The organism is Acidobacteriota bacterium, assembly GCA_018001935.1.
In the GTDB taxonomy this organism is placed as follows: Bacteria; Acidobacteriota; JAAYUB01; order JAAYUB01; family JAAYUB01; genus JAGNHB01.
Genome location: JAGNHB010000019.1, coordinates 1 through 57,671, shown reverse-complemented (window position 1 = coordinate 57,671; position 57,671 = coordinate 1). Strand labels below are relative to the sequence as shown.

The window sequence follows — 57,671 nt, the reverse complement described above, 5'->3', positions numbered from 1 at the left end:
GGACGCGACCAGGGACCGGGACAGGAACGACCCGTCCCGGTCCAGCACGTTCAGGGCGGTCTTGGTCGGCCCGCCGCCCCGGAACGCGAGCCCGAAGAAGAAGGCGAAGAGGAGCGGCATGGCGAAGAACCAGAGGTAGGCCCCCCCGGAGCGGAGGATCACGCGGACTTCGGTGAGGACGAGGCCGGGCAGTTTCACCGGGACACCCCCGCCATCAACCGTCGGCCCAGGATGCGGGTCCCGGCCATCAGGGTCAGGAGGCTGATCCCCATCAGCACCCCGGTGTCGAGGAGCGCCCGCCCGGGGTCGATGTTCCCCGAGAGCCCGCCCCGCAGCAGGTCGATACTCCAGTAGTTCACCGTGGCCCGGGCCGGGTGGATGAAGAAATCGGGGAGCGACTCGATGGGGAAGTAAGAGCCTCCCACCATGCACATGACCACGATGATGATGGAGGTGACGGCCTCGGAGCGCCCCACCCCGGAGACGAGGCAGTACACGAGGGCCATGATCCCCGTGCAGGCCGCGGCGGAGACCAGCCCACCCGCCAGGTAGAGCCACGGGAGGCGGGGGCGCATCCCGAAGAGGGCGACGCCCACGGCGGACATGATGCCGAAGGAGAGGAACGTCAGGAGGAAGGCGTAGGCCAGCTTGGCGCCGAGGACCTCCCCCGGTCCCACCGGTGCGGTGAAAATGCGGCGCAGCCGCCCCGTGTCCATCTCCTCCGCCAGGTCGCGCAGGCAGTGGTTGGCGATGAACAGCAGCCCCATGAGCGCCATGCCGGGCAGGAAGAGGGCGAAGTAGTTGAGGTCCCCGGCGCCCTGCTTCGGCTCCGTCGACCCCACGGTCTCGATCTTCACCACCGGGGGCATGACGTAGCGGTGGACCCTCTCCAGGGAGATCCGCATCGCCGCCGAGACCCCGAGCCACTCCGCCTCGGAGGGGAACGCCTCGCCGTCGCCCAGGGTCCGCATGGCGCGGAGGGGGGCGTTGAGGACCCGGGCCCCGTAGTCCGCCAGGACGGCGACGGATTTCACGATGTCCGCCGCCACCTCCGGCAGGATGCTCTCGGAGGGGTTCTTGATCAACCGGAGGCTGACGGGCCGGCCTTCCAGGAGGTCGTCGCCGAAGCCCCTGGGGACGATCAGCATGGCCGAGGCCTTCCCCTCGTTCATCAGGGCCCGGCCGGTCGGCGTGTCCGTCTTCTGGAGGTCCACCATCTTCGCCAGGTCTCCCTGGGTGAAGGAAGACTGGATGAACTGCGAGGCGAAGCTGCCGTCCTCGTCGGACAGGAGCAGCTTGAAACGGATGACGTCCCCGCCCCGGGACGGCGAGAAGACCACCCCGAAGATCATGGCGATTGCCAGGGGGATCGCCATCTGGAGCAGGATGCCGGCCGGCGCCCGGAGGCTGCGCCGGACGTCTTTCCGGATCAGGTTGCCGAACTGTGTCATCCGAAACGACCTTTCACGGGAATTCGTGCTCCGGCGGACGCACGGGCGCCGTTCAGTCGCGGAGTTCCTTGCCCGTCAGCTTGATGAACAGGCTCTCCAGGCTGGGGTCTTTCACCGAGATGTCATCGACGGGGACCCCGGCCTCGAACATCGACTTGATCAGGGCGGCCGACTGGTCGTTGCCCCGGACGAGCAGCAGGCAGCGCCCGTCCTCGAGCGTGACGGGGGCGACGTCGGGGTGCGCGGAGAGGATTTCCCCGACGCGGGTCGCGGTGAAGTGGCCGCGGAAGAACAGCAGCCGCCCCTCCCCCACCAGCCGGATCAGCTCGTCGAGGGTCCCCTCCGCCAGGAGGCGCCCGTGGTCCATGATGCCGATCCGCCGGCAGAGCTTCTCCGCCTCTTCCAGCATGTGGGTGGTGTACAGGACCGCCGCGCCGGAGGCCGCCGCGTCCCGGACGATGTCGAGGATGTGGAGCCTTGCCTGGGGGTCGATCCCGACGGTGGGCTCGTCGAGCAGGAGCAGCCGGGGCTCGTGGAGCAGGGCCGCCGCGAGGTTGATCCTGCGCTTCATCCCGCCGGAGTAGCCCCGGATGGGCTCCTTCGCCCGATCGGCCAACCCCACGCGCTCCAGCACCCGGTCGATGGCGGCGGCGAGCCTGCGGCCGGAGAGCCCGTAGAGGCGACCCCAGAACTGGAGGTTCTCCCTCGCGTTCAGTTCCTCGTAGAGGGCGATGTCCTGGGGGACGAACCCGAGGGAGGCGCGGGCCCGGCGGATGTCCTTGCGGGCATCCTCGCCGTCGATCCGGACAACCCCGGCGTCGGGTCGGGCCAGGCCGCAGACCATGGCGATGGTGGTGGTTTTCCCGGCGCCGTTGGGGCCGAGCAGGCCGTAGATCTCCCCCGGCTCCACCGCGAGGGAGAGGCCGTCCACGGCCGTCAGGTCGCCGTAGCTTTTCCGGAGGTTCTCGATCCGGAGCACGGGGTCAGACCTGCTCCACCGACTTCACTTCGGGGATTTCCTGCTTGAGCCGGGCCTCGATGCCCCGCTTGAGGGTCAGGGTCGCCATGGGGCAGCACCCGCAGGCCCCCTTGAGCTTCACGTAAACCGTGCCGTCGTCCTTCACGTCCACCAGTTCCACGTCACCGCCGTCGGCCTGAAGGAAAACGCGGGTCTTTTCCAGTTCCTGTTCCACCTTCGCTCGCAGATCCATGGGTCACTCCTGTTCGGAAATTCGGGCGGATGATACCGCACATCCGCGCACGTTGCAACGACATTCGATGCGCGGAGGGACGGGGGGATCCCCCGGCGGGGCGCGATTCACCGCCCCGGACGCTTCGATTGGCCTTGCACAACCGGGAGGGTTTGGCTATCATACGCCATCCCTCGACGGGCACGGCAGCGGTCAAGGACGGCCGTCGGCGAGGGGGGTTCGCGCTGAACGGGGGGAGGGCCCAACGCATGCCCAGGTCACCGAAGGATTACTTTCCCGTCGAGAAGTTCGTCGATTTCCGGGAGATGCTCATCAACAGCCGGGAGAAGTGGGGCCCGAAGACCGCCCTGATGGAGAAGGTCGAGGGCGAGTGGGCCCGGGTCTCCTACAACCAGCTCTTCTACGAGGTCATGGCCCTGGGGGCCGGCCTGCTCAAGCTCGGGATGAAGCGTCAGGCCCACGTGGCCTTCGCCTCGGAGAACCGGGCCCGCTGGGGGATGACCTACCTGGCGGTCGCCTGCGGGAACGCCGTCTGCGTCCCCATCGACCGGGAACTCAAGAGCCAGGAGTTCTTCCACATCCTCTACACCACCGAGACCGAGATCTTCGTCGGGTCCCAGAAGTTCGTGGACATGGTGTGCGACATGCACCGGAAACTGCCCCGGCTGAAGGTCATCATCAACATGGACGACCGGGAGGACAACTCCATCGTCCAATCCTTCTCGAAGGTCCTCGCGGACGGGTGCCGCCTCATCGACGACCAGAAATCCGACTACCCCTTCACCGTCATCGACCCCGGCCTCCCGGTGTCCATCCTGTTCACCTCCGGCACCACGGGCGCGGCCAAGGGCGTCATGCTGAGCCAGAAATCCATCATCGCCGACATCCTCGGCATGCTCCAGGTGGTCTACCTCCGGGAGAAGGAAATCCTGCTCAGCGTGCTGCCCCTTCACCACACCTACGAGTGCACGGCAGGCTTCCTGACGCCGCTGAGCCACGGGATGACCGTCGCCTACGCGGAGAACCTCAAGCGCATCCCCGACAACCTGGTGGAGACCCAGGCCACGGCCATCCTGGGGGTCCCCCTTCTCTTCGAGGCCATCTACAACCGGATCATGGACCGTGTCCGGGAGTCGGGGAAAACCCGCTTCCGCATCGGCATGGGCCTCGCGAACCTCTCCGAGCGCCTCTTCAACGTCGATATCCGGCGCAAGGTCTTCCGGTCCCTCCACGACCGGTTCGGCGGGAAACTGCGGCTGCTCATCAGCGGCGGGGCGGCCATCTCCCCGGAGGTGTCCCGGGGCTTCCGCGAACTGGGCCTGCTCCTGATCCAGGGGTACGGGCTGACGGAGACCTCGCCCGTCATCGCCCTCAACCACATGGATTTCTTCAAGGACGACGCGGCGGGGCTCCCCCTGCCCGGCACGGAGTTCCGGATCATCGACGGGGAGATCTGCGTGAAAGGGCCGGTGGTCATGCTGGGGTACTACCAGAACCCCGAGGCCACCGCGGAGGTCCTCCGCGACGGCTGGCTGCACACGGGCGACCTCGGATACCTGGACGAGGACGGGTTCCTCTTCATCCAGGGCCGCAAAAAAGCCGTGATCGTCACGGCCAACGGGAAGAACATCTACCCCGAGGAGGTGGAGGCCCAGCTCAACCAGAGCCCCTTCATCCTGGAGTCGCTGGTCTGGGAAGGGCCCGAGGCGGACAAGTACTGCGAGGAAGTCCACGCCATCATCGTCCCCGACATCGAGCACTTCGACGAGCACCTCAGCCGGCGCGGCCTGAAGATCTCGGAGGAGGAGGTCGAGAAGGTCCTCAAGGCGGAGGTGAACCGCCTGTGCTCGAAGATGGCCAACTACAAGCGCGTCAAACGGTTCACCATCCAGTGGCAGGAGTTCGAGAAGACCACCACCCGCAAGGTCAAACGTTACCTGTACACCAGCAAGATCCGCCAGGTGGCCTCCTCGAAGCGATAGTGCCGGCGCCTGGGCCCCCGTTCGTGTGGTTCGTGTGGTCCGTGATCCTGATTTCGTGCATTTCGTGTATTTCGTGGTTGAATGTCGTTTCATCCAGTTGGAGAGTAATCATCATGAAACTGGTCGTTGTCGCCTCGTTCGCGGTCCTGATCCTGCTTGTGCCCCTTTCCGCCGCCCCCGGCCGGAAAACGCCGGACCCCATCGGCGGGGAACGCCCCGTCAACGTGCTGGACCACTACCTCCTCCTGCCGGGCGCCATCTTCTCGGAGGCGGAGATCCCCGACCGGGAGAAGGCCATCGTCGTCCGCGACGTCGCGAACGGCTACCTCAAGGTCCAGGGGCACTGGGAGGGTTTCGGCGAGATCGCCCTCTTCCGGATGACCGACCCGCGGCGGCGCCTGCTGGGGGTCACCAAGGCCTCGTGCGGGCCCGCCTGCACCCAGGAGATCCACTTCATGGAGTACTTCAACGGGAGCTGGGTGGAACGGACCAGCCGGATTCTCCCCGAGATTCCGAAGGCGCGCATCGCGGAGCAGTACCGCAAGCTCAAGCACCCCGAAGACCCCGACGACTGGGGGGACGACATCCCGGTCCTCTACCTGCTCCCCCGCACCGGAACCACCATCAAGGTGGTCGTCCAGCCCCAGTTCACGAAGAAGGAAATCGTCCTGTTCGAACTCCGGTTCGACCGCACGGTGTTCAACCTCCACGCCCGCTGAAGGCGGGCTTTCGTGGCCCTTGGCCGCATTCTTTGCGAGCTTTGCGCCTTTGCGAGATCAGGTCCGGATCGGCTCTCGCCAAGGCGCAAAGCTCGCAAAGGAAGATGGCATGGGCCGCAAATCATGCTCCCGGCCGACGTTTCATGTGCTGGGAGGTCTTGGTTTGTCCGGTTCTTCAGCGGCCGGAGAAGTTGATGCAGACGATGGACAGCACGGCGCAGGCCAGGGCCGCCCAACCTTTTCGGGTGGGGTGCTCGCGCCAGATCACGATTCCGGCGGCGGTGCTCAGGACGATGATGCTCATGGCGTTCACCGGGAAGGCGACGATGCCGGGGAGCCCCCGCAGGGCGTAGAGGAAGAAGACCGTCGAGAGAATGTTGGGGACGCCCAGCGCCAGGCCCGTGAGGAGATCGGGGCGCCTCACCGCGGCCCCCTTCCAGCGGACGCTGGACCAGGCGATGACCAGGGCGGTCCCGAAGATGACCAGCAGGAAGCCGAACGGCTGGTACGGCGCCCCGGCCGGGCGGTTCTCCTTGAAGACCTTCAGCACCACCTCCACGGTCCCCATGGCGAGGAACAGCCCCACCACCGGCACCCAGGCGCCCAGCGCCGCCCGCCACCGGCCGGGGGCGCCCGTCGCACCCTCCCCCGCCCTCGCGGCGACGGCGACGCCGAAGAGGACCAGGGCGACCAGGGCCAGGAGCAGGCCCGCGACCCCGAAGCGGTCCGGCGTCTCCCCGTAGCCGACCATGGAGACCAGGATCGGCACCACGACCGCCAGCCGGGTGACCGACACCGGGATGGCGATCCCCACCTTCCCGATGGCGGCAGTCATGAGGAGGAAGGTTCCGATGAAGACGACCCCGCCCAGAAGGCCGAGGCCGCCCGTGAACGCCCCGACGGCCGGGAAGCCCTCGAAGCCCCACGCCAGCAGGCTCCCGGCAACGGCGGTGACGTAGTTGGCGGCGATCACCACCAGGCGGTTCCCCCGCCGCGCTTCCACGCGGCGGAGCATGACGGCGATGGTGACGGAGCAGGCGATCGCCCCCCCGAGGGCCAGGGAGGCGAGCAGCACGTTCGGCGGGGGCGCGGCGGGCACAGGGGTCACTTCAGGTTCTTGCCGAAGCGCTCCGGCAGCATAAAAATCAGTATTAATACTGGATAGACAAACCAGCAGCAGCATCCTTGGACAACATTTCCGATGCTGTACCAAAACAGAACAAAGCTCTGAGTGGTTATTTCTATTGAACCATCATCCATGAGAAGCTTTTGATAATGGCTTTTCATAACAATTTCAGAGAAAGCGATATGGTATACACCGAAAAATATATTTATTATCGCATAAGCAATGGAAAAAGTCTGTCCTCTTTTCTTTGACTTTAGTAGATAATTTCCCGCAACGACCAATAAAGCTGTCATGAGGATCGTCACACCGAGCATTATGAAGCCATTTACCCGAGCGATTGGAATACGCTCGATTTCTTTACTTAGCTGCATAATAATGCGGGTATTCTCCCCCATTTGAACATTGTCGAGTTGGTTACGAAAGATGATGCCCACGGCTAGACTACCGAGGAATAGCAATACCGTGATACCAACCATTATTAAATGTAACACACCGAAAACTTTCGGCGCCCGGGAAGGTTCCTCCTCTTCGTAGTAATCTGAAGGAGCCTCGCCTCCGGAAGGCGCAACCTTTTCGTCCGTAACAGATGTTTTCTGGCCTGGGCCGGAACCTGTTGCAGAGGGATTTACCTCCCCGCCAAGTTTCGGGGCTTTATCAGAAGCCGTTACCTCGGCTGTCCCGCCGGCAGTTTCTTCCGGTTTTTCAACACTCATGTATGACCTTCTCCAAGGGAAAATTACTCCCTAGCAATTGGTTTAATAATACGGGCAAGACCCGGTTTTGTTCGTTTATTATTCGGGAACGTATTCACTTTCTACTTGTGTAGCCGATTTATGAAGGAACCGTATTTATTTCACGCAAGAGCCAAGCTTGACGGGTTCGTAAAAAGTCGGAAGACGGACGGAAATGTGTCTGTAAAGCCTTTGTTTGAGCCATCACCCGGAGGGTGATGGTACTTTTTGCGACCGCGTCAAGCTTCGCTGAACTAAACCTAACGAGTTTGCAGAAAATCATGAATCGGACTGAAACGATCAGACATCGTCCGGGTGAGCCCCTGATCGGAATACCCGTCTTTATCCATGGAAGATTAAAGAGATTAGCCGGTTGGGGCCTCGCCGGAGGACTGAATCTTATACACATTCCCGGATTGTAAATGTCGGCAGGGATTGGATTGTCAAAAAAGCCGTTCTGTGCGCCCGAAAGGTGTTCATTCGGCCCCGTTCATCCGTGCTTATCAAACAAGGTTGACGCCCCCGTAAAAAGTACCCTCACCCTCTGGATAATGGCTCAAACAAAGGCCTTACAGACACTTTCCTGCTCGTTTTCCGACTTTTTGCGAACGCATCAAGGTTCACGATCCAAGAAATCCGTGTTAGGAGAAGGCCGAAGTTGGCGCTCCCGACGGCCGTAGAGGGGGTAAAAATTCACACTGCCATAGAAGTGGCACCGGTTATTCATTATGGCACCAATCCCGCCGTTGACCGGCTTGAGAATTCCTTCCCGCAGTACGCATGACGGGAAAGCTCTTCAGTACCTGCGGGTCAGAATATATGGAGTGATGAGAAAAAAACCTGCTCCTGCTTAGGCAGACTTCCTGATTGTAACCCTCTCCGTGCCTCTGTGCCTTCGTGAGAAAATATTATGTATAATCCCTTAAAGGCACGGATAAACGGAAAAGACGCTCACACACCCGTCCAAAAACGATCTTAGAGCCGTTCAACTTACCATCTCAGCCGTCTGGAAGCCGGAGATCCGCTCCCGGATGTAGCTGCGGGCCCGGTGAATCCGGGACTTGACCGCCGCCACCGAAAGGTTGAGCAGCCGCCCCACTTCCTCGTTGGAGTAATTCTGGACATCCCGGAGCATGAAGACGCGTCGGTACTTGTCGGGCAGCTCCCGCGTGAACTGGAGGACCTTTCCCATGAGTTCGCGCTGGATCACCAGGTCGTCCGCGGCGCAGCGCTTGTCGGGGAGGATGGTGGTCAGGACGGCCTCGTCGGCGTCCATCCGCGTGGCCTCCTCGATGGGGATGTGGGGCTCCTTGCGCCGGCTCCGGATCTTCATGAACCCGAAGTTGACGGTGATCCGGTAGATCCAGGTGAAGAGCGAGGAGTTCCCCTTGAAAGTGTCCGCCTTACGATAGAGGGTCACGAAGACGTCCTGCACCACTTCCTGCGCATCCGAGGGGTTCTTGACGATCCCGATCGCGGTGTTGTAAACCTTGCCCTGGTACTTCTCCATCACGGCTTCGAGCGCCCTGGCGTCGCCGGCCCGGAGCCCTTCGACCATATCAGCGTCTTTCCAGTTCTTCTTCATGATGACTTCCTCCTGTGCACCGTCTCAAACCATGATAAAGCGATAATACGTACAGAAACCGGGGAAGTCAAGAAGTATTTGATAATGATTACTATTTTTTTTAGGATAATCGTCCCTTCCGCACGCGGATCAGCATCCAGAGGAAGAAGGGGCCGCCGAGCAGGGCGGTGAGGATGCCGACGGGGATCTCCGCGGGGGCGATGACGGTCCGGGCCGCCCAGTCGCAGAGGGCCAGGAAGGCCCCACCAACCGCAAGGGAAAGGGGGACCAGCCGGACGTGGTGGTGCCCGACGGCCAGTTTCAGGAGTTGCGGGATCATCATGCCGACGAAACCGATCGGCCCGCAGAGGGCCACGACGCCGCCCGTGACCAGGGAGACCGCCCCGAGGAGAAGCATCCGGCTCCGCTTGACGTCGACCCCGCGGGAGTGGGCGAAATCCTCCCCGGCCAGCATGAGGTCGAGGGTCCGCGCGTGGCACGCCACGACCGCCACCGTGGCCGCCAGGAGGACGGACAGCTCGACGGGCCGGGCGTAACCCACGGTGTTCAGGTCGCCCATGAGCCACCGGACGAGCTGGTACGAACCGGTGAAGTCGCTCATGTACTGGACGGCCATGATCACGGCCGAGAAGAAGAAACTGAGGGCGACCCCGGAGAGCAGCATGATGTCCGTCGAGAAATCCCCGCACGCCCGCGAGAGCCCGAACACCAGCGCGATGGTGGCCGCCGCGCCCAGGAATGCGAAGACCGGCACGCTCGAATACCCGGCGATCTCCAGGACCACGCCGGTTTTCACGGCGAGGGCGGCCCCGCAGGCGGCCCCGCTGGAGACCCCCAGCGTGAAGGGGGTCGCCATCGGGTTGCGGAAGACCGCCTGGAACACGAGCCCGGCAAGGGCGAGCGCGGCGCCGGCGGCGTAGCCGACGAGCACGCGGGGAACGCGGACCTGCCAGAACACGAGCCCGCCCGTCCCGGACGCCCCGGCGGTGAGACCCGTGTCCCCTCCCCCGTCACCGCCGCCGGTGCACAGGGACAGGAGGAGGGGGGCGGCGAAGAACAGCCCGAGCAGCAACCAGAGCACCAGTTGAGGCAGGCTACGCACGGGGGCGCCCCCCTTCCCCCCCGGCCGCCGCGCCCCGGTCGGGGCCCGCCGGCGGGTGGCCTCCCCCGGGATGCCGGGGGACGGGGAGGTAAACGGTCGAGGACCCGCCGGGGCTTTCGACGAAGGTCGCGAACTCCACCGCGAAGAGGGCTTCGAGGTCCTGCCGGGTGAGGTCCGGGACCCGCTTCAGGAAATGGAGGCGGCCGTCCTTGAGCCCGAGGACCCGGTCCGACAGGGCCATGGCCAGGTTGGCGTCGTGGGTGACCATCACCACTGTTTTGCCGTCCCGCCGGTTGAGGTCGCCCAGGAGCGCGGCCACACCCGCCTCGTGGCCCGGGTCCAGGTAGACGGTGGGCTCGTCCAGGAGCACGGCGGGGGTCTGCTGGGCCATGGCGGCCGCGATGTAGGCGACCTGGCGCTCCCCCCCGCTGAGGGTGTCCAGCTGCCGGCCGGCCAGGTCGCCCAGGCCCGCCCGGCGCACCACGGCGTCGACGATCTCCCGGTCGCTCCGAAGGGGACCCCGCCAGGGCGAGATGTGCGGGTGCCGGCTCATCAGGAGAAAGGACGTCACGTCGTAGGGCGGGACACCGCCCTTCATCTGGGGCACGTAAGACAGGTACCGCGCCAGCTCCGGCACCCTCCACTGGTCCAGCCACCGCGCCCGGAAACGGATTTTCCGGCGGGAGAGAAGGCCCCGGTTGAGGTGGCGCAGCAGGGTCGTCTTTCCCGCCCCGTTCGGGCCGATGACCGAGAGGAATTCGCCCTCCTCGACCCCGAAGGCCAGGTCCCGGAGGATCTCCTTGCCCTCCACGGCGTAGGAGAGCCCCTCGACTTCCCAGGTCTGCGGGCGGGGGTGGCTCACGGGAGATTGATCCCCAGCTTGTGCATCCGGTGTATGAAGCTCCGGTAGGAGATCTGCAGGACCTTGGCCGCCTTGATCTGGACGCCGCCGGTCCGCTCCAGGGCCTTGAGGATGAGCCTGCGCTCGATGGCCTCCAGGTAGTGGTCGATGTTGAGGCCTTCCTCCGGGAGTTCCGACTGGGGGATGAACTCCTCCATGGACACGCGGCCGGACAGCACCACCTCCTCCGGGAGCCGTTCGAGCTGGATCATGTCGGTGGTCTCGAGGGCGACCGCCCGCTCGACGACGTTCTCGAGCTCCCGGACGTTGCCCTTCCACTCGTGGGCCATCAGCTTCTCCATCGCCGCCCGCTCGAAACCCTTGAGGTCCTTGCTGAGCTTGCGGCTGAACCGCTGGAGGAAGTAGTTGGCGAGCTGGGGGATGTCCTCCCGCCGTTCCCGGATGGGGGGCAGGTGGATGGGGATCACGGCGATGCGGTAGTAGAGGTCCTCCCGGAAGGCCCCCTTGCGGATCTGCCCGGCGAGGTCCTTGTTGGTGGCCGCGATGATCCGCACGTCCACGGGGATCTCCTCCGTGCTGCCGAGCCTCCGGATCCGCTTCTCCTGGATGGCCCGCAGGAGTTTCACCTGCATGGCCAGCGAGGTCTCGGCGATCTCGTCCAGGAGGAGCGTCCCCCGGTGCGCTTCCTCGAAGAGCCCTTTCTTGTTGGCGAAAGCCCCGGTGAAAGCCCCCTTCATGTACCCGAACAGCTCGCTCTCCAGGAGGGTCTCGGGCAGTGACCCGCAGTTGATGGAGACGAACGAGAACCCCTTCCGGGGGCTCGAATCGTGGATGACGCGGGCGATCATCTCCTTCCCCGTACCGCTTTCGCCGGTGAGGAGGATGGTGCTGTCGGTGGGGGCGACGACGCCGATGGTCTTGTAGATCTTCAGCATGGCCGGGGAGATCCCCACGATCCTCGGCGGCGCGTTCTCCCCGGGGGGGAGGTGGGGCGAGCTCTGCACCTGGACCGAACGCTCGACGGCGTTGTGCACGATGCCCTTCAGTTCCTCGACGTCGAAGGGCTTGGTGACGTAGTCGAACGCCCCGTACTTGAGGGCGTCGATGGCGCTGTCCGCCGAGGCGTACGCCGTGATGAGGATGAAGAGGATCTCGGGCTTCTCCTCGCGAAGCGTCTGGAGCAGGTCCATGCCGGTCCCGTCCGAGAGCTTGAGGTCGGACACCACGATGTCCACGTCGTTCTTCCGGACCGCCTCGTAGGCGCTCTCGAGGCTGGAAGCGGTCAGGACCCCGTACCCTTCCTCCCGGAAGACGATCTCCAGGAGTTCCCGCATGCTCTGCTCGTCGTCCACGATCAACAGGTTCACTTCTTCGCCTCCTCGCCGGGGGTCTTTTTCCCGGTCAACGGGATCGACAGGGAGAACGTGGTCCCTTTCCCGGGGGTGCTCTGGACATCCACCTTCCCGCCGTGGTCGGTGATGATGCGGTACACGATGGCCATCCCCAGCCCGAGCCCGCCGGGGAAGCGGCTCTGGAAAGGCTCGAACAGGTGCTGGATCTCTTCCGGCGCCATGCCGCGCCCCTCGTCGCGGAAGTTCAGGCGGACCGCGCGCCCTTCGCGGGAACAGGTGATCCCGATCAGCCCGCCCCGGGGCATGGCCTTGACGGCATTGGAACAGAGGTTCCAGAACACCTGCTTGAGCTGGTCGGGGTCGCCGACCATCTGGATCTCGCCGTCGGGGCATTCCAGCCGGACCCGGTGATCCGGACGGAACTCGGGGCTGTTCTGGAACAGGAAGATCGTCTCCCGGATCAGCGCGGCCATGTCGAATTCCCGGGGGGAGAATTTCCGGAAGGCCGCGAATTGGAGGAAGTTGGCGATGATCCGGTCCAGCCGGTGGGACTCGCGCAGGATGATGTCCATCAGGTGCCGCTGGGACGCCGTCAGCTCCAGTTGCTTCTTGAGCACCTGGATCGACCCGGTCATGGACGCCAGGGGGTTCCGGATCTCGTGGGCGATGGCGGCCGACAGGTTGCCGATGGCCGCCATGCGCTTCTGAATCTCGATTTCGTTCTCGAGCTTCTTGATGTCCGTCAGGTCCTGGAAGATGAAGATGTACCCGTTCACCTCGTTCCGGATCAGGATGGGCGAGATGGACAGCCCCACGAACAGGGAATCCTCGTTGTTCACCTCGAGCCACTTCTCCACGCGGACCGCTTTCTGCTCGTGGGGGGAGAAGTCCACCAGGCCCTGCTCGTCCGGGGTGAGGCGAAACAGCTCCATGGCGTTCCTCCCCAGGATGGCCTCGGGCTCCCGGTTCAGGAGGCGTGTCCCCATCTGGTTGATCTTGACGACGTTGAAATCGCAGTCGGTGGTCAGCAGGCCGCTGCGGATGTTGTCCAGGATGTATGTGTTGTACTCGTTGAGGTCCTGGATTCGGCTGAACTGCTGCTCCACGCGAAGCCGGGCCCGCTTGAGGCGCTCCTGGAGGAAGCCCGTCAGCATCCCGACGATGACGTTCCCCAGGATGGACACCTCGGCGGAGAGGATGAAGGACTTCGCGGGCAGCGGGCTGCGCGTGGAGAAAACCCCGAACAGCAGAAGGCCGAGGGTGAACAGGTGAGCGAGGCAGGTGAGGCCGGTGACGACGAGGATCCCGTAAAAATCCAGGAAGAGGCTGGAGTACATGATGACCAGGATGTAGAGGAGCGGGAAGGGGGTCTCGATCCCCCCGGTGGAGAACACGGTGAAGGCGATCATCAGGATGTCGCACAGGACGTGGGCGAAGAGCAAGGCGTGGTGGGAGTAATCGGGCAGGCGGTTGAGGAAGACCCAGAAGGCGTTCAGGAAGAAGAAGAAAGTCATCGCCGGGTAGAAGACGTCCGCGACGACTCCCTGGGGCACCCCGAACTCGTTGGTGAAGTAAACGGTCACGAAGATCAGCGGGATCATGACCGCCCGGAAGGCGATGACCAGGTTGATCTTCCGTGTAAAGTCTTCCATAATCAAAACGAAGCCCCTGAAATCCACCCGATTTCAGGGGCTGTCGGGAACGGTGTCAGGCCGGGGTCACTTCGCGCCGGAACCCGCCAGTTTGGAGATGAGGGCGAACATGGGTAGGTACATGGACACGACGATGGACCCGATGGTGGCCCCGAGGAAAACCAGCAGGATGGGTTCCAGGAGGCTCATGAGGTTCGCGACGGCACGATCGACCTCGTCCTCGTAAAACGTGGCGACGCGGTCCATCATGTTGTCCAGCTCGCCGGTCTGCTCGCCGACGCTGACCATCTGGATGACCATGGTGGGGAAACGCCCCGACTCCTCCATGGGCCCGGACAGGGACTTCCCGGCCTCGACTTCCTTGCGGATCACCTTGATGGCGTCTTCGTAGATGACGTTGCCCGCGGCACGGGAGGTGATGTCGAGCCCCTCGAGGATCGGGATGCCGCTGGTGATGAGCGTGCTGAGCGTCTTGGTGAAACGGGAGATCGCGATTTTCATCAGCAGGTTGCCGATGACGGGGATCTTCAGGAGGAAGCGGTCGATGGCGTGCTTCCCGCCGTCGGTTTCGTACCATTTCTTCAGGGCGTAGAAGGCGAACCCGAGCAGGATGATGACGAGCCAGGCGAAACGCGCGATGAAGTTGGACAGCGCGATGACGATCTTGGTGGGGAGCGGCAGTTCGGCGCCGAGGCCGGTGAAGAGGGAGGCGAACGTGGGGATGACCAGCCAGAGGAGGAGGAAGACCGCCACGACCGCGACGCTCATGACCACCGCGGGGTAGATGAGGGCCGACTTGATGGCGCTCTTGAGCTTGACCATCTTCTCCATGTAGGCGGACAGCCGCTTGAGGATCAGGTCGAGGATGCCGCCGGACTCGCCCGCAGCCACCATGTTCACGTAGAGGTTGTCGAAGACCCGCGGGTGCTTGCCCAGCGAGTCGGCCAGCGACATGCCGCTCTCGACGTCCCGCTGGATCTGGAAGAGCACCTGCTGGAACGCCGGTTTCTCCTGCTGGGTCCCCAGGATGCGGAGGCACTGCACGAGGGGGAGGCCTGAATCGATCATGACGGCGAACTGGCGGGTGAAGAGGGCGATGTCCCTCTCCGCCACCTTTTTCTTCAGGGTCGGCAGCGCGATCTCCTTGCCCTTTTCCTTGACGCTGATGGGGTTGATCTGCTCCCCCCTCAGCATCGTCATCAGGGCCTGCTTGTTGGGCGCGAACCGCTCCCCCGAGACGATGGCATTCGTCACCATGTGTTTACCGCGAAATACGAAAGTCGGCATAGCTCACTCCATTGGTGGTCTTACGAGCGTCCGCCCGGAGGAATGGGCGGCCGGGGCCGGGTCGGGGCCGAGGCAGCCGTGTGCACCACCCCGACACCCCTCTTGATCAGGTCTTCCAATTCCCCCGGGTTGGGCGATTTGAGCATCGCCATCTCCAGGGAAATCTGTTTTCCGAGATATAAGCTCGCCAGGGACTGGTTGAAGGTCTGCATGCCGTGCTTTTCCTGGCCGGTCTGCATGGCGGAGTAGATCTGGTGGATCTTGTCCTCGCGGATCAGGTTCCGGATACCGGAGGTGGGGACCATGATCTCCATGGCCATGCAGCGCCCCACGCCGCCCTGCCGGGGGAGGAGCGTCTGGCAGAGGACCCCTTCCAGCACCATGGAGAGCTGGGTCCGGATCTGCTGCTGCTGGTGGGCCGGGAACACGTCGATAATGCGGTTGATGGTGCTGATGGCGGTGTTCGTGTGAAGGGTGGCCAGCGTGAGGTGGCCCGTCTCGGCGACGCGGAGGGCGGCCTCGATGGTCTCGAGGTCACGCATCTCGCCCACGAGGACCACGTCGGGATCCTGCCGGAGCACGACGCGGAGCGCGTTGTTGAAGGAGTGGGTGTCGCTGAGGATCTCGCGCTGGTTGACGATGCAGTTCCGGTGCGGGTGGAGGAACTCGATGGGGTCCTCCAGCGTCACGATGTGCTCGTGGCGGTCGCGGTTGATCTTGTCGATCATCGTCGCCAGCGTCGTGGACTTGCCGCTGCCCGTCGGCCCCGTGACCAGGATGAGGCCGCGGGGCTTCTCGCAGAGGGTCGTCACCGGCGCCGGGAGGCCGAGCGCTTCGAAACTCTTGATTTCGAAGGGAATGATTCGGAAAACCGCGGCGATGGCCCCGCGCTGGTAGAAGATGTTCCCCCGGAACCGGGACACGTCCTTGACGCCGAAGGAGAAGTCCAGCTCGAGGTTCTCCTCCAGCCGGTGTTTCTGGGCGTCCGTCAGCACGCTGTAGGCCAGCCGCTTGGTCTCGGCCGCCGTCAGCGGGGGCAGGTCGAGCGGGCGGAGGGAGCCGTCGATGCGGACCTGCGGGGGCGTGCCGGTGGTCAGGTGAAGGTCCGAACCCTGCAATTCCTTCAATTTTCTGAGCAATTCCGGAAGTGATACCATGGGTCCTCTTCAATGGCCGATAATGGAAAAATCAGTGTCATTATAACCATTTTCTCAGGGGAGAGCAACAGTTTTCCCGAGAAAAATGGTCATCGTCAGTCTTTTACGGTTTCCCGAAGCACTTCTTCGACGGTCGTGATCCCCTCCTTGATTTTCAGGAGCCCGCTGCGGCGGAGGGTGATCATCCCCTCCTCCATGGCCTTGCGCTTCAGTTCGCGGGCGGAAGCCCCGATCAGGATCAGCTCGGAAATCTCCTCGGAGATGGACATGGCCTCGAAAAGGCCCAGGCGGCCCTTGTAGCCCGTGTTGTTGCAGATGTCGCACCCCTGCCCTCGGTAGGTCACGACGCTGTTCGCCTCGTCGGGGCTGAACCCGATGTCGATGAGGGTCTTCTTGGGGATCTTGTCCTCGACCTTGCAGTTGTTGCAGATCCGGCGGATGAGGCGCTGGGCCGCGATGAGCAGGAGGCTGTTGGAGACGAGGAACGGCTCGATGCCCATGTTGAGCAGGCGGTTGACGGTGGACGGCGCATCGTTGGTGTGCAGCGTGCTGAGCACCAGGTGGCCCGTGAGGGCGGCCTTGATGGCGATTTCCGCCGTCTCGAAGTCGCGGATCTCGCCCACCAGGACGATGTTGGGGTCCTGCCGGAGGAAGGAGCGGAGCGCCGCGGCGAAGGTGAGGCCGATGGCCTCGTGGGTCTGGCACTGGTTGACGCCCACGATGTTGAACTCCACCGGGTCCTCGGCGGTCATGATGTTCACGTCCACCTGGTTGAGCCGGCTGACGGCCGAGTACAGCGTGTTGGTCTTCCCGCTGCCCGTCGGGCCCGTCACCAGCACCATGCCGTAGGGCTTGCAGATGGCCGTCTCGAAGGAGGCCAGGGTGCTGGGCTCCATGCCGAGCTTGGTCATGTCCAGCATGAGCTTGGTCTTGTCCAGCAGGCGGAGGACGATTTTCTCCCCGAAGATGCAGGGGAGGCAGGACACGCGGAAGTCGATCTCGAGCTTCTTGTTGTCCAGGGTCGTCTTGATCTTGATGCGGCCGTCCTGGGGGAGGCGCTTCTCGGCGATGTCCATCTTGGACATGATCTTGATGCGCGACGTCAGGGCGTCCTTCAGCTTCAGGGGGGGGGACATGATGGCGTAGAGGATGCCGTCGATGCGCATGCGCACCCGGAGTTCCTTCTCGAACGCCTCGATGTGGATGTCGGACGCGCCCTTCTTGATGGCGTCCAGCATGATCAGGTTCACCAGCCGGATGATGGGGGCTTCCTCGCTGGACTTCTGCAGCTCGTCGACGTCCAGCTGCTCCTGTTCCTCCTCCAGCTCCAGGTCGAACTCGTCCTTCTTCTTCTCGATGCTCAGGTCGTCGAAGACCTTCTTGAGCTCGATGGAGTGGGGCGTCCCGTAGTACTTCTCGATGGACCGCATGATGCCGCCCTCGGACGCGATGACCGGCTCGATGTTGAAGCCGGTCATGAACTTGATGTCGTCCATGGCGAACACGTTGGACGGGTCCGTGGTGGCGATGGTCAGGGTGTTCCCGACCCGGCTCAGGGGCAGGACCTGGTACTTCTGCGCCGTTTCGAGTGGTATGAGCTTCACCACGTCGGCATCGACCTCGAAGTAGTCGAGGTTGATGGAGGGAACGCCGTACTGGCGGCTCAGCACACTGGTGATGTCGTCTTCCGTGATGAACTGCATCTCCACCAGGATGCTGCCGATCTTGCCACCGTACTTCTTCTGGTGCTCCAGGGCCTTGTTGAGCTGCTCCGCGGAGATCATCTTCTCGCGGAGGAGCAGGTCTCCGATCTTGGTGGTCATGAAATCATCCCGTGTGTGTTTCTAGTCAAGCTGGAATCCCTGTAACTTTTGGAAAATTCTACTATCGACAGCCGTATCTTACGGTAATGCGGGGGGGATGTCAAGCCTTGATTTTTTGTCGGTTACTTCCCGACGCAGAAATTCGAGAAAATGCGGTCCAGAATGTCGGCGGCCGCCGTCTGACCGGTCAGTTCGTCGAGGGCGGCAAGGGCGCGCCGGAGGTGAGCGAGGGCATACTCCTCGGAGTGGCCCGCCTCCACGGCCCGGAGGCCCGCGGCCAGCGCATCCGAAGCCCCGCGGATGCACGCCTGCTGACGGAGGGAGGTCAGGGTCCCCTGCCCCTCGTCCGGGAGGTCCGCTTCCGGGAGGATGGTCCGGTAGAGGGCGAGGCGGAGTTCGGCGAGGTTTTCCCCGGTGCGGGAGGACACGGCGATGACCCGGCTTCCCGGGAACCGCTTCTCGAGCGTTTCCCGCGGGAGCTGCGGCGGGAGGTCTGACTTGGCCAGGGCCACGACCCGGTGGGCGTCGGGGAGCGCCTCGGCGGCGTGTTCGTCGTCGGGGCCCCAGGGCCTCGAACCGTCCGCGACGAAGAGCACCGCGTCGGCTTCGGCCAGGGCCTGCCGCGTGCGATCGATGCTGAGGGATTCCACGGGGTCGGCGGGGGGACGGATGCCCGCGGTGTCCACCAGCACCGCGGGGATGCCGAAGAGGTTCGCGTCCTCGCGAAGGGCGTCCCGCGTCGTGCCGGGGAACTCGGTGACGATGGCCCGCTCCCGCCCCAGGAGCGCGTTGAACAGGGTGGACTTCCCGGCGTTGGGGCGGCCGGCCAGGACCAGGGTGAAACCGCTCCCGGCCAGGCTCGCGAAGCGGAACCCCCGTTCGATCCGCGCGAAGCGCTCCCCCAGGTCCGCCAGCTCCGCCCGCGGGTCCCCGGGGACCGCCAGGCCGCCCTGGTCCTCGTCGAACTCCACCAGGGTCTCCAGCCGGACGACGAGGTCGAGGAGTCTCTCCTTGAGCGGCCGGACGAGCGCGGCGGTCTCCCCCCCCATCTGTTTCCGGGCCAGCTCGGCCTGAAGGCGGGTCCCGGACTCGGTCAGGGCCCGGACCGCCTCCGCCTGGCACAGGTCCAGGCGGCCGTTGACGAAGGCCCGCCGGGTGAACTCGCCCGGGTCGGCGGGGCGGGCGCCGGCGGCCAGGATCACCTCCATGACGTGCCCCACCAGGACCGGGGAGCCGTGGAAGGACAGCTCCGCCACGTCCTCCCCCGTGTAGGAGCGCGGCGCGGGGAACCACAGGGCCAGCGCCTGGTCCACCGGGCGGCCGTCCGACGGGTCGATCACGGTCCCCAGGGTGGCGTGTCGGGCCCTGGGCACGAAGGCGGGGCCCTCCCGCGGGCCGGCGCCCGGAGGGGCCGGAAGAGTTGCGGGCGCGGGGCGGAAGACCCGCTCCAGGATCTCGCGGGCCCGCCGCCCGCTGACCCGGACCATGGACACCCCCCCCCGCCCCGGCGGCGTCACCGGGGCGGCGATGGTGTCCGCGAAGCGTGCCGGGTCGAAGGGGGGCATGGACGGCTATCGGTTCTTCCGCGGCCGGCCCGCCGGGGCGGAGGCCAGCTCCACCTTGGGCGTCTTCATGAACTTGTCGGCGATCACCTGCATCCCCCAGGCGAAGATGTTGCTGAACAGGAAGTAGATGACCAGGCCGCTGGAGAGGGAGATGAACATGAAGGTCATGATCACGGGCATGACGTACATCATCATTTTCTGGGTCCGGTTGTCCTGCCCGGGCGCCTGGGGGGTCTGCTTCATCTGGATGACCATGCTGGCGCCCATGAGAATCGGGGTGATCCAGGTGGGGTCGGCCATGGAGAGGTCACGGATCCAGAGGACGAAGGGCTGCCGCCAGAACTCGATGGACTGGCTCACCAGGTTGTAGAAGGCGAACAGGAAGGGGAGCTGGGCCAGCAGGGGCAGGCACCCGCCCATGGGGTTGACGCCCGCCTCCTTGTAAAGCGCCATCATCTCCTGGTTCATGTTCTGCCGGTCCTGGGCGCTCTTCTTCCCGCGGTACCTGGCCTGGATGGCCTTCATCTGGGGCTGGATCACCTGCATCTTCTTCATGCTCTTCATCTGGTGGAAGCGCAGGGGGAAGAGCGCCAGGGTGATGACGAGGGTGAGGGTGATCAGGCAGAGCCCCATGTTGGGGATGGAGGCCTGGAGGTACTTCATGACGTAGTAGAGGGGCTTGACGATGAACGAGAACATCCCGTAGTCGATGGTCTGGGCCAGGTCGCTCCGGATGCCCGACAGGACGTCGTACGCCTTGGGCCCCATGAAGAGGAAGGTGTCGCCCCCGGGCACCAGGGTGGTGACCAGGTGGACGGGCTTGGCTTCCTCGGTCTCCTTCTGTTTGAAGGAAAGGACGCGGTTCTCGAGGAGGACTTCCCCGAACGGGGCGGCGGGGATGGCGACGGCGGCGAAGTACTTGTTCTGGACCCCGGCCCAGGAGATCTGCCCGGTCTGCCGCTTGAAGCGGCCGATGGCCTCCCCCATGACGGGGTGGGCCGCGTCGCCGTGGTAGAAGACGGCGTGGGGCGGCAGCTGGGACGGGTCCGAGGGGATCAGGTCGAGGTTGGTGAGGCCCGGCCCCAGTCGGACGTAGTGCGGGATCGGCGTCGCCCCCCGGGTCACCGAGGTCTTCAGCCGCAGGACGTAGCTCTCTTTCCAGACGGAGAGTTCCTTCCGCGCCGTCACGCCCGAGCGGGTCAGGGCCAGGACCACCGTCCGGCACGGCTCCGAGGCGCCGGTGACGGGGTGGGGCCGGGGCTTGTCCTCCTCGGTGACGGTGTAGGGGTCGGCGTTGAGGGCATAGCTCACCCGGTTTTCCACGGCCCCCTCGGGAAAGGACAGCCCGAGGAAGCGTTCGGCCGGCGCCAGCTTCTCCTTCTGGAACGACGGGTCCAGGATCAGGTCCACGTTCTTCCCGCCGTCCTGGTATCGCTTGAGGGTGAAGTGCTCGATGACCCCGCCCCGGTTGTCGAGGGACAGCTCGAAGAGGGGGTCCGCGACCTGGACCTTCCGGGCGGCGGCGACGGAGTCCGGCACGGCCGGGGCCGCCGGGGCGCCTGCCGGGGCCGGGGCGGGCGCGGGGGCGGCCGGGGCCGGGGCGCCCGGCGCGGCCGGCTGGGCCTCCGGGGTCGACGGGGCGGTCACGGCCGCCGCCACCGGCGCGGGCTCGGCGGCTTGCGTCACGGCGGCGGCCGCCTTGGCCGGGGACGCCGTCTCGTCGGCCTTGGGCGGCGGGTAGAGGTACATGAAGAGGATGTAGGCCAAAAAGCACAGGGCGATGGCGCCAATCATTCGTTTTTCCATTTCGGCTCCAGGACGGATTGATCGGGCTCGACGGGGTCGTACCCGCCGGGGTGGAAGGGGTGGCACCGGCACAGCCGCTTGAGGCCCATCCACCCGCCCCTGAGCACGCCCTTCCGGCGGACCGCCTGCGCGAAGTACTCGGAGCAGGTGGGGTAAAACCGGCAGGACGGGGGGAGGATGGGCGAGATGCACTTCTGGTAGACGGCGACGAGGAAAAGGACGATGTGCTTCATGCTTTCCCGGGCGCCGTCAGCCGCGCCAGTGCCCGCCGGTACTCGGCCTCCAGTTCCGCCCGGGTGGCGGTCGCCGCCGACTTGCGCGCATTCAGGACGATATCCCAGCACTCGGTCCCGAGGGGCTTGTTCTTGCGGAAGATGTCCCGGAACAGCCGCTTGACCCGGTTCCGGACACAGGCCTTGCCGATGCGTTTCGAGACGGTCATGCCCAGGCGGTGGGAGGGTCGGGTCCCCTTCCGGTGATAGAGAACAAAAAAGGGAGTGTCGATGCGCGCTCCCTTCTGGTAAACCTCGTCGAATTCGCGGTGTTTCCGGACCCGGGCCCCCGGAGGGAAACCCTGGTCCGGATCGTACGCTTCCATCAGACCGTGGTCAGCAGTTTCCGGCCCTTCGCTCGGCGGCGCGCCAGCACCTTGCGACCGCCCCGGGTCGCCATGCGGGAACGAAACCCGTGGGTCTTGGCCCGTTTATGATTGTTCGGTTGAAAAGTGCGCTTCATGGTTCTCTCTCCTTACCGTTTTCAAAAGCGGAACTTTTACCAGAAGCACCCCGGGAATGTCAAGATAATTCAACACGCCCGAACCGGATAATCGAGTAGAAACCACCAACCACACGAACCACACGAAAAGAAATCCCCTGACAACTGTTCGCGTGGTTGGTGTGGTTCGTGGCTTAAACAGGCTGTTAGCGGTTTAATCCCTTCGAAGTTGGGTCGTTGGAAAAATGAGCAAGATTTGTGAGCTTCTTTTGGCTCCCGCCGCCTTCGGGGCGGGGGAAATCGACTTTCGGGCACGAGGTCCCCGGGGCGTCGCTCCGCTCTCCCCGGGCTGAAACGCTCCCGCGCATTCCGCGCGGGTCGTGGTTCTTTTCCGGGTATTTCGTGTATTCCGTGGTTCTTTTCCGCTTTATCCGGGCTGGGCTGTAAGGGTTCAAGCGTTCCATGCTCAGGTTCCCAACCCCTCGCCGTCCTTTGGGTCCCTTTGGTCGTTTGGGTCCTTTCGTCCCTTCCGCTCCTGCCGGAAGGGGTTGAGGTCGAACAGGCATGCTCCCAGAAGGAACAGAGGAACGATACTGAGCAGCACGAATCCCTCGAAATCCGCATACCCGGCGTCGAGCAGGACCAGCAGGACGGTCTCAGACAACTTGGCCAAAGAAAAAACCACCAGCAGGACTTTCCCCAGGGGCGGTTTCATTCCGAGGATCAGGACGCAGGCCAGAATCAGCAAGCCGGACAGGACCAAGTCGCATCCGAAGACATACCGGTAGTCAATTCCGGACCCGCACCAGGCGGGGAAGAAGAAAGGAACCAGTCCCAGCAGCAGCGCGAGGAGGGCGTAAACGGTCCCCGAGAAGGCGAGTATCCGGGTAAAGTATGGCAGGTCTTGTTGGCCTTTCTGCTTCATCGAAGGGTAACCGGCCTGTTTAAATAGGTTTCGGGTGGTCCCGGCGTTGGCTTGTCCGCGCCGGCTGAAGCCGGCGCCACTACGGGGTGTCCAGGCCGGCCAGGAAGCGGTTCACCGCGGCGAGGGTGTCCCGGGCCACGGCGTTCTGGAAGCCGGCCATCCCGTCGGCCGTCGGGGTTTCCTTTCGCCACGCCGCCAACTGTGCCTCCACCTTCCGGAAGGACTCCGCCTCGACCCGGAACAGCAGCGCGCGCACCCCGCCCCCGGGGTCGGACCAGCGGTCCCGCCGGATGTAGCGACGCAGGTCGCCCCGCTGGTCGGGGCAGAGCCACCGGCCGATGCGGGCAAAGGCCTCGTTGAGCGGGGCGTTCTTCCGGGAGGCCGCCGCCTGGGGCGGCACGGAGCCGGCCCCCACCCAGACCGGCACGGCGGCCCCGGTGGTGGGGAGGCCGAGGACGACCCAGGCCGTGGCCAGGACGGGGTCCTCCCCCGCTTTCACCCCGGCCGCCACGAAGACGCTGGACGTGTCCTGGCGGGCGATGCTGTCCCCCACGTAGGCGTACTCGGGGTCGCCGGATTTCGACTCGGTGTTGGGGTCGGAGCCGATGTGGGGGTTGGCGACGTCACGACAGACGTCGGAAAGGAGGGACCGCGGCGTCAGGTTCTTCGCGTCGGCCAGGTCCGTGATCAGTCGCAGGGCCCGCGCCTCCCGAAGGAAACCGGTCCCCTTGTCGGGTTTGCCGGAGTGGCTGTAATTCGACCGGACCAGGAAGCCCCGAGGGGCCTGGGCGGGGTCCGTGGCATCGTAGCGCTTGTACGTCCCGTTGCAGGTCTCGAAGAAGGCGGCGCCCCCGCGGGCGTCGATGACCCCGAAGTTGGCGGCCACGTCGCGGAGGCCGTCGTTGCCCCGCTCCAGCAGGGCCTGGAAGTCCTCGACGGTGGCGCAGCACTGGAGCGCCCGTTTCATGAACATCCCCTCGGCCTTGGTGTCTTCGTTGTCCCCGAGGTTGTAGGAGGCGGAGTTCATGACGGCGAAGCCCTTCTCGTTGAGCCCGGCCCAGATCTGCAAGCCGTCGGCGTCCCCGTGATTGACCACCCCCACGTAGGCGTAGCGGCCGTCGGCGCCGTAGAACAGCTCGTTGTGGAGGTCGTCGGCGTCCCGGTTCTTCCACAGGATCGGCCGACCGTCGGCGGTGGCGGCCCCCGAGATCACGGCGGTGGTGCAGGCGGGCGCCCAGGGTGCGACCAGGGCACAGAGAAAAACCGCGGCCAGGGTCGCCGAAAAGGCGTGTCGGGGGGAAAAGCGGTGCAACGGTCGGTCGGTTTCCATGCAGGACTCCTCGCGGCAGGGATCGGAACGCATCACTATACAGCGATCGCCCTGCTTTCGGCAAGGCCGTTGCGAGTGCCTTCCAGGGTTGCATCGGAGCCGCGACCGTCAGGGAGCGGTCAGAACGTTCCGGGTTTACGCTGACCGCTTGCTTATCCGAGCGGCTGACCGCTTGCTTACGCGCGCGGCTCCGACTCCGCGCGCGGCTCCGACGATGCGCGCGGCTCCGACGGCGCGCGCGGCCCGGACTCGCTTCCGCCCGGCCGCGTACGCGCCTTCCGCCCGGTTTGTGCGGTTCGTGGGGTTCGTGGTTCTTTTCCGGCTTGCACGGGTCGGGATCAGGGACGGTTCAGCTTGCTGTGGCGGCGGCTGTAGAGGAAGAAAATCGCGAAGCCGACGGCCAGCCAGGCGAAGAGCCGGTACCAGTTCTCCACGGGCAGGGAGAACATGAGCAGCAGGCAGAAGACGATCCCCAGGAGGGGCGTCAGCGGGTAGAGCGGGGCGCGGAACGGCCGCTCCGCGTCGGGCCGCCGCCGGCGCATGATGAGCACCGCCAGGCACACCATGACGAAGGCCAGCAGCGTGCCGATGTTGGTGAGTTCCGCCAGGATCCGCAACGGCAGGAGGGAGGCCATGAGGGCCACGCCGGCCCCCGTGAGGATGGTGGACTTCCACGGGGTCCGGAAGCGCTCGTGAACATCCCCAAAGAAGCGCTCCGAGACCATCCCGTCCCGGGCCATGGCCAGGAGCACCCGCGGCTGGGAGAGCATCATCACCAGGAGCACCGAGGTCAGGCCCGTCAGGGCGCCGATGTCGATGAGGCGCTGGGCCCAGGGCAGCCCCGCCTGGCGGAAGGCGTCCGCCACGGGGGCCTTGATGTCCAGCTGGTCGTAGCGGACCATCCCCGTCAGCACCGCCGCCACGGCGATGTACAGGACCGTGCAGATCAAAAGCGAGGCGATGATGCCGATGGGGACGTCCCGCTGCGGCCGCTTCGCCTCCTCGGCGTGGGTGGAGACGGAGTCGAAGCCGATGTAGGCGAAGAAGATCACCGCGGCCCCGGCCAGGATCCCCAGGGGGGCGCCGTCCCTGCCGGCGCTGCCCAGGACCGTGTGCCCGAAGAAGCTCACCCCCGTGTAGCCGTAAGGCGCGAACGGGGTCCAGTTGGCGGGGTTGACGAAGAAGGCGCCCACCAGGATCACGAAGAGAACCACCGCCAGCTTGACGGCCACCATGACGATGTTGAAGCGGGCGCTCTCCCGGATCCCCTTCACCAGGATCACGGTGATGACGAACACGATCAGGATCGCCGGCAGGTCCACGATCGCCCCGGTCGAAAAAAAGCCCCGGTCGGGGTCGTATTCGACGGGTGCCCTCGCGAACAGGGGGTGAACGTGGAACCCGAGGCTGCGGAGGAAATCCTGGATGTGCGACGACCAGCTGTTGGCCACCGTGGCCGAGGAGACCGAGTACTCCAGCACCAGGTCCCACCCGATGATCCAGGCGAACAGCTCCCCCATGGTGGCGTAGGCGTAGGTGTAGGCCGACCCCGCCACCGGCACCATGGAGGCGAACTCGGCGTAGCACAGCGCCGAGAACACGCACGCCAGGCCGGCGGCCACGAAGGAGAGCACCAGGCCGGGGCCGGCCTTGTCGTGGGCCGCCACCCCCGTCAGGGCGAAGATCCCGGCGCCGATGATGGCCCCCACGCCCAGGCTGGAAAGGCCCACGGGACCCAGGACCCGGCGAAGGCGGTTCTCGCCGTGGAGTTCCTCGAGGAGAGTTTCCAGGGATTTCTTTCGGAAAAGGCTCACGCGGTGCTCTCCTTGAAGGGGCGGATCGGAGCCGCGACCGAGTCGGAGCCGCGACCAAGTCGGAGCCGCGACCGAGTCGGAGCCGCGACCGTCAGGGAGCGGTCAGAACGTTCCGGGTTTACGCTGACCGCTTGCTTACGCGCGCGGCTCCGACTCCGCGCGCGGCTCCGACTCCGCGCGCGGGCCCTTGTGCCGCCGTCTTCCCGGCCCGGGCAGAGGTTTTGCATCCGGGCTAAAATCCCATCCGCCGAAGGCTGTCGAGAGACAGCGCCCGGTCGTCTGCCGTCTCCGACGACGGACCTCCCCCGGCCCGGAGGTCCAGGCAGCGGGCCACGTACTTCCCCAGGATGTCGAACTCCAGGTTCACCACGGTCCCCGGCCGGGTCCCCGACAGCGTGGTTTCCCCCAGCGTGTGGGGGATCAGGGCGAGGCGAACCCCGTCCCCCTCGACGGCGGCCACGGTCAGGCTGACCCCGTCCACGGCGATGGACCCCCGGTCCACGACGTACCGGGCGAAGCCGGGGGGAAAGGTGACGTGCACGACCCAGGACTCGGGCGAGCGCCGGATCTCGGCGAGGCGGCCGGTGCAGTCCACGTGGCCGGTCAGGAGGTGTCCGCCCAGGGGTTTGCCCAGGGTGAGGGCGGTTTCGAGGTTCACGGGGGAACCGGGCCGCAGGGCGCCCAGGTTGGTCCTGGACAGGGTTTCCGCGGACACGTCCGCCTCGAAGTGCCGCTCCTCGAGTCGGGAGGCGGTCAGGCAGACGCCGTTCACCGCCACGCTGTCGCCCCGGTTCAACCGGGGAACCAGGGTGGGGGCCTCGAGGGTCAGCGCGTGCGCCCCCGCCCGGCGGACCGTTCCCACCGCCTCCACGATCCCCGTGAACATCAGGGTTTCCCCGCCCGGCGTTTCCCGACGATCACCCGGGAAACGTGGTCCAGCATCCGGCCGAGGACGTCTTCCACCCCGAGACCCGAGGAGTCGATGGGGACGGCGTCCTCCGCCCGGCGGAGGGGGGAGTCGGAACGGTGCATGTCGCGGTGGTCACGCTCCCGGATCTCCCGGAGGATCTCGTCGTAATCGGCGTCGAGCCCCCGGCCCCGGTCCTCGGCCCACCGTCGCTGGGCGCGCTCCTCGACGGCAGCGTCCAGGTAGAATTTCACCTCGGCGTCGGGGAAGACGACGGTCCCGATGTCCCGCCCGTCCATGACGACGTCGGTGTCGGCACTCATCTCGCGCTGCAGTTTCACCATGGCCCGGCGCACGCCCGGGATCGCCGACACCCTGGAGGCGCCCTGGGAAACCCGGGGCGACCGGATGGCGTCGGTCACGTCCCACTTCTCCACGAAGAGCTTCTGCCGTTCGCCGCAGGGTTTGAACTCCATCCGGAGGTTCCCGGCCAGCGCTTCCAGGGCGGCGGGGTCGTCCAGGGAGACCCCGCTCTCCAGGGCGCACAGGGCCACGGCCCGGTACATGGCGCCGGTGTCGATGTAGACGTAACCCAAGCGCTGGGCCAGGAGCCGTCCGAGGGTGCTTTTGCCGGCCCCGCACGGGCCGTCGAGGGCAATCCGCATGTCACAGCCCTCCCGAGGAGAGGCCGGACATGACGTCGTGGAAGGCGGCCGCGAACCGCTCGTTCTCCTCGCGGACCCCCGCGGTCACCCGGATGGCGTTCGGGATGCCGAAGGACCGCAACGGGCGGACGATCACGCCCTGCTTCTCCATGAGCCCGGCCACCACCTTACCGTCCACGGGGAGGCTCACCATGACGAAATTCCCCACGCTCCGCTGGAAGGCGTACCCGTGCGACGCCAGGAAACCGTGCAGGAAGTCCAGCCCCTCGTGGTTGACCTTCCGGGACCGCTCCACGAACGCGTCGTCGTCCAGGGCCGCCGTGGCGGCGTCCTGGCCGAGGGCGTTGGCGTTGAAAGGCAGCTTGACCCGGTTGAGGATGTCCACCACCGAGGGGTCCCCGATCCCGTAGCCCACCCGGATTCCCGCCAAGCCGTAAATCTTGGAGAAGGAGTGCAGGACCAGGAGGTTGGGGTGGCGCGGGAGGAAGTCGAGGCCCCGGGGGTAGTCCGGCTCGGTGATGTACTCGTTGTAGGCCTCGTCCAGCACCACCAGGGCGTCGTCCGGCACGACGGCCAGAAACTTCGCCAGCGCGTCGCGGGAGAAGTAGGTCCCGGTGGGGTTGTTGGGGTTCGCCAGGAAAATGACCCGGGTCGCGGGCCCGATGCGCGCGGCCAGGGCGTCGAGGTCGTAGGCGAGACCCGCCATGGGGGCGCTGACGGTGGGGATCCCCAGGTACGCGCCGCAAAGGTAGTACAGGACGAAGCTCTTCTCCGAGGTCAGCACCTCGTCCCCGGGCTTGAGGAAGGCCCGCCCCACGTTGACGATGATCTCCGACGAGCCGTTGCCGAGACAGATCATGGCCGGCTCGACCCCGAACTTGTCGCTGATCCGCTTCTTCAGGTAGAACCCGCTGTCCTCGGGGTAGTAGTGCAGTTCCTCCACGTTGTGCTTGATGACCTCCACGGCCTTCGGGGAGGGCCCGAGGGGGTTCTCGTTGGAAGCCAGCTTGATGACGCACTCCAGGCCCTGCTCCCGCTGGACCTCGGCGATGGGCTTTCCGGGCTGGTAGGGCTGAATCCTCAGGATGTGCGACGGGACGTGGTCGATGATCATGGTTCCTCCCCGCGGGGTTGTGTTCGAAGGTGCAGGGTCCGCTCCCGGCCCCCGTCCGTCAGGGGGCGTCCGCGACGGTCCCCCGGCTGCCGGTGAAGGCCGCCAGTTCGCGCTGCAGGCTGCGGGCGGCCTCCTCGATCTGGTCCGTCACGTTCTTGAACTCCGCCGCGGAGTCCCGGGTCTGGAGAATGCCCTCCGCCAGCCGGTCCATGGCCTGGCTGATCTGCCCGGCGCTCTGGGACTGGATCTGCATCCCCTGGTTGACCACTTCGAAGCGGGGGACCAGGGAGCCGGTCTGGTCGATGACGCCGCCCAGGCGGTCGATGATGACGCCGATCTTGGCGGAGGCCTCGGTGGTCTGGCCCGTGAAGCGGCCCACCTCGGCGACGCCCTCGGTGACGGCCTCGTGCATCTCGGTGATCATCGCCTCGATGTCCATGGCGGCGACGGACGTCTGGTCGGCCAGGCGCCGGATCTCCCGGGCGACCACCGAGAACCCCCGCCCCGACTCGCCGGCCTTCTCGGCTTCGATGGCGGCGTTGAGGGAGAGGAGGTTCGTCCGGTTGGCCACCAGGGTGATGGCGGAGACGATGTCGGTGATGCCCGCCGTCCGCCGGCGGATGACGTCGAGCTTGGCGGAGATCTCCAGGGCGGCCGCCAGGAGCCGCTGCACGGTGCTGTCGATGTCGCGGAGGTCCTCGCGGCCGCTCCCCGTCAACCGGGAGGCCTCGGAGGACAGCGCCGTCACCTCGGTCATGGTCCCCGCGAGGTCCTGGGTGGTGGACGAAATCTGCCGGCTGGTGGTCGAGACCTCGGTGGTGGAAGCGGCCTGCTCCGCCACGGCGGCCTCGAGTTCCCGGGCGGATGCCGCAATGCGGGCGGCGGCGGCCGAAACCTGGGCCCCCGACCGGGCCGCCTGCGCCAGGAGGGAGTCGAGCCCCGTGATCATGGAGTGGAACGCCTGGAAGAGCCGGCACGCCTCGTCGCCGCCGGCGACCGCCCCGGGGCCGCCGCTCCGCGCCCCGCCGTGGGCCGCGAGGATTTCCCGGGCCTTGCCGAGGTCACCGGACGCGATGTGGGCCGCGATCCGCGTGACGGCCTCCAGCGGGCGCGTGATCCCCCGGGAGATCCGGAGCACGAACCAGACGGCGAGGGCGAGGGCAAGGAAGGAGAGCAGGAGCGCGGTCGCCCGCCGCCACCCGTGCACCGAGATCCGCGCCTCGAGCATGTTGTGCAGTTCGGCGCCCGCCGCGCGCCAGAAGCTCGTCCCCGACGCGATGGCGGCCCGGGCGGTTTCCCTCGCCCGCTGGGCCATGGCGGCGTCGGCGGACGGGTGGAGCAGGGCGGGGACGGAACTCACGAAGGACCGGGCCTTGATCTCGAAGTCCCCCAGCATGGTGAACAGCTCGCCCTGGAGCGTCACGGAAACGCCGTAGTAGTTCCGGTCTTCCCGGATGGCCCCCTCGAGGTCGGTCCGGATCCTCGGGAGGTCGGCCTCCTGGATCACCACGGCGGGGGCGAGCAGGGTCCGGGCCATCTCGGTGAGCACCCCGGCGCCGGTGCCCTGCCCCGGCAGACGTCCGTAGACGGTGTAGAGCCGGGCGATGAGGTTCGGCATGCCCAGGTGGACGGCGTCCATGAGGTAGCAGGTGTCGAGGTCGGGGTCCGTGAAGAGGTGGCTGACCCCGATGGCCCGTGTCGTCAGCTTTTCGAGGCTGCCGAGCAGTTGGCAGGACAGCCGCTCCACCTCGGCGAAGTTGCCCGCGAGCCGTGCCCGACGGATCGACGCCCACAGCCCTCGCACCGTGTCGGGCGAGAGGTAGCCCATGCCCGCTTTCTCCAGGTCGGGGGCGGTGATCTGGAGTTCCCCGCCATAACGGCCCCAGCCGGCGAAAAAGGCGGCCAAGGCCTTCTCCGTGTCTTGTTCGACCTGGTGCAGGGGCACTTCCGACGCGGCGTCGCCGGGACGGGCCATCCCGGCCAGCCGGAGGTTCTCGGAAACCAGCCCCAGCAGGTCGTAGGCATAGCGGCAGAACCGGTTCCCCACGATCTCGGACCGGGCCAGCTCGATGTTCCGGTTGTACGCGCCCACGACGAAGTAGAGCAGGACGGCGATGGGCAGGGAAAACGCCAGGGAACTCAGCAGCAGCTTCTGGGAGATCCGCAGGCGGTTCAGGAACCTTCCCGTCATGGGCACCTCACTCCCCGGAGGGTCGTTCGACGACCCGGAAGTGGGAGATCTCCGCGAGGAGTTCCTTCACCGCGTCGTCGAGATGCTCGGCGACGCGCTTGAACTCGGAGAGGGCCTGGCGGGTCTGTTCCGCGGTCAGTGACAGCTGGTCCATGGACTCGCTGATCTGTCGGGCGCTCTCGGACTGGGCATCCATCCCCCCGGTCACCGAAAGGAACCGCGGCTCCAGCGTCCGGACCTCGTCGATGATCCGCTCGAGCCGATGCCCGATGGCCCCCACCTCCGAGACCCCGCGGCGGACCTCGTCGGCGAACTTGTCCATCTCCATGACGCCCGACGAAACCGAGGACTGCATCTCCCGGACCATGTTCTCGATGTCCTGGGTGGCCGCCGCGGTCCGGTCCGCCAGCCGGCTGACCTCCCGGGCCACCACCGAGAACCCCCGGCCGTACTCCCCGGCCTTTTCCGCCTCGATGGCCGCGTTCAGGGAAAGGAGGGTCGTCTGGTCGGAGATCTTGTTGATGGCCGTCACCACGTTGGAGATCCGGTTGGCCCGGTCGTTGATGACCGACAGGCGGGTCGAGATGGCCTCGGTGGCCTTGACCAGCCGACCCATCGCCGCCCCCATCCGGGCGATCTCCCCCTGGCCCGTCTGGGCGAGCCCGGCGGTTTCCCTCACGGTCTCCGACACCTCCCCCACTGTCTGGACCAGTTCCTGGGACCGCTGGCTGATCTCCCGGCTGGACGCGGTCACCTGGCGGGTGGAAGCGGCCTGCTCGGCCACCGTGGCCTCCAGCTGCCTTGCCGAGGCGGCGATCTGGGTGGTCGAGGCCGTGGCGGCCATGCTGGCGGCCTGCACCTGCCCGATGAGCCCCGCCAGGTTGTCGGCCATGGCCCGGAAGGCGCCGGTCAGCTGGCTGATCTCGTCCCTGGAGCCCCTGGCCCCCCTCTCCCCCGGTGTCTCCGGCATCGCGGACAGGCCGTTTCGGGCTTCCAGGATGTCGCCCCGGGCCACGTGCTGGGCCAGGCCCGTGACGAGCCCGAGGGGGCGGGCGATCCGGTTGCCCAGCAGGATCGCCGTGCCGGCCGCCAGCACCAGGAGGACGAAGCCCGCCAGGGTCAGGTTCACCAGCAGGTTCGACAGGTGATCGTCGACGGCCAGACGGGCGATGAAGTAGTCGTCCTCGTACGTCCCCACCCCGATGACCCAGTCGAAGGGCTCGAAGTAGATGACGGCGGCGATCTTCGCCCGGGGCGCCTTGTCCTCGGGGTTCTCCCAGAGGTAGCGGAAGTGGCTGATCTCGCCCCGGGCGCTCTTCTCGGCCGTCTCCACCATCTCCCGGATCAGGAAGCGCCCGGAGGGGTCCCGGAAGTCGAGGAGGTTCTCCCCGTCCCGTTTCCGGTCCTTGGAGATGAGGTAGACGCCCCGGCGCTCCTTGCGCATGCCCAGCACGAACACGTAGCCGGTGCTGCCGACCCGGATCTCCCGGATGGTGCGGATGAGGAGGTCCATGGCTTCCGCCTTCATCCCCGTCCCGACCATCCCGATCACGCGCCCCTCCGCGTCCAGGAGGGGATCGTAGGCGGTGACGGAGGACTGGCCCCAGTAGTTGACCATGCCGCGGTAGGGCTGGGCGGCCAGGATGCTCTGGATCACCGGGTTGGGCTGGTTGTCCTTCTCGACGGCGGAGATGAACGTCCCGGTGGATCGCCGGTTGTCCTTGGCCTTGAGGTGGCTGGCGACCCGGAGCATGTCCCCGCGCTCGTTCATGCGCTGGAAGAGGGTGGTGTCCAGCCCCGTGAGGAGGAAAATCTCGTCCACCACCGGCGAGGGCGTCCCGAAATCGGTGTTCTGGCCCAGCCAGACGCCCCCGACCAGCATCCGGGGGAGCTCGACCCGCTCGGTCCTGCCGGTGTCCTGGTCCGCCGCCTCCCAGACCACCGTCTCCTTCGCCAGCGAGACGGCGCCGTGCTTGTCGAGGATGTGGTGGATGGCCCCCATCGACTGGGAGAGGTATCGCTGCGTCGTGTCCCGGGTGATGCCGCACATGGCGTAGACGTCCCGTGCGATCTGTTCGATGTTCTTCCGCGCGAGATCGTAAAGGTCGGCGTCGATCTTCTCCGACACCTTCCCCTTGCCCCAGGTCAGCAGGAGCTGGAGGCAGAGCACGGGGAGGATGGCGGAGGCCACCGCCAGGAGGATGATCTTGCGCCGAAGGGTGATGGTCAAGGGTCGTTCCTTTTGGTGATCCGAACGCGGTTCCGCTCGCCGTCGCGGGACCACTCCAGGGCATCCGTGACCCGGCGGGCGAGATAGACCCCCAGGCCGCCGATCGGCCGGTCCTCGACCGCCTGGTCCAGGTCGGGCTCGGGAATCTCGAGGATGTCGCAGGGCGGCCCCCAGTCGCAGATCTCCACCACGACCCCCTCGCCCCCGGGCGGGCGCCCGAGCCTCAGGAGGATGTCGCCGCCCGCATCCCGGTAAGCGTGGTGGATCACGTTGACCACGATCTCCTCGCACGCCAGCTGCAGGTGCCGGACGGCTTCCTCGCGCAGGCCCGCCGCCGATGCGCGCGCGTGCACCCAGTCCAGGATCACGGGGAGACGGTCCATGGATGCCGGCACTTTCAGTTCATCGTCCACCTTCACCACCACGCTTCGCGAAGTCGTCACTCCTGGACGGGGAAGCTCATCTCCACGATGACGCCCGGTGCGTCGTCGCGGTTGCGGATCCCGCACGAACCCCGGGCCTCCCAGACGACGGAGGCCACCAGGGGAAGCCCGAGGCCCATCCCCTCCACCATGGCATTCCCGTATCTCTCCCCCTGGTAGTTGGGCACGAGCGCGCGGTTGAGCTGGGAGGGGGCGAGGTGGGAACCGTTGTCCCGCACCTGGATCGTGACCCAGTTGGGGACGGTGCTCGAGACGACGACGTCCACGTGCGGTTCGTTGTGGGGGTGGAACTTGTGGGAGTTCTCGAAGAGTTCGCGCAGGACCCACCCCAGGCCGCGGTCGGAGATGGAGAGGATCAGGGGCTTGAGGTCCTCGGGGATCTCCTCGACGCTCACGTCCACGTTCATCTCCTCGGCGACGGCCCGGACGGTCTCCGCGAGACCGCCGAGGGTCACTTTCTCCCCGAACCGGGACAGCGTGGGGACGCGGAGGAACTGAAGGATGTCGGAGACCTCCGAGTTCAGCTTCTCCGCGGCGTTGCGCGTGGACATGGCCAGTTGCTCGATCTCCTCCGGGGCGAGGTTGCGGCCCTCGTCGGCGAGGAGGCCGACGTTCCCCAGGAGGCTGCTGAGCGGCGTCTTGATCTTGAAGGAGATCCGGGAGTAGAAGGTCCACATCTCACGCTGGGAGGACATCTGGCTGCTCACGTTCTGCAGGCGGAACAGGCGCTCGCCGGGGACCGCCGACGAGCTGTCGAAGGGGGTCACCTCCAGCCAGAGGGCGGTGGACGTCTGGGAGGCCGGCCGGATCAGGAACAGGGGCGTTTCGGGGATGGGGACCCTGCCGTCGAGCACGCCCTTCCACGACGTCTCGGGCTGGAGGACGTGGTGGGCGCGGAGCCCCTCCTCGAAGTAGCCGAAACCGCCGATGGACAGGTCCTCCTTCAGGCCCAGGTACAGCCGTGCGGCGGGGTTCGCGTAGTTGATCACCCCCCGGTCCGTGACGGTCAGGTACCCGTCCCCGGACCGCTCGATGACCCACTCGAACTTGGCCCGCTCCAGGTGGAGACGGCGGTACCGGTTCAGGCGCGTGATGGTCCGGACGCGGGCCCGGAGTTCCGCCCCGTCGAAGGGCTTGGAGATGAAGTCGTCGGCGCCGGCCTCGATCCCCTCCAGGCGCGACTCCGAGTCGTCGAGGGCGGTGATCATGATGATGGGCACCTCACCCATCCGGCTGTCCTGGCGCACTTTCCGGCAAACCTCGAAGCCGTTCATGTCCGGCATCATCACGTCGAGAAGGATGAGGTCCGGCGTGACCCGGGCGGTCTCCTCGAGCGCCTCCCGGCCGTTGCAGGCGAAGAAGAGGTCGTACAGGGGGGAGAAGAGGAGTTCCTCGAGGGTCTCCCTCCCCGCGCGGGTATCGTCCACGATCAGGATCTTGCTTTTGAGCATGGGTCTCTCCCTACTGGAATCATGGCAAACTCGCGCGTCCGCCCCCGGCCGGCGCCGCCGGGCCCGGGGGCGGCGGACGCGCTCAGGAACGGCCGCCTTCCCGCTGCTGGGCGTACCCTTCGATGATACGGAGCAGGTCTCTCAATTTGACGGGCTTGCTCAGGTACTGGTTGACCCCGGCCTTCAGGCAGCGCTCCCGGTCCCCCGTCATCGCCAGGGACGTCACGGCGATGATGGGGATGTCCGAGGTCGTGGGGCTCTTCCGGAGGCGCCGCGTGGTCTCGAGCCCGTCGAGAACGGGAAGGTGGACATCCATCAGGATGAGGTCCGGTTTGTCCTCGGTCGCCGCCTTGATGATCTCGAGCCCGTTCCGGGCCAGGACGACCTTGCACCCCTTGTCGGACAGGTAATCCGCCAGGGTCTGGATGTTGGCTTCGTTGTCCTCGCCCAGCACGATGGAGACCGGTCGGGCGAGGGCCTTGAGGTCGATGGTCTTCAGTTCCTCCGGAATGGACGTGAGCGTGTCCTCCGCGTAATCCGGGAGCGACGGCTCCGGCCGGGGTTCGGGGGCGGGCGCTTCGGCGGGCCTCGTCTCCCGCGCCCCGGGGGATTCGTCCACCGCGCTCTGGGTCTTCGCCTTCTGCCAGGGCAGGGCCACCCGGAAGCGGCTCCCCTTCCCCACGTCGCTCTCCACCTCGACCGTCCCGCCGTGGATTTCCACCAGGCTGGCGACCAGCGCCAGCCCGAGCCCCGTCCCCTCGTAGCGGCGGGAGAGGCTGCTGTCCACCTGGACGAAGGGCTTGAAGAGGTCCCCCAGGTGCTCCCGCGGGATGCCGATCCCGGTGTCCCACACCGTCAGGACGACCCGGTCGCGGTTTTCGTTGAGGCTGACGTTCAGCCCGATGGAGCCCCCCTCCGGGGTGAACTTCACGGCGTTGGTGAGGAGGTTGACGAGGATCTGCTTCAGCCGGCGGTCGTCCGCGGTGATGGTCATGACCTGGCCGTCCATCTCGAAGTCCACGGAGATGTGCTTCTTGGCGGCTGCCTGCCGGATGATCCGCAGGCTCGCCTGGCAGACCGCCTCCGTCAGGATGGGCTGCGGGTTGAATTCCATTTTCCCGGCCTCGATCTTGGAGAGGTCCAGGATGTCGTTGATGAGCGAGAGGAGGTGCCGCCCGCTCTCCTCGATGGTGCGCAGCGAGTGGAGCTGCCGCTCGTTGAGGGGGCCCCGCGTCTGCTCCTGGAGGGCCTCCGCCAGGCCGAGGATGGCGTTGAGGGGCGTCCGCAGCTCGTGGCTCATGTTGGCGAGGAACTGGTCCTTCATCCGGGAGGCGCGGGCCAGCTCCACGTTGGCGGTGCTGAGTTCCGCGGTCCGTTCCGCGACGCGGCGGGCAAGGAGGGCCCGCTCCTCCCGCAGGGCTTCCACGGCCTTCTCGCGCTCGAGGGCGTTGATGAAGATGTCCCCGGCCATCCGGAGGAAGGCGATGTCCTCGGCCATCCAGTCCCGCCGCTCGGAGGAGAACTCGAACGTCAGGATCCCGACGCACCGCTCCTGGTAGATCATGGGGACGGCGATCAGGGACTCCGTCTCCTCGTCGGGGAAACCCTGGTCGCCGAGCACGGCCTCCTCGGGAAGGTCGTTCATCGTCCGCAGGAAGATGTGGTTTTCCATTCGCAGACCGTCCAGCCACCAGGCGGCCTCCTCCGCCGAGAACTCGACGGGGTCCCCGGGATCCTGCCGGCCGGCCGACCAGCAGTGGGTCCGCATCAGGCTGTTGCCGTCCGGGGAGGACTGGAAGATCTGGCAGATGTGCGCGCGGGTGAACTGGCCCAGGATCTCGAGGGACCGGTTGATCTCCATGTCCATGTAGTCCAGGGTCAGGTTCATGAAGCGGCTGGAAATCCCGATCACCAGGCGCTCCATCTCCATCCGGTGCTTGAGGGCGGCCTCCACCCGCTTGCGTTCCGTGATGTCCTCGAAGATGTGCAGCCGGCCGAAGTAGTTGAAGCGCTCGTCCCGGATCTGCCCCGAGAAGTGCCGAAGGGTCCTCCCGTCGGTGGTGAGAAACTCCTCGTCCACCACGGTGCGGTTGTTCTCGCTCTGGAGCGGCTCCCAGGATTTCCGGAACCCGTCCGCCTCGACGAGGGCGGGGAAGCAGAGCTCCATGACCTCCCGGTTGGCGACCTCGCTCCGCTTCATCTGGCCGGTCATGTGCTCGATCTTCCAGATGTCCACGAAGCGACGGTTGAAGTAGAGGATGGCGTCGGTCCGGTTGTCGACGACGTAGAACGCCAGAGGGGAGGCGGAGGTCATGGCCCGGAGGAGGGCTTCCTTCCAGCGGATCTCCTCCTCGACGCGCCGGCGCTCCGTGATGTCGCGGGCGACCCCCAGCAGCGCGGTCTCACCCTGGTACTCCACCGTCCGGAGGTGGATCTCCACCGGGAAGACCGACCCGTCCTTCCGCAGGAAGTTCGACTCGAAGATGGCCCGCCCCGACTTCACCGTGGCGTCCATCATCTCCTGGAAGGCCCCTTCGCTCTCGGAGGGGATGAAGTTCGAGACGGTCATGCCCAGCAGGTCGTGACGCTGGTGACGGAGCTGGTCCACGGCGGTCCGGTTGACGTTCCGCAGGCGCCCCTCGGGGTCGAGGATCAGCACCGCGTCGTTGATGCCGTCGAAGAGGTCCCGGTAACTCTCCTCGGACCGTTTCAGGCGGTCGAACAGCAGCGCGACCTCCATGGTGGCGGCGGCGGGGGACGCCAGCGCCACGAGCATCTTCAGGTCCTCGGCCGAGTAGCTGTAGGGAACGCGGCTGAAAGCGATGATGCAGCCGAACACGCGGTCCTTGATCTTCAGCGGCGCCAGCATGAGCGAGCTGACGAGGCCCCGGAACGCCTCGAGCCGGGAGTCGGCGCCGATCTCGTTGACGATCTCCGCCTTCTCCCAGACCAGGTTCGCCAGCGAGGCCAACCGGTCATCCCGGGAGAGGGCGTCTTCCTGGCCGGAGGGGAGGAAACGCTCCACCACCCCGGACGCCTCGTCCCGAATGGTCACGAAGACCACGTCCGCGAAGATGAGGTGGCGGGACTCCTCGATGACCAGCTTGGCGACTTCCCGGGGGTCGAGGCAGGTGCCGACCTTCTCCGAGAAGTCGTAGAGCATGGTGACTTCCTTGTACTTCTCGAGGACGTGCTGGGCGATGGACTTGGCCTGGGCGTCCACTTCCAGGATGTAGTTCAGGAGCGAGGCCAGGTGCACGGCGTCGCCGTCGCCCTGGATGTGCCCGATGGCCTCCCCGTTGTAGGTCAGCGGAAAGCGCTCTCCCGCCCCCGGCTCCTTCCCCAGGATGGAACTCCCGTCCGGGTCGAAAATGGTGACGGGCTCACCCGAGCGCTCGATGAAGGTCCGCAGAACGGGATGGACCTCCTTCCGCGTGACCATTTTTTTCAAGAGACTTTTTTTCATGAGTTGGCCGGTTCCTGAAAGTGTTTGCTACATCATACCCTAACGTCTCCGAGCGGTCAACTGTTTGATTGAAAAATGTCCTCCACGAAAATATCCCACCGGAACGCCTCGTTCGGCGGATCCTGCATCCAACCTTTCGCCCCCCGCCGACGGGGCGCCGCCCCCCGGCCGGCCGGCGCCGTTGAACCGGCCCCGGTTCCGTGATACACTGGAGTCGCCCGGGGGGGCAAGAGGAGGAAACCATGCCGCGACACGTCATCCGCACCGCCGCGCTCCTGCTGCTGGGCGCCCTGTCCGGGGCCGGGTCCCTCCGGGCGTCCGGCGACTTCAAGTGCACCTTCCCCGACGTGGAGAACATCGGGAAACGCGAGATCAACGGGAGGATCTACCTGATCTTTCCCAACTTCATCTCCTTTGACAAGGAGATCCAGCTCGGGGCCGAGATCGCCGCGCAGATGGACCAGAGCATCAAGTTCATCAAGGACCCGGAGATCCAGGAGTACCTCGAATCCCTGGTCAAGACCCTCGTACGGCACAGCGACGCCAAGGTGCCCTTCCGGGTCCGGCTGGTGGACAGCGACGAGGTGAACGCCTTCGCCCTCCCCGGCGGGTTCCTCTACGTCAACAAGGGCCTCATCCAGTCCACCCAGACCGAGGACGAGCTGGTGGGGGTCCTCTGCCACGAGATCGCCCACGTGGCGGCGCGCCACGCCACCGAGATGATGTCCAAGATGCAGATCCTCAACTACGCCTCCATCCCGACGATCTTCATCGGGGGGGCCGCGGGCATGATCATTCAAAACAGCCTCGGGCTGGCGCTCGACCTCAAGCTGCTCGGGGTCTCCCGCGGGTCGGAGAAGGAGGCGGACGTCCTGGGCGCCCAGTACGCCTGGAACGCCGGCTACGACCCCGAGGGGTTCGTCACCTTCTTCGAGAAGATGCTGGCCCAGGAGAAGAAACAACCCGGCAAGCTGGCCTCCTGGTTCCGGACCCACCCCACGACGCCGGACCGCCTGACCCTGATCCGGCAGATCATCGCGAAGTGCCTGCCCGCCAAGGAGCGCTACGTCACCACCTCCTCCGTCTACGACACGGCCAAGAACCGGCTGAACCTCTTTGACAACGTCGCCCTCTCCGACAAGAAGGCGAAGAAGGGGCCCGGGAAGGACGGCAACAAACCGACCCTCAAGCGCCGGACCGACACCGAGACGGAGGACGACACCCAGCAGGAACGGCAGGACAAACAGGAGAAAGAGGAAAAGTCATCGAAGAAGGGCAAGGAGAAGGAAGAGGACAAGCCCGTCCTCAAACGCTCGGACGACTGAAAAAATCAGCCTTCCCCGTTCGTGTGGTTCGTGTGGTTCGTGGTTAATTCCCGGAGGTTGAACCCCGGAATCAGGCCAGCGCCTTCTCGACCGTCTCCACCACCGTGAACACGCGGTCGAGCTTGGAACTCTTCAGCACCTTGCCCAGTTGGGGCGGGACGGCGGCCAGGACGAGACTTTTGCCTTTCTTCTTGGATTCCAGGTAGAGCCGGACAATCTCCCCGAGACCCGAGCTGTCCATGTAATCCACGCCGGAGAGGTCGACGACGACCTTCGGGCGCTCGGTTTTCAGGGCCTCCTGGATGTCCGCCTGGAGCTCGGGGAGCTTCCCCCCCAGGCAAATCCGCCCCGAGGGCTTCAGCAGGAGACAGGATTTTTCGGCGAGGTCTTGGATCATCGCGTTTCCTCCACGGCAAGAGTTATTCTACGCAACGGCAGGGGGGAATGCATCAAAAAAAAATCCCGGGCATCATCTCCCCCCGCCCGCGCCCCCGTCACCCGACCGGGATCCGCAAAATTCCCGGTTCTTCGCTCTTGATGCGCCCCCGTTCTTCTGGTATAAGACCCCTTCTAACCTTCCACCAGGAGACATGATCCCTATGTCCCAAGCATGCAACACGGAAGCCCCGGGCGTCACCTTCGACCTGGAACCGCTGCGGGCCATCCTGGCCAAGTACGGCCGCGAGAAGGGCACCCTGATCCCGATCCTCCAGGAAACCCAGGACACCTACGGCTACCTGCCCGCCTTCGCCATGGAGCAGGTCGCCGAGGCGACCCGCACGCCCCTGGCGCAGATCTACGGCGTGGCCACCTTCTACGCCCAGTTCCGGCTGACACCGGTCGGAAAGAACCTCGTCCGGGTCTGCCACGGGACGGCCTGCCACGTGGCAGGCGCCGAGCGCATCACCGACACGCTGCGGAACCTCCTCGGCATCGAGCCGGGGCAGACCACGGCCGACGGGGTCTTCACCCTGGAGACGGTGGCGTGCCTGGGTTGCTGCTCGCTGGCCCCCGTGATCATGATCGGGGACGAGACCTTCGGGCGCCTGGACGACAAGGCCGTCCGCAAAATCATCGCCACGTACCGGGCCCAGGACGGCAAGACCGCCGAAGCCCGCGAGTCCTGAGGGAGGTGCACCGTGACATCCGAGACCATCGCAACCCGGACTGAACGCCCCAAGCTCGTGGTGGGGCTGGGGACCTGCGGGATCGCCGCCGGCGGCCGGAAGGTCTACGACCGGCTCAGGGACGAGGTCAGCCGGCGCGCCCTGGACGTGGAGATCGACGAAACCGGCTGCGTGGGCATGTGCTTCCGCGAAGTGCTCCTGGAAGTCCGTGAACCGGGCGGGGGGACCTTCCTGTACGGCGACGTGACCCCCGACCGGGTGAACCGCATCCTCGACGAGCACGTCCAGGACGGCCGGGTCGTCTCCGAGTGGCTGGTGCGGAGCGACCGCGGCGCCTGCGCCGACGACGCCTTCTTCGCCAAGCAGAAGCGCATCGTGCTCCGGAACTGCGGCATCATCAACCCGGACTCCATCGAGGAGTACCTGGCCAACGAGGGTTACCAGGGGTTCGAGAAGGCCCTCAAGTCCATGACGCCCGAACAGGTGATCGAGGAGATCATCCAGTCGGGCCTGCGGGGGCGCGGGGGCGCCGGTTTCCCCACGGGGCTCAAGTGGCGGTTCGCCAGCCAGAGCCGGGCCGCGGACAAGTACGTGGTCTGCAACGGCGACGAGGGCGACCCCGGGGCGTTCATGGACCGGAGCGTCCTGGAGGGCGACCCCCACAGTGTCCTGGAGGGCATGCTCATCGCGGGATACGCCCAGGGGGCCAACCACGGCTACATCTACGTCCGCGCCGAGTACCCCCTGGCGGTCCGGCGCCTCAAACGGGCCATCCGGCAGGCGGAGGAACGGGGCTTCCTCGGCCGGGGCATCCTGGGGACGAATTTCAACTTCGAGATCCGGATCAAGGAAGGCGCCGGCGCCTTCGTCTGCGGCGAGGAGACCGCCCTGATCGCCTCCATCGAGGGCCAGCGCGGCATGCCGCGGCTGCGCCCCCCCTTCCCCACCACCGCCGGGCTCTTCGGCTGCCCCACCGCCATCAACAACGTGGAGACCTTCGGCAACATTTCGTGGATCATCCTCAAGGGGGCCGACGCCTTCGCACAGATGGGGGTCGGCCGGAGCCGGGGCACCAAGGTGTTCGCCCTGGCGGGGAAGATCGTCCGGGGCGGGCTCATCGAGGTCCCCATGGGGCTTTCCCTGCGGGAGGTCATCTACGAGGTGGGGGGCGGCATCAAGGAAGGCCGCGCCTTCAAGGCCGTCCAGATGGGCGGGCCGTCCGGGGGCTGCATCCCGGCCCACCTCATCGACACGCCCGTGGACTACGAGTCGGTGACCAAGACCGGCGCCATCATGGGCTCGGGCGGCATGGTGGTCATGGACGAGCGGACCTGCATGGTGGACGTGGCCCGTTTCTTCCTGAATTTCACCCAGAAGGAATCCTGCGGCAAGTGCACCTTCTGCCGCATCGGCACCAAGCGGATGCTGGAGATCCTGGAGCGCATCTGCCGCGGCGAGGGAAAGGAGGAGGACATCCCCACCCTGGTGGACCTGTCCGAGAAGATCCGCAAGGGCTCGCTCTGCGGCCTGGGCCAGACGGCCCCCAACCCGGTCCTCACCACCATCCAGTATTTCCGCCACGAGTACGAGGCCCACATCCGGGACCGCAAGTGCCCCGCCCACTCGTGCAAGCGCCTTCTGACCTACACCATCGTCCCCGAAAAGTGCACGGGCTGCACGGCCTGCGCCCGGGCCTGCCCCGTCAAGGCCATCTCCGGGGAACGCAAGCAGGTTCATGCCCTCGACCAGGGCCTGTGCATCAAGTGCGGCGAGTGCTTCAACCGTTGCAACTTCGGCGCCATCGACGTCGATTGAGCGGCCGCCCGGAACACCCGTCGCCCCGTCGTCACGGACACCCCGCAGGAAGGAGACAAAGGAGACAGCCATGGCCGAAGTGAAGATACAGATCGACGGTCAGACCGTCATTGCCGAGAGCGGACAGACCATCCTCGAGGTCGCCCGCTCGCTCGGGAAACAGATCCCGACCCTCTGCCACGACCCGCGACTCGCCCCGTTCAGCTCGTGTTTCGTCTGCCTCGTGGAGGTGGACGGCGCCCGGGGGTTCGTCCCCAGCTGCGCCACGAAGATCGCCCCCGGGATGGTGGTCCGCACCGACACCCCCGAGGTCCGGGCCGCGCGAAAAACGGCCCTGGAACTGATCGTCTCCAACCACTTCGCGGACTGCCTGGGCCCCTGCACCCTCACCTGCCCCGCCGGCGTGGACATCCAGGGTTACATCGCCCTGCTCGCCATGGGCCGTTACCGGGAGGCGGTAGCCCTGATCAAGGAGACCAACCCCCTCCCGTCCATCTGCGGGCGGGTCTGCACCCGGCCCTGCGAGTCGAAATGCCGCCGGAACCTGACGGGCGACCCCGTCGGCATCGACTACCTCAAGCGCTACGCCGCGGACCTGGACCGGGAGTGCGGCCACCCCTTCACCCCCCTGCTGAAACCGCCCACCGGCCACCGCGTCGCCGTGGTGGGCGCGGGACCCGCGGGGCTCACCGCCGCCTACTACCTCGCCCTGGAAGGCCACGAGGTCAGGATCTTCGAGGCCCGCGAGAAAGCCGGCGGCTGGCTGATGTACGGCATTCCCGAGTACCGGCTCCCCGAGGAGGTCATGGACTACGAGGCCGAGTCCATCTTCAAGCTCGGGGTCGAGATCGAAACCAATGCCGCCCTGGGGCGGGACTTCTCCGTCGACGACCTGTTCGACCGCGGCTACGAGGCGGTCTTCCTCGGCATCGGGGCCCAGAAATCCACCCTGATGCGGATCCCGGGGGAAAACGCCCCCAACGTCATCTCCGGCATCGACTTCCTGGAGAAGGTCAACGGCGGTGAACTCACCGAACTCAAGGGCCGCGCCATCGTGGTGGGCGGCGGGAACACCGCCGTGGACGCCGCCCGGACGGCCCTGCGCCTCGGCGCCGACTCGGTGACGGTCGTCTACCGGCGTTCCCGGGCAGAGATGCCCGCCCACCACCAGGAGATCGCGGACATGGAGCAGGAGGGGGTCAAGCTCGAACTGCTCACCAACCCCCTGCGCTACAACCTGGGCGAGGACGGCAAGGTGAAGAGCATCACCTGTGTCCGGATGACCCTGGGCGAACCCGATGCCAGCGGGCGCCGGCGGCCCGTGCCCCTCGAGGGCTCCGACTTCGAGATCGAAGCCGAGTGGATCTTCAGCGCCATCGGCCAGCAGGCGGACAACGCCCCCTTCAACAGCTCGCGCTGCGCCTTCGACCTCAAGATGACCAAGTGGGGCACCCTGGACGTCACCCCCGAGACCATGGGCACGTCCGTGTCCCGGCTCTACGCCGGCGGCGACATGGTGACGGGCGCCGCCACGGCCATCGAGGCCATCGCCGCCGGGAAGAAGGCGGCCATGGCCATCCACCGCCGCCTCTCGGGGGAAACGATCCTCCGGCTGGTCAAACCGTTCATCAGCCGGAAGGACAACCTGCGCCCCACCCTCAAGCCCGAGGACCTCCCGGCGGCCCCGGACACCGCCCGGCAGCACATCCCGGCGCTGGAGGTCGAGGACCGCATCCGGAGCTTCGTGGAGGTGGAGCTGGGCTATTCGGCCGAGCAGGCCTCCGAGGAAGTGAAGCGCTGCCTCGAGTGCGGCTGCACGGCCTTCTTCGAGTGCGACCTCCAGCAGTGGTGCAGCGAGTACGACGTGAACCCGGTGGCCTTCAGTGGGGACTTCCACGAGGAGAAACCCGTGGAGGACCACCCGTTCCTGCGGTTCGACCTGAACAAGTGCATCCTCTGCGGCCGCTGCGTGCGGCTCTGCGACGAGGTGGTGGGGGCGGCCGCCCTCGGCTTCGTCCGGCGCGGTTTCGACGCGAGGATCCGCCCGGCCCTGGAGAAACCCCTCGTGGAGACCACCTGCATCGCCTGCGGGCAGTGCGCGGAGACCTGCCCCACCGGCGCCATCACCGTCAAGCCCGACTCCCCCAAGCCGGGCCCGTTCAGGATGCAGGGCTCGCCGTCCGTCTGCGGTTTCTGCAGCGTGGGGTGCGGCGTCGTCCTGGAAACCGTCGGTGAGCGCGTGGTCCGGGTGACCTCCAACCCCGACTCCCCGGTGACGCCGGGAGGCAACCTTTGCAAGAACGGCCGGTTCGGGTTCCAGGTCCTCAACTCCGAGCATCGGCTGGTCAGCCCCCTCGTCCGGAAGGCCGGGGTCCTGGCGGAGACGTCGTGGGACGAGGCCTTCGAAACGGTGGCGGGCCTGGCCCGCCCGGTCCTGGAGAATTTCGGCCCCGAGGCCTTCGGCGTCCTGGCCGGCGGGCGTCTCACCTGCGAAGAGGCCTACCTCGCCCAGAAATTCGCCCGCACGGCCCTGAAGACCCCCAACGTCTACTGCCTGTCCATGGCCTCGAAACCGGCCCTCAAGGCCTTCTACCACGACCTGCCCGGCCCGGTGCACAGCCGGATCGCCACGGCGGACCTCGTCCTGGTGCTCGGGGTCGACACGCTCGACAACTACCCCGTCATGGAGTTCAAGATCCACGAGGCGGCCCGGGGAGGCAAGTCGAACGTGTACCTCCTCAACGAGAACGGCGGCTTCACCGGCCGCGTGGCCCAGCGCTGGATTCCCCTGGAGAAGCGCAACCTCGGCGCCTTCACCCGGGCCCTGCTCGCCGAGGCCCTCTCCCGCTTCGCCCCGCACGGGAACGTGGTGGGGTTGTCCGACCTGCGGCACCACCTCGACGGGGTGCAGGGAATGGACACCCTCCGCAAGCTGGGGCTCACCACGGCCGACGTCAACACCCTTCTGGACAAGCTCTTCACCGGCCGCCCCGCCATCGTCTTCGACCTGGAGACGGCGGGCGAGGAGGCCGCCCTGTACCTCTACGACCTCTGCATCCTCATGGAGAACCGCGGGCGTCACCCCCTGGTCTACGCCATGGCGGGCCAGACCAACAGCCGCGGCGTCCTGGAGATGGGCTGCCACCCCGACTGGCTCCCCGGCTGGCGCCCGGCGGGAGACCCGGCGGCCCGGAACCTTCTCTCCGCGGTCTGGGGAACCGGTCTGCCGGAGTCTGCGGGATTGTCCTCCCCGGCTTTCGCCGACGCGATCCGGACCGGCAAGGTCCGCGGTCTCTTCGCTTTCGCCGAGGACATCCTCGGCTGCCCCGAAACGGGACCGGCCCTGGCCGACGCCTTTCGCCACCTGAAGTGCGTGGTGTCGGTCGACCTGTTCCGGACGGAGACCTCCGAGCACGCCCACGTCATCCTGCCCATGGCGGCCTTCACCGAGAACGAGGGGACCGTCATGAACATGAAGGGCCGCTTCCAGCGCGTCCGCGCCGCGGTCCCGAACCGGACCGGGATGCCCACCCTCGAGGTCATCGGCGGCCTGGGGCTCGCGTTGGGCGCCGACGTGTACGCCGGCCGGCTCGAAGCTCTGTGGAAGGAGATGGGTTCCGTCATGCCGCGGGTCCCCCGCGGGGGGTTCGGCGCCCTGGACATCCGGGGGGCCTTTCCGCCCGAGGGGAAGACCGCCCACCTTCCCTTCCTGCTGCCCTCGCCGCGGGCGCGGGAGACGGGGTTGCGCAACTACGTCCACGTCGATGCACTCTTCCGGCACTGGAACGCCCGGCTGGCCGAGTTGGGCCTGGCACCCGAAAAGTGACCGCCCGGCGAGACCCGGCATGAAGCGTGCCCTGGTCCTGTGCCTCCTGCCCTTGCTGTTCACCCTGTCGGGCTGCCAGCGCGGGGCGTCGCCGCCCCCGGGACGGCCCGTCGAGGCGGGCGCCGTTTCGGGCGCCCCTTCGCCGACGCCCCCGGCGGCAGCCCTCACCGGGAAGCCGTCGGCCGCGGGCCCCGGGTCGGTCACGGCGCCCCCCTCGCCTTCAGCGGCGCCAACCCCGGCAAACGGGAAGGACGGGGCGTTCGCGCTATCGGCCCCCGTGGTCCGGCTCGTGAACCCTGGCCGGGAGCCCCGCCGGGAATTGGCCTACCGCTATTCCCTCAAACCGTTCGAGACCGGCTTCGAGGTGCGGGCGGGAATCGCGATGGAGATCGGGGCGGCCCCGATCCCCCCGATCCGGGTCCCCGCCCTCGCCCTGACGGCGAGCGTGACCCCGAAATCCGTCTCCCCGTCCGGCGACCTCCGCTTTGCCTTCCGGCTCGGCGACATCCGGATGCTCCCGACCCCGGACGCCAACGCCCAGGTGGCGGCCCTCCTGGGACAGGCCCTGAAGGACCCGGCCGCGGGAAAATTCGGGGGGACCGCCGTGATCAGCCGTAAAGGCCTCATCCGGGACATGACGATCGATACGGCCGTCGCCGACCCCCGGCTCCAGCCCGTGTGGGACCAACTCCGGAACCCGGTGGGGGGGGTCGTGCTCCCCGACGGGCCGGTGGGCCCCGGGGCCGTCTGGGAGTCCGTGCAGACCCTCACGGCCCAGGGGGCCAGGTTCCGCCAGGTGACCCGCTTCACGCTGGAGTCGAGGCAGGGCGACCGGTTCCGGGTGAAAACCGTCTTCCTGCAGACCCTCGTCGAGCCGGGCGCCGCTGTTTCCTCCGCCCCCGGTTTTCCACCGTCCCGGATCAACGCGTTTGACGTGTCGCTGTCCGGGGTCCTGGAGTGGGACGTCTCGTGCCCTTTCCCGGTTTCCGGCTCCGCCGCCGGCAAGGGCGCTCTCCGGGTCGATCTCGGAACGGGGGGAAACCCGCAGCCCATGTCCCTCGCCTTTGACCTGGACCTCCGGCTGAAGCCGCCGAAAACGCCATGAGCCCGCACCACTCCCCCCGTCAACCCGGCGACCGCGAACGACGGCACTTCTTCGACCGGCATGCGGAAAGGTGGGACGAGCAGGCCCACGCCGGGAACGAACCCGAACGTTTGCACGAACTGCTCCCGGAAACCGGCATCCCCTCGGCCCGGCGCGTCCTGGACGTGGGGTGCGGGACGGGGCGGATCATCCCGGTCCTCCTCGCCCACCTGCCGCCGGGAGGGGTCGTGATCGGCCTCGACTACGCGGAGGAGATGCTGCGACACGGGGCGGTGTTCCGCGGGCCAATCGCGCGCGACCCGCACGCCGCAATGCCCTTCGCCGGTTCGCCCCCGGCCCCCGGCCCGGGCCCCGGGGTGCCCCCCGTGTTCGCCGTGGCGGGGGACGCCGCATTCCCCCCGCTTCTCCCCGCCTCGCTGGACGCCGTCTTCTGTTACAACGTCTTCCCGCACTTCCACGACAAGGCGGCCACCCTGCGCGCCCTCGCGGCCCTGCTCCGTCCGGGCGGCAGCCTGACGGTGTGCCACCTGGAGGGGCGGGAGTCCCTCAATCGTTTCCACGCCGGGGTCGGCGACGCCGTCAGCCACGACATGATCCCGCCGGACGAGGTCGTCCGGGACATGGCGGGATCGGCCGGACTGGCGATCCGCACCTGGCGCCAGGCGGAAGACCTCTACTTCCTCGTCTGCGTGATCAGTCCCGACTGAGTTTACCGAGGATCATCGAGGTCACGCGGTCGACCAACTCCTGTTCTGAAAGGTTCGTGGGTTGTGAAGAGAACGCCGGCCGCGGCGACGCCGGGCAGGCGCCGGCCACCGGGTTCCCGGTCGGGAGCGGGCCCGCCTCCCCCCCGGCCCCCGCCGGCGGGTTCGCGCCCCCGGCGGCCCGGCAGGCGGGCACCGCGCCGGGAAGACCATAGGTGGCGCGGATGGCCATCAGCTTCTCCACCTGCTCGGGCTTGAGCACGTTCACGTGGCCGAGGCCGCGGGCCAGGATGTGGATGTGGGCGAAGTGCTCGATGGACTCCATCCGGTAGTAGGCGTCGAAGACGTCCTTCCCCAGGGTCAGGGCCCCGTGGTTCTGCAGCAGGAAGGCGTTGTGGTCACGGACGTAGGGGAGAAGCGAGTCGGGGACCTCGGCGGTGCTGGGCGTCCCGTACTCCGCGAGGGGAACGGCCCCCAGGGTGACCACGATCTCGGGCAGGACGCAGTCCGACAGGGGGAGGCCGGCCACGGCGTGGGCGGTGCAGGCGGGCGGGTGGGCGTGGAAAACGGCGCCCACGTCCGGGCGTTGCTCGTACACCAGGAGGTGCATCCTCAACTCGGTGGACGGCCGCATCTTCCCTTCCAGGACGTTGCCGTGACGATCGACCCGGATGATCATGTCCGCGGTCAGGAAGCCTTTGCTCTGGCCGGAGGCGGTGGTCAGAAACGCGTTGTCGCCGACCCGGGCACTGATGTTGCCGTCGTTGGCGGCCACCCAACCGCGGAGCCAGCAGCGCCTCCCGGTCTCGATGATGGCCTTCTTCACCTCGTATTCGTTCATCGTCCCTCTCTACTCCGAATCCGGAGAGTAATATCCCTCGGCCCCACCCGGTGACGGCCGGGGACGGCCCCCTCCGTCCGTCTCGTCCTGCAGGCTCGCCAGCTGGCCGCAGGCGCCGTGGATGTCCCGCCCGCGCGATTTCCGGATGATGGCCGTGTAACGGGCCCCGACGAGCACGTCCTGGAAGGCCGCCACCACGGCCTCCCCGGGGGGGCCGAACGCGCCTCCCGGGGTCGGGTTGCAGGGGATCAGGTTGATCTTGCACCGGATCCCGCGAAGGAGCCTCGCCAGGCGCCGGGCGTCCTCCACGGTGTCGTTGACGCCCGCCGCCAGAAGGTACTCGAAGGTGATGCGCTCCCCGGCCGGCAGCGGGTAGGCACGGCAGGCCTTCAGCACGTCCGCGATGGGGTGCTTCCGGTTGACGGGCATCAGGCGCGAGCGCACCGCGTCCGTGGTGGCGTTGAGGGAGACGGCGAGTTTCGGCCGCACGGGGTGCTCGCCGAGTCGACGGATACCCTCGGGGAGGCCGCAGGTGGACACCGTGATCCGCCGGCGCGAGACGGCCCCGCCTTCCGGGTCGTGGAGGATCCCGAAGCTGCGCATCACGGCCTCCAGGTTCATCAGCGGCTCGCCCATCCCCATGAACACCACGTTGACGGGCTGCCCCACGAGACCCCGCTCACCCAGGACGCCGTAGAACTGGCCCAGGATCTCCCCGGCGGAGAGGTTCCGGAGAAACCCCATCCCCGCGGTGGCGCAGAAGCGACACCCCATGGCGCACCCCGCCTGGGTGGACAGGCACAGGGTGGTGCGGGCGTCCTCGGGGATGAAGACCGACTCGACCCGCAGCCCGTCGCGAAGCTCGAAGAGGTACTTCCGGGCCCCGTCGATGGAGGCCTGGACGGCCAGGGTCCCGGGGAGGCCAAAATCCGCGCACTCCCGCAGGGTTTCACGGAAAGCCCGGGACATGTCGGTCATGGCCTCGGCGTCGAAGCACCCCCGGCGGTAGAAGTGGTGGTACAGCTGCCGCGCGCGGTACGGTTTCTGGCCGAGCCCGGCCACGAAGGCCCCGAGTTCCGCCTTGTCCATCCCCAGGAGGATCGTCTTGTCCATCGCCGCCTCCATCGACCGCCCCGAAAGGAAAGTATTATATCACCCCGCGCCCGTTTTCGGTGCGATCTTGAGGAAGGTTGTCAGGCTGAAGGCTGTTAGGCTGAAGGCTGTCAGGCGCTTCAGCGGCTGCGTTTTTACCAACATGTTGTCGTTTCCGGTTGCCTTCCGTGGCCACTGTTGCCGGGCGAAGTCCCGGAAAAAGCGCAGTGCCTTCGAGGTGAACTCGCCTCCAGATCGCGACAGACACGGGGATCGATCTCTCGAAACATCAGCCGGGAGCATGATTTGCGACCCGTGCCGTTTTCCTTTGCGATCTTTGCGCCTTTGCGCGAACCGATCCGTATCCGGATCTCGCCAAGAAAACCGGATCACCGGGGATGCGGCCAGTTTGTACGGGTTTGGCTGCGGGGGCAGGTTCGGAGAGGTTGCGGAGTTCGGGACAAGGGCGGGGGCGATACCGGTACCGATTCCGATACCGATTCCGATACCGATACCGATACCGATACTCGGAGGAGGTTGGGGAAGGGGGGGGAAGGAAAAAAACCTTGAAAGTTTTCGGCGGGGGCGTCGTCAGTACCATTGAGATTGGACGAAGGAGGTCGATCATGAAACACGCACTCTTCACCACCCTGATCCTGATGCTGCTCGCCGTTTCCGCGTTCGGATACTACCCCTGCGGTTCCCCGCTTCAGATGGACGTCCTCGTGAACGGCTCCCCCCGGCCCCTCTACAGCCACAACGGCCGCCTCTACCTGGAAGCGCTGCGCGGGGAGGACTTCACCATCCGCCTCCGGAACAACTCCTCCACCCGCATCGCGGTGGCGCTTTCGGTGGACGGCCTGAACACCATCGACGCCAAGCGCACCACCGCGGCGAAGGCCTCGAAGTGGGTCATCGACCCATGGGAGACGGTGGAGATCGCGGGCTGGCAGGTCAGCAACCGGACCGCCCGGAACTTCTACTTCACGACCGAGTCGAACTCTTACGGCGCCGCCCTGGGCCAGACCCGGAACCTGGGCATCATCAGCGCGGTGGTCTTCCGGGAGATCACGTACGCCCGTTACGAGCCCCGGATCATGCGGGACGCGCCCCGCCCGTCCGCGGAGAGCGGTTCGGCGGGCCGGGCCAAGGGCCAGGGCGCTGAGTCCGAATCCGCCGCCCCCGCGGCCGCGCCGTCCAACGAGAAGGCCCGCTCCGCCGGCTGCGTGCCGCCCCCCCGCCCCGACACCGACAGCTACGCCGCCACCGGCATGGGGAGCGAGCAGGACCACCGGGTGACCCGGGTCCGCCTCAACCTGGAGTCGACGCCCTGCCAGGAAGTCAACGTCCGTTACGAGTTCCGCAGCGAGCTGATCCGACTGGGCGTCATCCCCCGGCCTCCCGTGTACCCCCGGGACCGCCGCGAGACCGCCAGCGGCTTCACCGACAGCAGCTACTGCCCCGTGGTCCGCTGAGCCCGGGCAAGCCCACCCCGAAGAAAAATGCCGGTCGCTCGACCGGCATTTTTCTTTTTCGTCCCCGGCCCCGTGCCCCCGGCAAGATGACGGGGCGTCCGGCGGGAGCTTCAGAAGGAGTCCTTCACCGCAAATTCCTTTTCCTTGTCGTCGGCGGTGACGGCGACGGTCTGGATGACCGTGAGAAGGGTTTTGAGGTCGGCATTGGCCGGGACCTGGGCGCCGAAGACCAGGACGAACTTCGTTCCGAATCGCTGCAGGCTCCAGGCCCCGATCTTCACTCGCCCGTTCTCCATCAGGAGTTTCCCGGAGACCCCCCCGTCCGGCGGTTTCTCCGAGGACCAGGCCGCCGACCAGATCTCGCGGATCTCGATGTCGTAGAGCCGGTTGGTGCGGGAGTTGATGAAAACCGCCTGGGACCGTTTCTCCTCGAGCTGGTTCAGGACCCTGAAGTCCCCCTCCTCGTCCACGTCGTACTGGAGCCGGCCCTGGTCCAGCAAGCTGCCGACGCGGGGGTCCGGCGCCTTGGCGGGGCGTTCCCGGCCGGTCTGGGCCGGGAGGAAAACCACGGAAAGAAGCAGCATGAGACCGAACACCCGTGAAAAACGTTTTGTCACTTTCTCCCTCCGAAACGCCCGGCGTCGTGGGACCACCGGGCCGATCGCCCCCGGCCTCAGAGGCCCAGGTGAACGGGGACCTCGCCCGGCCGGTCCGCGAAGGCGATCCCGTCCGGGAATCGATCCTCCCGGCCGAACCCCCACCGGCAGGCCACGAACCGGGTACCGGCCTCCCGGGCGGCGTACAGGTCGAAATCCCGGTCCCCCAGGTAAACGGTCTGCTCCGCCGTGACACCCGTCAAATCCAGCAGGATACGGATCAGGTCCGCCTTGCCGCCCCGGGGGTAGTCGTCGTTGCACCGCGCCCCGTCCACCCAGCGGCCGAGCCCGAAGCGCACGAAGATGGCCTCCAGGTAACGCCGGCCGCAGTTGCTGGCCACCACGCAGCGCACGCCGCGGTCCCCCAGGCGGGTGAGGAGGGCCTCGATCCCCTCGTACAGGGTGCCCACCCCCGCCCCGATCAGCTCGACCTCGCGTTCCTCGACCCAGTCCTTGAGCAGCGCCCACTGTCCCGGCTCGAGGTCGTACCCCAGGGCCTGGACGTACCGGCTGTTGGGCAGGCCCAGCATCCCGAAGACCTCGGGCTCGGTCGGCCTCCGGAGGCAAAGCCCGGGAGTGGCGGCCTCCAGCCGGTCGAGGGAGTCCCAGATGGCGGGCGCGACCAGGGCCGAGGAGTCGAAGACGACCCCGTCGAGGTCGAAGACCGCCAACCGGATGGGGAGGGTCTCCGAAGCCATCGTCATTGCCCGGCCGGTTTGCCGGATTTCCGGCAGATGGCCTCGGTGGCGGCCGTGCTGGCCCGGATGGCACAGAACTCCCCGCACATGGTGCAGAGGTCGGCATCCTTCGGCGGTCTCTCTCCGCGGAACTGGCGGGCGATGCGCGGGTCCAGGACGTTCCGGAACTGCCCCTCCCAGTCGAGGCGCTTCCGCGCCCGGCTGAGTTCGACGTCGGGGGCCATGGCCCCCGGGACTCCCTTGGCGATGTCCGCGGCGTGGGCGGCGATCCGCGACGCCATGACGCCGAGCCTCACGTCCTCCACGGTGGGCAGCCGGAGGTGCTCGGCGGGGGTCACGTAGCAGAGGAAGTCCGCCCCGTGCATCGCCGCCACGGCGCCCCCGATGGCCCCGGTGATGTGGTCGTACCCGGGGGCGATGTCGGTCACCAGGGGCCCCAGGACATAGAAAGGCGCCCCCTCGCACAGGGCCTTCTCCAGGCGGATGTTCTCCGCGATCTGGTCCAGGGGGACGTGCCCCGGGCCCTCGATCATGGTCTGCACCCCCGCCGCGCGCGCCCGCCGGGTCAGTTCGCCCAGGACCAGGAGTTCACCCACCTGGGCGCGATCCGTGGCGTCGGCCAGGCACCCCGGCCGGAAGCCGTCCCCGAGGGAAAGCGTCATCTCGTGCCGGCCCGCGATCTCCAGCAACCGGTCAAAGTGCTCGTACAGGGGGTTCTCGCGATCGTGACGGACCATCCACTCGACGAGCAGGGCCCCGCCGCGGCTCACCATGCCCATCACGCGCCCCTGGGCGTGCATGGCGTCCACCACGGACCGGACGGCCCCGCAGTGAACGGTGATGAAATCCACGCCGTCGGCGCCGTGGTCCTCGATCACCTGGAACAGGTCGTCCACCGTCATCTGGAGGTGATCGCCGTAGCGCCGGCGGGAACGGACGGACGCCTCGTACATGGGGACAGTCCCCAGCGGGACCCCACACTCCCCCAGGATGCGCAGCCGGGTCCCCCGGATGTCGGACCCCGTGGAGAGGTCCATGACCGCGTCGACCCCGTACTCGATGCAGACCCGGAGCTTGTCCAGTTCCTCCTCGAGGACGTCGTGGTCGGGCGAGGTGCCGAGGTTGGCGTTCACCTTGGTCCGGAGGCCTTTCCCGACCGCCATGTCACGGGTGAGGGCACGCCGGTGGTTGCGGGGGGCCACGATGGTACCCGCGAGGACCCCCTCCACCAGGGCGTCCGTCGAGACACCCTCGTTCGCCGCCAGTGCCGTGAAGTGGGCCGGAAGGTCCCCGGCTCGCAGATCATTGATGATGCTCATGCTTGTTCTCCTTCAAAGACGGTCCCGCCCGGCGCGCCGGTTCGCCGCCCGGGCAGGTTGCGGCGTCATCCGCCGATTCGTTTCAGTATCCGCTCGAGTTCCCCCGGGTGGTGGAAGAACGAGATCCCGGCCAGCCCGGCCACCCCGCAGGCCAGGGCGTCTTCCGCGTTGTCCGCGGAGATCCCGCCCAGGGCCAGTGTGGGCATCCGGGTCCCGCCCGCCAGTTCCCGCAGCCTCGCCAACCCGAGGGGCGCCGTGCCGGCGGCTTTGCACCGGGGCGGGAACACCGGGCCCAGGACGACGAAATCCGCTCCCTGCTTCTCGGCATCGGCCAGTTCCGCGCCGTCGTGCACCGACATGCCGATCCGGAAACCGGCCGGCAAACTCGCCCGGATCGCGGCCACCCCCGGGGTGAACGCCGGGAGGTGGACCCCCTGGAATCCCGCCCGGACGGCCGCCTCCACGCTGCCGTTCATCAGGAGGGTCACGTCCATCCCCCCGACCGCCGCCGCGACCGCCTTCCCCGTCTCGACCAGGGTGCGCACGTCCAGGCCTTTCCGGCGGAGCTGTAACATCCGGACCCCCAACCCGGCGAGATGCGGGAAGCAACACCGGGGACAGCGCCCCTCCGGTCGGTCGTCCGAGATGTGATAGAGGACGGGATGCTCTGCCTGCGGGCCCGTCATCGTCTTCCCGTCACTTCCGGAGCCTCTCCCCGACAAGGTGTATCCCGATGAGGAAGTTCACCAGGCCCAATCCCGAGATGGCCCCCTTCAGGAAGGGGTTGGACATCACCGAGCGGAACCCCGGGTACCGGATCACGAAGTAGTTGTTCTCCCAGACGCCGTCCCAGAGGTAGGAGAACAGGGGGATCGGGAAGTTCCACGGGACCATGAAAAGAAAGATCCCCGTGACGAAGCAGAACGTCACGAGGATGAGGGTGCTCGCATATCTCCTTCTCGTTGACGGGCAGGGCGGCAAAGCGGGCATGTCCGGGACTATCCGACCAGTTTTTTGAGGTTCTTGATCTTGTCCGCCACGTCCCGGTAACCGATGTTCTCGCCGTAGATCTCGTTGCAAAGATCGAGGGCCTTCGCGTAGTCCCCGAGTTTTTCGTAGGCGCCCATCATGTCGTAGCGGAGGGCCAGGTACTCGTGGTCCTGGTGCCCGGGGCTCTCGAGGCCGCGTTCACACCACTTGATGGCGGATTTGAAGATCCCCTTTTCGAGGAAGCACAAGCTCAGCATGCTGCAGGCCTGGATGTAAGCGGAGGAGCGCGACTCGTCCTTCACCATGTTGTAGGCTTTCTGGAACTCGCCGATGGCGTCATCCATCAGCCCCATTTCCTTGTAGGCGATCCCCAGGTTGTAGTGGGTTTCGAAATCCCCTTCCTCGTCGTCACCGGAGGCGACGAAGACCTTGTTGGCTTCCTCGACGAGGTCCGCGAAGAGGTCCTGCATCGCCATCCCGCTGGGCGGCTTGAGGTCGATGGGACCCGTGACCGCCTTGGCCGCCGCCGGCTCCACCGCGGGCTTGGCCGTCACTGGCTCCACCGCGGGTTTGGCCGTCACCGGCTCTTCCACGGGTTTGGCCGCCGCCGGCTCCGCCACGGGTTTGGCCGCCACCGGCTCCGCCGCGGGTTTGGCCGTCACCGGCTCTTCCACGGGTTTGGCCGCCGCCGGCTCCACCACGGGTTTGGCCGCCACCGGCTCCGCCGCGGGCTTGACCGTCACCGGCTCCGCCGCGGGCTTGGCTTCATCCTTCTCCACCGCGGACGCTTCGACCGCCATGGGTCTCGATTCCTGGTAGATCCCGAGATCGGCTTCGAGTTCTCCCCCGCTGATCCCCGCGAACACGTCGACGGAGACCTCGAGTTCCGGTCTCTCCGGCGGAAGGGTCTCGGGCCGCGATTCCACCGGCGGCGGAATCTCGACCAGTTCGATGCCGGGGGTCAGTTTACGGGCGTCGGCGCTGGCGAGAGAGGGCTTGGTCTCCTCCCCGGGAGGTTCCGTGGAGATGAAATTGAAGAGGTCGATGCTGACCTCGTCGGGGGAGATTTCCTGCGCCAGCCCTTCCTCCTCCAGCTCGACCGGGTTGAGGGAGGACTTGACGGAGGACACCGGCGGCGGGACTTCGAAGAACTCCACGATGGGTTCCATCTCGGGTTCCGGGGCCGGTTCGGGCGAGGGCGCCGCGGCCTTTGCTTTCTCGGGGGCCTTGATCTCCACGGTTTTCACCGAAGGGGCGGGGGTGACCCGGGCCTCCGCCACGGGTTCCTCCTCCCGCTTTCGGGGGGCTGCCGGCTTGGGCGTGATCCCGAGGTCCTTCATCCGGGCCAGGACTTCCGCGTTGCCGGGAAAGCGCCGGTTCAGACGCTCCAGCTCGTTCCGGGCATTGTCCTGGAAGCCGAGCTTGAGGTAGAAGTCGATTTCCTGGAGGGCGCCGTCGAGGTCCTGGATGGTGATCTGGGCGGTCTCGGCCCCGAAAGGCGGGGGCGCCTGGGCCGGCGGCGTGGCCTCCCCCCTCGAGATCATGGAGAGGAGCGACTGCGCGTCGGCGGCCTGGTCGTCGATCCCCAGGGGTTTCGCTTCGGGGGGGGGCGCCGGCTTGGGCTCTTCCCGGCGGGCTTCCGGGGCCTTCGCGGGTTTGGCGGGCTCGGCGGCGGGTTTCTTCCCCCAGGAGAAGAGGCTGGCGTCCAGGCCGATGTCTTCGAGGGATTTCAGGGTCTGTTCCAGCCGGATGTTGACGTCGGTATCCATCCCGGGCGGGGGCAGGGGCGACTTGGCCGGCGGCTTGGCGGCGACCTTCTCCGGGGGCTTCACCGGTTCGGGTTCCGGTTCGGGTTCCGGTTTTTTCGCGGGCGCCGCCTCCTGAACGGGCTCGGGGGCCCAGGCCGGCTCCGGCGCCCACGCGGTCTCCGGTCGAGCCGTTTCGTCCGTGGCCACCGGGCTCATGGATTCCAGCAGCTCGAAATCCATGAACTCCCCCACGGCGGGCTTGGGGGGTTCGGGGGGCGGGGGCTCGGCC

Annotated in this window: 48 protein-coding genes (1 of these 48 running past the window's edge); 9 read left to right on the top strand and 39 right to left on the bottom strand. The window is 66.7% G+C overall.

From position 1 onward, the window contains the following. The 4 genes in view from KA419_09630 to KA419_09615 are tightly spaced (at most 52 nt apart) and all read right to left on the bottom strand, a layout consistent with a single transcriptional unit that may run on beyond the window. Positions 1 to 198 carry the start of an ABC transporter permease gene (locus KA419_09630; protein MBP7866198.1) on the bottom strand. The gene continues 1,056 nt to the left of window position 1, outside the view, so the window shows 198 of its 1,254 coding nt (coding positions 1-198); its start codon is at positions 196 to 198; its stop codon lies off the left edge, out of view. Beyond that, positions 195 to 1,451 carry an ABC transporter permease gene (locus tag KA419_09625; GenBank protein MBP7866197.1) on the bottom strand — a complete coding sequence of 419 codons (1,257 nt, stop codon included), beginning with the start codon at positions 1,449 to 1,451 and terminating at the stop codon, positions 195 to 197. Before KA419_09625 ends, KA419_09630 begins: the two co-directional genes overlap by 4 nt. Before the next feature lie 52 nt (positions 1,452 to 1,503). After that, positions 1,504 to 2,430 carry an ABC transporter ATP-binding protein gene (locus tag KA419_09620; protein ID MBP7866196.1) on the bottom strand — a complete coding sequence of 309 codons (927 nt, stop codon included), beginning with the start codon at positions 2,428 to 2,430 and terminating at the stop codon, positions 1,504 to 1,506. Between the two features lie 4 nt (positions 2,431 to 2,434). Beyond that, on the bottom strand, positions 2,435 to 2,662 hold the full coding sequence (locus tag KA419_09615; GenBank protein MBP7866195.1) for a NifU family protein: 228 nt from the start codon (positions 2,660 to 2,662) through the stop codon (positions 2,435 to 2,437). A gap of 248 nt (positions 2,663 to 2,910) precedes the next feature. Between KA419_09615 and KA419_09610 the strand changes: the two genes are divergently transcribed. Both KA419_09610 and KA419_09605 read left to right on the top strand, forming a co-directional pair. Further along, entirely contained in the window at positions 2,911 to 4,644 is a 1,734-nt protein-coding gene (locus KA419_09610) for an AMP-binding protein (protein ID MBP7866194.1), read from the top strand. Between the two features lie 113 nt (positions 4,645 to 4,757). Next, the gene (locus tag KA419_09605) at positions 4,758 to 5,363 is read left to right on the top strand and encodes a hypothetical protein (protein MBP7866193.1); all 606 of its coding nucleotides are present in this window, start codon (positions 4,758 to 4,760) and stop codon (positions 5,361 to 5,363) included. Between the two features lie 175 nt (positions 5,364 to 5,538). Here the strand turns inward: KA419_09605 and KA419_09600 are convergent, their stop codons facing one another. The 26 genes from KA419_09600 to KA419_09475 all read right to left on the bottom strand — a co-directional run bounded on the left by KA419_09600 (position 5,539) and on the right by KA419_09475 (position 38,661). Beyond that, positions 5,539 to 6,471: a hypothetical protein gene (locus tag KA419_09600; protein ID MBP7866192.1), complete on the bottom strand. Its 933-nt coding sequence runs from the start codon at positions 6,469 to 6,471 to the stop codon at positions 5,539 to 5,541. After that, on the bottom strand, positions 6,468 to 7,202 hold the full coding sequence (locus tag KA419_09595) for a hypothetical protein (GenBank protein ID MBP7866191.1): 735 nt from the start codon (positions 7,200 to 7,202) through the stop codon (positions 6,468 to 6,470). Before KA419_09595 ends, KA419_09600 begins: the two co-directional genes overlap by 4 nt. Positions 7,203 to 8,205: 1,003 nt before the next feature. Beyond that, positions 8,206 to 8,805, bottom strand: coding sequence for a sigma-70 family RNA polymerase sigma factor (locus tag KA419_09590; GenBank protein MBP7866190.1), 600 nt, complete (start codon positions 8,803 to 8,805; stop codon positions 8,206 to 8,208). A gap of 100 nt (positions 8,806 to 8,905) precedes the next feature. Next, positions 8,906 to 9,835, bottom strand: a complete 930-nt coding sequence (locus KA419_09585; protein ID MBP7866189.1) for an iron ABC transporter permease — start codon at positions 9,833 to 9,835, stop codon at positions 8,906 to 8,908. Between the two features lie 64 nt (positions 9,836 to 9,899). Further along, complete coding sequence (locus KA419_09580; protein ID MBP7866188.1) at positions 9,900 to 10,769, bottom strand: ABC transporter ATP-binding protein; 870 nt, start codon at positions 10,767 to 10,769, stop codon at positions 9,900 to 9,902. Next, the gene (locus KA419_09575) at positions 10,766 to 12,136 is read right to left on the bottom strand and encodes a sigma-54-dependent Fis family transcriptional regulator (protein MBP7866187.1); all 1,371 of its coding nucleotides are present in this window, start codon (positions 12,134 to 12,136) and stop codon (positions 10,766 to 10,768) included. Before KA419_09575 ends, KA419_09580 begins: the two co-directional genes overlap by 4 nt. After that, a complete protein-coding gene (locus KA419_09570; GenBank protein ID MBP7866186.1) occupies positions 12,133 to 13,773 on the bottom strand; it encodes a PAS domain-containing protein in 1,641 nt (546 codons plus the stop codon). Before KA419_09570 ends, KA419_09575 begins: the two co-directional genes overlap by 4 nt. 66 nt (positions 13,774 to 13,839) lie before the next feature. Then, positions 13,840 to 15,060 carry a type II secretion system F family protein gene (locus KA419_09565; protein ID MBP7866185.1) on the bottom strand — a complete coding sequence of 407 codons (1,221 nt, stop codon included), beginning with the start codon at positions 15,058 to 15,060 and terminating at the stop codon, positions 13,840 to 13,842. Between the two features lie 20 nt (positions 15,061 to 15,080). Beyond that, the gene (locus KA419_09560) at positions 15,081 to 16,217 is read right to left on the bottom strand and encodes a type IV pilus twitching motility protein PilT (protein MBP7866184.1); all 1,137 of its coding nucleotides are present in this window, start codon (positions 16,215 to 16,217) and stop codon (positions 15,081 to 15,083) included. A 95-nt stretch (positions 16,218 to 16,312) separates the two neighbouring features. Then, positions 16,313 to 18,040 carry a type IV-A pilus assembly ATPase PilB gene (gene pilB / locus KA419_09555; GenBank protein ID MBP7866183.1) on the bottom strand — a complete coding sequence of 576 codons (1,728 nt, stop codon included), beginning with the start codon at positions 18,038 to 18,040 and terminating at the stop codon, positions 16,313 to 16,315. Between the two features lie 122 nt (positions 18,041 to 18,162). After that, entirely contained in the window at positions 18,163 to 19,605 is a 1,443-nt protein-coding gene (gene mnmE, locus KA419_09550) for a tRNA uridine-5-carboxymethylaminomethyl(34) synthesis GTPase MnmE (GenBank protein ID MBP7866182.1), read from the bottom strand. 6 nt (positions 19,606 to 19,611) lie between these two features. Next, positions 19,612 to 21,411 carry a membrane protein insertase YidC gene (yidC, locus tag KA419_09545; protein ID MBP7866181.1) on the bottom strand — a complete coding sequence of 600 codons (1,800 nt, stop codon included), beginning with the start codon at positions 21,409 to 21,411 and terminating at the stop codon, positions 19,612 to 19,614. Further along, positions 21,396 to 21,644: a membrane protein insertion efficiency factor YidD gene (gene yidD / locus KA419_09540; GenBank protein ID MBP7866180.1), complete on the bottom strand. Its 249-nt coding sequence runs from the start codon at positions 21,642 to 21,644 to the stop codon at positions 21,396 to 21,398. Before yidD ends, yidC begins: the two co-directional genes overlap by 16 nt. Beyond that, positions 21,641 to 22,009: a ribonuclease P protein component gene (rnpA, locus tag KA419_09535; protein MBP7866179.1), complete on the bottom strand. Its 369-nt coding sequence runs from the start codon at positions 22,007 to 22,009 to the stop codon at positions 21,641 to 21,643. The genes yidD and rnpA overlap by 4 nt, the downstream gene beginning before the upstream one ends. Further along, entirely contained in the window at positions 22,009 to 22,146 is a 138-nt protein-coding gene (rpmH, locus tag KA419_09530; GenBank protein MBP7866178.1) for a 50S ribosomal protein L34, read from the bottom strand. Before rpmH ends, rnpA begins: the two co-directional genes overlap by 1 nt. Before the next feature lie 445 nt (positions 22,147 to 22,591). Then, positions 22,592 to 23,050 (bottom strand): hypothetical protein, encoded by a 459-nt coding sequence (locus tag KA419_09525; GenBank protein MBP7866177.1) that lies wholly within the window; start codon positions 23,048 to 23,050, stop codon positions 22,592 to 22,594. Between the two features lie 79 nt (positions 23,051 to 23,129). Continuing rightward, a complete protein-coding gene (locus tag KA419_09520) occupies positions 23,130 to 24,380 on the bottom strand; it encodes a hypothetical protein (GenBank protein MBP7866176.1) in 1,251 nt (416 codons plus the stop codon). Between the two features lie 338 nt (positions 24,381 to 24,718). Then, positions 24,719 to 26,194, bottom strand: a complete 1,476-nt coding sequence (locus KA419_09515; GenBank protein ID MBP7866175.1) for an amino acid permease — start codon at positions 26,192 to 26,194, stop codon at positions 24,719 to 24,721. A 232-nt stretch (positions 26,195 to 26,426) separates the two neighbouring features. Further along, complete coding sequence (locus KA419_09510; GenBank protein MBP7866174.1) at positions 26,427 to 27,080, bottom strand: riboflavin synthase; 654 nt, start codon at positions 27,078 to 27,080, stop codon at positions 26,427 to 26,429. After that, on the bottom strand, positions 27,080 to 27,766 hold the full coding sequence (locus tag KA419_09505) for a (d)CMP kinase (GenBank protein ID MBP7866173.1): 687 nt from the start codon (positions 27,764 to 27,766) through the stop codon (positions 27,080 to 27,082). The genes KA419_09510 and KA419_09505 overlap by 1 nt, the downstream gene beginning before the upstream one ends. A gap of 1 nt (position 27,767) precedes the next feature. Next, the gene (locus KA419_09500) at positions 27,768 to 28,880 is read right to left on the bottom strand and encodes a histidinol-phosphate transaminase (GenBank protein ID MBP7866172.1); all 1,113 of its coding nucleotides are present in this window, start codon (positions 28,878 to 28,880) and stop codon (positions 27,768 to 27,770) included. A 58-nt stretch (positions 28,881 to 28,938) separates the two neighbouring features. After that, complete coding sequence (locus KA419_09495; GenBank protein ID MBP7866171.1) at positions 28,939 to 31,071, bottom strand: methyl-accepting chemotaxis protein; 2,133 nt, start codon at positions 31,069 to 31,071, stop codon at positions 28,939 to 28,941. 7 nt (positions 31,072 to 31,078) lie between these two features. Further along, positions 31,079 to 33,301, bottom strand: a complete 2,223-nt coding sequence (locus KA419_09490; protein MBP7866170.1) for a methyl-accepting chemotaxis protein — start codon at positions 33,299 to 33,301, stop codon at positions 31,079 to 31,081. Beyond that, entirely contained in the window at positions 33,298 to 33,744 is a 447-nt protein-coding gene (locus KA419_09485) for an ATP-binding protein (protein ID MBP7866169.1), read from the bottom strand. The genes KA419_09490 and KA419_09485 overlap by 4 nt, the downstream gene beginning before the upstream one ends. Beyond that, complete coding sequence (locus tag KA419_09480; protein ID MBP7866168.1) at positions 33,741 to 35,195, bottom strand: response regulator; 1,455 nt, start codon at positions 35,193 to 35,195, stop codon at positions 33,741 to 33,743. Before KA419_09480 ends, KA419_09485 begins: the two co-directional genes overlap by 4 nt. A gap of 82 nt (positions 35,196 to 35,277) precedes the next feature. Next, positions 35,278 to 38,661, bottom strand: coding sequence for a PAS domain S-box protein (locus KA419_09475; protein ID MBP7866167.1), 3,384 nt, complete (start codon positions 38,659 to 38,661; stop codon positions 35,278 to 35,280). A 242-nt stretch (positions 38,662 to 38,903) separates the two neighbouring features. Here KA419_09475 and KA419_09470 point away from each other — a divergent pair, with 242 nt between their 5' ends. Continuing rightward, positions 38,904 to 39,986 (top strand): M48 family metalloprotease, encoded by a 1,083-nt coding sequence (locus KA419_09470; protein ID MBP7866166.1) that lies wholly within the window; start codon positions 38,904 to 38,906, stop codon positions 39,984 to 39,986. 70 nt (positions 39,987 to 40,056) lie between these two features. On the opposite strand, the gene KA419_09465 is transcribed toward KA419_09470, so the two are convergent. After that, positions 40,057 to 40,383, bottom strand: coding sequence for an STAS domain-containing protein (locus tag KA419_09465; GenBank protein MBP7866165.1), 327 nt, complete (start codon positions 40,381 to 40,383; stop codon positions 40,057 to 40,059). Positions 40,384 to 40,585: 202 nt separating this feature from the next. On the opposite strand from KA419_09465, the gene nuoE reads away from it, so the two are divergent. The 5 genes from nuoE (at position 40,586) to KA419_09440 (ending at position 48,566) form a co-directional block, all read left to right on the top strand. Beyond that, positions 40,586 to 41,113 (top strand): NADH-quinone oxidoreductase subunit NuoE, encoded by a 528-nt coding sequence (gene nuoE / locus KA419_09460; protein MBP7866164.1) that lies wholly within the window; start codon positions 40,586 to 40,588, stop codon positions 41,111 to 41,113. A 27-nt stretch (positions 41,114 to 41,140) separates the two neighbouring features. After that, positions 41,141 to 42,928 carry an NADH-quinone oxidoreductase subunit NuoF gene (gene nuoF / locus KA419_09455; protein ID MBP7866163.1) on the top strand — a complete coding sequence of 596 codons (1,788 nt, stop codon included), beginning with the start codon at positions 41,141 to 41,143 and terminating at the stop codon, positions 42,926 to 42,928. A gap of 70 nt (positions 42,929 to 42,998) precedes the next feature. After that, on the top strand, positions 42,999 to 46,754 hold the full coding sequence (locus tag KA419_09450) for an FAD-dependent oxidoreductase (protein ID MBP7866162.1): 3,756 nt from the start codon (positions 42,999 to 43,001) through the stop codon (positions 46,752 to 46,754). Between the two features lie 19 nt (positions 46,755 to 46,773). Continuing rightward, entirely contained in the window at positions 46,774 to 47,859 is a 1,086-nt protein-coding gene (locus KA419_09445) for a hypothetical protein (GenBank protein ID MBP7866161.1), read from the top strand. Next, entirely contained in the window at positions 47,856 to 48,566 is a 711-nt protein-coding gene (locus KA419_09440; GenBank protein MBP7866160.1) for a methyltransferase domain-containing protein, read from the top strand. The genes KA419_09445 and KA419_09440 overlap by 4 nt, the downstream gene beginning before the upstream one ends. Here KA419_09440 and KA419_09435 read toward each other — a convergent pair. Beyond that, positions 48,553 to 49,404: a class II aldolase/adducin family protein gene (locus tag KA419_09435; GenBank protein MBP7866159.1), complete on the bottom strand. Its 852-nt coding sequence runs from the start codon at positions 49,402 to 49,404 to the stop codon at positions 48,553 to 48,555. The two genes, KA419_09440 and KA419_09435, sit on opposite strands and share 14 nt — an antisense overlap. Positions 49,405 to 49,413: 9 nt before the next feature. Continuing rightward, positions 49,414 to 50,517: a 23S rRNA (adenine(2503)-C(2))-methyltransferase RlmN gene (rlmN, locus tag KA419_09430; protein ID MBP7866158.1), complete on the bottom strand. Its 1,104-nt coding sequence runs from the start codon at positions 50,515 to 50,517 to the stop codon at positions 49,414 to 49,416. Between the two features lie 605 nt (positions 50,518 to 51,122). Here rlmN and KA419_09425 point away from each other — a divergent pair. Beyond that, positions 51,123 to 51,971, top strand: coding sequence for a hypothetical protein (locus tag KA419_09425; GenBank protein ID MBP7866157.1), 849 nt, complete (start codon positions 51,123 to 51,125; stop codon positions 51,969 to 51,971). Positions 51,972 to 52,081: 110 nt separating this feature from the next. Here the strand turns inward: KA419_09425 and KA419_09420 are convergent, their stop codons facing one another. The 6 genes from KA419_09420 to KA419_09395 all read right to left on the bottom strand — a co-directional run. Then, complete coding sequence (locus KA419_09420) at positions 52,082 to 52,588, bottom strand: hypothetical protein (GenBank protein MBP7866156.1); 507 nt, start codon at positions 52,586 to 52,588, stop codon at positions 52,082 to 52,084. A gap of 56 nt (positions 52,589 to 52,644) precedes the next feature. Beyond that, entirely contained in the window at positions 52,645 to 53,325 is a 681-nt protein-coding gene (locus KA419_09415) for an HAD family hydrolase (GenBank protein MBP7866155.1), read from the bottom strand. A 2-nt stretch (positions 53,326 to 53,327) separates the two neighbouring features. Next, a complete protein-coding gene (gene thiC / locus KA419_09410; GenBank protein MBP7866154.1) occupies positions 53,328 to 54,644 on the bottom strand; it encodes a phosphomethylpyrimidine synthase ThiC in 1,317 nt (438 codons plus the stop codon). A gap of 65 nt (positions 54,645 to 54,709) precedes the next feature. After that, positions 54,710 to 55,219 carry a thiamine phosphate synthase gene (locus KA419_09405; GenBank protein ID MBP7866153.1) on the bottom strand — a complete coding sequence of 170 codons (510 nt, stop codon included), beginning with the start codon at positions 55,217 to 55,219 and terminating at the stop codon, positions 54,710 to 54,712. Between the two features lie 121 nt (positions 55,220 to 55,340). After that, on the bottom strand, positions 55,341 to 55,574 hold the full coding sequence (locus tag KA419_09400; GenBank protein MBP7866152.1) for a hypothetical protein: 234 nt from the start codon (positions 55,572 to 55,574) through the stop codon (positions 55,341 to 55,343). A 68-nt stretch (positions 55,575 to 55,642) separates the two neighbouring features. Continuing rightward, positions 55,643 to 57,671 (bottom strand): hypothetical protein (locus KA419_09395; protein MBP7866151.1); only part of this gene is annotated, 2,029 nt, incomplete at its 5' end.

What these genes read in the sequence shown, in the direction of transcription:
- KA419_09475 (MBP7866167.1), bottom strand. Translation starts at nt 38,661, where the DNA reads ATGAAAAAAAGTCTCTTGAAAAAAATGGTCACGCGGAAGGAGGTCCAT.
- KA419_09570 (MBP7866186.1), bottom strand. Translation starts at nt 13,773, where the DNA reads ATGGAAGACTTTACACGGAAGATCAACCTGGTCATCGCCTTCCGGGCG.
- KA419_09560 (MBP7866184.1), bottom strand. Translation starts at nt 16,217, where the DNA reads ATGGTATCACTTCCGGAATTGCTCAGAAAATTGAAGGAATTGCAGGGT.
- KA419_09445 (MBP7866161.1), top strand. Translation starts at nt 46,774, where the DNA reads ATGAAGCGTGCCCTGGTCCTGTGCCTCCTGCCCTTGCTGTTCACCCTG.
- KA419_09625 (MBP7866197.1), bottom strand. Translation starts at nt 1,451, where the DNA reads ATGACACAGTTCGGCAACCTGATCCGGAAAGACGTCCGGCGCAGCCTC.
- yidD (MBP7866180.1), bottom strand. Translation starts at nt 21,644, where the DNA reads ATGAAGCACATCGTCCTTTTCCTCGTCGCCGTCTACCAGAAGTGCATC.
- KA419_09470 (MBP7866166.1), top strand. Translation starts at nt 38,904, where the DNA reads ATGCCGCGACACGTCATCCGCACCGCCGCGCTCCTGCTGCTGGGCGCC.
- KA419_09615 (MBP7866195.1), bottom strand. Translation starts at nt 2,662, where the DNA reads ATGGATCTGCGAGCGAAGGTGGAACAGGAACTGGAAAAGACCCGCGTT.
- KA419_09500 (MBP7866172.1), bottom strand. Translation starts at nt 28,880, where the DNA reads ATGATCATCGACCACGTCCCGTCGCACATCCTGAGGATTCAGCCCTAC.
- rlmN (MBP7866158.1), bottom strand. Translation starts at nt 50,517, where the DNA reads ATGGACAAGACGATCCTCCTGGGGATGGACAAGGCGGAACTCGGGGCC.
- KA419_09415 (MBP7866155.1), bottom strand. Translation starts at nt 53,325, where the DNA reads ATGGCTTCGGAGACCCTCCCCATCCGGTTGGCGGTCTTCGACCTCGAC.
- thiC (MBP7866154.1), bottom strand. Translation starts at nt 54,644, where the DNA reads ATGAGCATCATCAATGATCTGCGAGCCGGGGACCTTCCGGCCCACTTC.
- KA419_09565 (MBP7866185.1), bottom strand. Translation starts at nt 15,060, where the DNA reads ATGCCGACTTTCGTATTTCGCGGTAAACACATGGTGACGAATGCCATC.
- nuoE (MBP7866164.1), top strand. Translation starts at nt 40,586, where the DNA reads ATGTCCCAAGCATGCAACACGGAAGCCCCGGGCGTCACCTTCGACCTG.
- KA419_09605 (MBP7866193.1), top strand. Translation starts at nt 4,758, where the DNA reads ATGAAACTGGTCGTTGTCGCCTCGTTCGCGGTCCTGATCCTGCTTGTG.
- KA419_09435 (MBP7866159.1), bottom strand. Translation starts at nt 49,404, where the DNA reads ATGAACGAATACGAGGTGAAGAAGGCCATCATCGAGACCGGGAGGCGC.
- KA419_09505 (MBP7866173.1), bottom strand. Translation starts at nt 27,766, where the DNA reads ATGCGGATTGCCCTCGACGGCCCGTGCGGGGCCGGCAAAAGCACCCTC.
- KA419_09610 (MBP7866194.1), top strand. Translation starts at nt 2,911, where the DNA reads ATGCCCAGGTCACCGAAGGATTACTTTCCCGTCGAGAAGTTCGTCGAT.
- KA419_09465 (MBP7866165.1), bottom strand. Translation starts at nt 40,383, where the DNA reads ATGATCCAAGACCTCGCCGAAAAATCCTGTCTCCTGCTGAAGCCCTCG.
- yidC (MBP7866181.1), bottom strand. Translation starts at nt 21,411, where the DNA reads ATGGAAAAACGAATGATTGGCGCCATCGCCCTGTGCTTTTTGGCCTAC.
- pilB (MBP7866183.1), bottom strand. Translation starts at nt 18,040, where the DNA reads ATGACCACCAAGATCGGAGACCTGCTCCTCCGCGAGAAGATGATCTCC.
- KA419_09480 (MBP7866168.1), bottom strand. Translation starts at nt 35,195, where the DNA reads ATGCTCAAAAGCAAGATCCTGATCGTGGACGATACCCGCGCGGGGAGG.
- rpmH (MBP7866178.1), bottom strand. Translation starts at nt 22,146, where the DNA reads ATGAAGCGCACTTTTCAACCGAACAATCATAAACGGGCCAAGACCCAC.
- KA419_09520 (MBP7866176.1), bottom strand. Translation starts at nt 24,380, where the DNA reads ATGGAAACCGACCGACCGTTGCACCGCTTTTCCCCCCGACACGCCTTT.
- KA419_09595 (MBP7866191.1), bottom strand. Translation starts at nt 7,202, where the DNA reads ATGAGTGTTGAAAAACCGGAAGAAACTGCCGGCGGGACAGCCGAGGTA.
- mnmE (MBP7866182.1), bottom strand. Translation starts at nt 19,605, where the DNA reads ATGCCCCCCTTCGACCCGGCACGCTTCGCGGACACCATCGCCGCCCCG.
- KA419_09525 (MBP7866177.1), bottom strand. Translation starts at nt 23,050, where the DNA reads ATGAAGCAGAAAGGCCAACAAGACCTGCCATACTTTACCCGGATACTC.
- KA419_09510 (MBP7866174.1), bottom strand. Translation starts at nt 27,080, where the DNA reads ATGTTCACGGGGATCGTGGAGGCGGTGGGAACGGTCCGCCGGGCGGGG.
- rnpA (MBP7866179.1), bottom strand. Translation starts at nt 22,009, where the DNA reads ATGGAAGCGTACGATCCGGACCAGGGTTTCCCTCCGGGGGCCCGGGTC.
- KA419_09590 (MBP7866190.1), bottom strand. Translation starts at nt 8,805, where the DNA reads ATGAAGAAGAACTGGAAAGACGCTGATATGGTCGAAGGGCTCCGGGCC.
- KA419_09440 (MBP7866160.1), top strand. Translation starts at nt 47,856, where the DNA reads ATGAGCCCGCACCACTCCCCCCGTCAACCCGGCGACCGCGAACGACGG.
- KA419_09405 (MBP7866153.1), bottom strand. Translation starts at nt 55,219, where the DNA reads ATGTTACAGCTCCGCCGGAAAGGCCTGGACGTGCGCACCCTGGTCGAG.
- KA419_09450 (MBP7866162.1), top strand. Translation starts at nt 42,999, where the DNA reads ATGGCCGAAGTGAAGATACAGATCGACGGTCAGACCGTCATTGCCGAG.
- KA419_09495 (MBP7866171.1), bottom strand. Translation starts at nt 31,071, where the DNA reads ATGACGGGAAGGTTCCTGAACCGCCTGCGGATCTCCCAGAAGCTGCTG.
- KA419_09425 (MBP7866157.1), top strand. Translation starts at nt 51,123, where the DNA reads ATGAAACACGCACTCTTCACCACCCTGATCCTGATGCTGCTCGCCGTT.